Origin of the sequence: Streptomyces sp. NPDC021020 (assembly GCF_044333285.1) — a bacterium.
Lineage (GTDB): Bacteria > Actinomycetota > Actinomycetes > Streptomycetales > Streptomycetaceae > Actinacidiphila.
This window is the reverse complement of record NZ_JBIRQQ010000001.1, coordinates 464157-519927: the sequence shown is the minus strand read 5'-3', so window position 1 is coordinate 519927 and position 55771 is coordinate 464157. Positions and strand designations below refer to the sequence as shown.

52 protein-coding genes (1 of these 52 running past the window's edge) are annotated in these 55771 nt (G+C 74.2%); 26 read left to right on the top strand and 26 right to left on the bottom strand.

The features are described from left to right. Nucleotides 1-13 precede the first annotated feature (13 nt). Nucleotides 14-1180: a hypothetical protein gene (locus tag ACH4SL_RS02295; RefSeq protein WP_398441430.1), complete on the top strand. Its 1167-nt coding sequence runs from the start codon at nt 14-16 to the stop codon at nt 1178-1180. Between the two features lie 31 nt (nt 1181-1211). Here the strand turns inward: ACH4SL_RS02295 and ACH4SL_RS02290 are convergent, their stop codons facing one another. From ACH4SL_RS02290 to ACH4SL_RS02270, 5 genes are all read right to left on the bottom strand, one after another. Then, nucleotides 1212-2333: a RimK family alpha-L-glutamate ligase gene (locus ACH4SL_RS02290; protein WP_398441429.1), complete on the bottom strand. Its 1122-nt coding sequence runs from the start codon at nt 2331-2333 to the stop codon at nt 1212-1214. Further along, a complete protein-coding gene (locus tag ACH4SL_RS02285) occupies nt 2330-3223 on the bottom strand; it encodes a RimK family alpha-L-glutamate ligase (protein ID WP_398441427.1) in 894 nt (297 codons plus the stop codon). The genes ACH4SL_RS02290 and ACH4SL_RS02285 overlap by 4 nt, the downstream gene beginning before the upstream one ends. A 253-nt stretch (nt 3224-3476) precedes the next feature. Continuing rightward, the gene (locus ACH4SL_RS02280) at nt 3477-4364 is read right to left on the bottom strand and encodes an SDR family NAD(P)-dependent oxidoreductase (RefSeq protein ID WP_398441426.1); all 888 of its coding nucleotides are present in this window, start codon (nt 4362-4364) and stop codon (nt 3477-3479) included. Nucleotides 4365-4511: 147 nt separating this feature from the next. Then, the gene (locus ACH4SL_RS02275; RefSeq protein WP_398441425.1) at nt 4512-4871 is read right to left on the bottom strand and encodes a hypothetical protein; all 360 of its coding nucleotides are present in this window, start codon (nt 4869-4871) and stop codon (nt 4512-4514) included. 252 nt (nt 4872-5123) lie between these two features. Next, nucleotides 5124-6386: a carboxylesterase family protein gene (locus ACH4SL_RS02270; protein WP_398441424.1), complete on the bottom strand. Its 1263-nt coding sequence runs from the start codon at nt 6384-6386 to the stop codon at nt 5124-5126. A gap of 970 nt (nt 6387-7356) precedes the next feature. Here ACH4SL_RS02270 and ACH4SL_RS02265 point away from each other — a divergent pair. Together ACH4SL_RS02265 and ACH4SL_RS02260 are read left to right on the top strand one after the other, a co-directional pair. Further along, nucleotides 7357-7935: a TetR family transcriptional regulator gene (locus tag ACH4SL_RS02265; RefSeq protein WP_398441423.1), complete on the top strand. Its 579-nt coding sequence runs from the start codon at nt 7357-7359 to the stop codon at nt 7933-7935. Between the two features lie 176 nt (nt 7936-8111). Further along, the gene (locus ACH4SL_RS02260) at nt 8112-10652 is read left to right on the top strand and encodes a tetratricopeptide repeat protein (RefSeq protein ID WP_398441422.1); all 2541 of its coding nucleotides are present in this window, start codon (nt 8112-8114) and stop codon (nt 10650-10652) included. 31 nt (nt 10653-10683) lie between these two features. Here ACH4SL_RS02260 and ACH4SL_RS02255 read toward each other — a convergent pair whose 3' ends face one another. After that, nucleotides 10684-11109, bottom strand: coding sequence for a hypothetical protein (locus ACH4SL_RS02255; RefSeq protein WP_398441421.1), 426 nt, complete (start codon nt 11107-11109; stop codon nt 10684-10686). A gap of 127 nt (nt 11110-11236) precedes the next feature. Then, entirely contained in the window at nt 11237-12487 is a 1251-nt protein-coding gene (locus ACH4SL_RS02250; RefSeq protein WP_398441419.1) for a chitinase, read from the bottom strand. A 204-nt stretch (nt 12488-12691) separates the two neighbouring features. Here ACH4SL_RS02250 and ACH4SL_RS02245 point away from each other — a divergent pair, with 204 nt between their 5' ends. Both ACH4SL_RS02245 and ACH4SL_RS02240 read left to right on the top strand, forming a co-directional pair. Further along, entirely contained in the window at nt 12692-13297 is a 606-nt protein-coding gene (locus ACH4SL_RS02245; protein ID WP_398441418.1) for a TetR/AcrR family transcriptional regulator, read from the top strand. After that, nucleotides 13294-14202, top strand: a complete 909-nt coding sequence (locus ACH4SL_RS02240) for an SDR family oxidoreductase (protein WP_398441417.1) — start codon at nt 13294-13296, stop codon at nt 14200-14202. The genes ACH4SL_RS02245 and ACH4SL_RS02240 overlap by 4 nt, the downstream gene beginning before the upstream one ends. A gap of 9 nt (nt 14203-14211) precedes the next feature. On the opposite strand, the gene ACH4SL_RS02235 is transcribed toward ACH4SL_RS02240, so the two are convergent. The 3 genes from ACH4SL_RS02235 to ACH4SL_RS02225 all read right to left on the bottom strand — a co-directional run bounded on the left by ACH4SL_RS02235 (nt 14212) and on the right by ACH4SL_RS02225 (nt 19200). Next, complete coding sequence (locus ACH4SL_RS02235; RefSeq protein ID WP_398441415.1) at nt 14212-17409, bottom strand: tetratricopeptide repeat protein; 3198 nt, start codon at nt 17407-17409, stop codon at nt 14212-14214. Nucleotides 17410-17501: 92 nt separating this feature from the next. Then, nucleotides 17502-17990: a hypothetical protein gene (locus ACH4SL_RS02230; RefSeq protein ID WP_398441413.1), complete on the bottom strand. Its 489-nt coding sequence runs from the start codon at nt 17988-17990 to the stop codon at nt 17502-17504. Nucleotides 17991-18087: 97 nt separating this feature from the next. Then, a complete protein-coding gene (locus tag ACH4SL_RS02225) occupies nt 18088-19200 on the bottom strand; it encodes a hypothetical protein (protein WP_398441411.1) in 1113 nt (370 codons plus the stop codon). Nucleotides 19201-19749: 549 nt separating this feature from the next. Between ACH4SL_RS02225 and ACH4SL_RS02220 the strand changes: the two genes are divergently transcribed. The 7 genes from ACH4SL_RS02220 (at nt 19750) to ACH4SL_RS02190 (ending at nt 30190) form a co-directional block, all read left to right on the top strand. Further along, nucleotides 19750-21054, top strand: a complete 1305-nt coding sequence (locus ACH4SL_RS02220; protein ID WP_398441410.1) for an extracellular solute-binding protein — start codon at nt 19750-19752, stop codon at nt 21052-21054. A gap of 190 nt (nt 21055-21244) precedes the next feature. Next, nucleotides 21245-23251: an ATP-binding protein gene (locus ACH4SL_RS02215; RefSeq protein ID WP_398441409.1), complete on the top strand. Its 2007-nt coding sequence runs from the start codon at nt 21245-21247 to the stop codon at nt 23249-23251. Between the two features lie 5 nt (nt 23252-23256). Further along, nucleotides 23257-24834 carry an ABC transporter substrate-binding protein gene (locus tag ACH4SL_RS02210; RefSeq protein WP_398441408.1) on the top strand — a complete coding sequence of 526 codons (1578 nt, stop codon included), beginning with the start codon at nt 23257-23259 and terminating at the stop codon, nt 24832-24834. 124 nt (nt 24835-24958) lie between these two features. After that, complete coding sequence (locus ACH4SL_RS02205) at nt 24959-27052, top strand: DUF4139 domain-containing protein (protein WP_398441407.1); 2094 nt, start codon at nt 24959-24961, stop codon at nt 27050-27052. Between the two features lie 2 nt (nt 27053-27054). Further along, nucleotides 27055-28743, top strand: a complete 1689-nt coding sequence (locus ACH4SL_RS02200) for a mucoidy inhibitor MuiA family protein (RefSeq protein ID WP_398441406.1) — start codon at nt 27055-27057, stop codon at nt 28741-28743. Nucleotides 28744-28826: 83 nt separating this feature from the next. Next, complete coding sequence (locus tag ACH4SL_RS02195; protein WP_324607789.1) at nt 28827-28892, top strand: putative leader peptide; 66 nt, start codon at nt 28827-28829, stop codon at nt 28890-28892. Between the two features lie 209 nt (nt 28893-29101). Beyond that, the gene (locus tag ACH4SL_RS02190) at nt 29102-30190 is read left to right on the top strand and encodes an LLM class flavin-dependent oxidoreductase (protein WP_398441405.1); all 1089 of its coding nucleotides are present in this window, start codon (nt 29102-29104) and stop codon (nt 30188-30190) included. 62 nt (nt 30191-30252) lie between these two features. Here the strand turns inward: ACH4SL_RS02190 and ACH4SL_RS02185 are convergent, their stop codons facing one another. Then, complete coding sequence (locus tag ACH4SL_RS02185; protein WP_398441404.1) at nt 30253-31959, bottom strand: FG-GAP repeat domain-containing protein; 1707 nt, start codon at nt 31957-31959, stop codon at nt 30253-30255. A 219-nt stretch (nt 31960-32178) separates the two neighbouring features. Further along, nucleotides 32179-32799: an arylsulfotransferase family protein gene (locus ACH4SL_RS02180; RefSeq protein WP_398441402.1), complete on the bottom strand. Its 621-nt coding sequence runs from the start codon at nt 32797-32799 to the stop codon at nt 32179-32181. A 164-nt stretch (nt 32800-32963) separates the two neighbouring features. On the opposite strand from ACH4SL_RS02180, the gene ACH4SL_RS02175 reads away from it, so the two are divergent. Both ACH4SL_RS02175 and ACH4SL_RS02170 read left to right on the top strand, forming a co-directional pair. Further along, nucleotides 32964-33179, top strand: coding sequence for a type II toxin-antitoxin system CcdA family antitoxin (locus ACH4SL_RS02175; RefSeq protein ID WP_398441401.1), 216 nt, complete (start codon nt 32964-32966; stop codon nt 33177-33179). Then, nucleotides 33176-33496: a type II toxin-antitoxin system PemK/MazF family toxin gene (locus ACH4SL_RS02170; RefSeq protein WP_398441400.1), complete on the top strand. Its 321-nt coding sequence runs from the start codon at nt 33176-33178 to the stop codon at nt 33494-33496. The genes ACH4SL_RS02175 and ACH4SL_RS02170 overlap by 4 nt, the downstream gene beginning before the upstream one ends. Before the next feature lie 56 nt (nt 33497-33552). Here ACH4SL_RS02170 and ACH4SL_RS02165 read toward each other — a convergent pair whose 3' ends face one another. Further along, the gene (locus tag ACH4SL_RS02165; protein ID WP_398441399.1) at nt 33553-34329 is read right to left on the bottom strand and encodes an SDR family oxidoreductase; all 777 of its coding nucleotides are present in this window, start codon (nt 34327-34329) and stop codon (nt 33553-33555) included. Between the two features lie 143 nt (nt 34330-34472). Between ACH4SL_RS02165 and ACH4SL_RS02160 the strand changes: the two genes are divergently transcribed. Then, nucleotides 34473-35129, top strand: a complete 657-nt coding sequence (locus tag ACH4SL_RS02160) for a TetR-like C-terminal domain-containing protein (RefSeq protein ID WP_398441397.1) — start codon at nt 34473-34475, stop codon at nt 35127-35129. Nucleotides 35130-35194: 65 nt separating this feature from the next. Continuing rightward, a complete protein-coding gene (locus ACH4SL_RS02155; RefSeq protein WP_398441396.1) occupies nt 35195-35452 on the top strand; it encodes a hypothetical protein in 258 nt (85 codons plus the stop codon). 114 nt (nt 35453-35566) lie between these two features. Here the strand turns inward: ACH4SL_RS02155 and ACH4SL_RS02150 are convergent, their stop codons facing one another. From ACH4SL_RS02150 to ACH4SL_RS02140, 3 genes are all read right to left on the bottom strand, one after another. Continuing rightward, nucleotides 35567-36388 carry an SAM-dependent methyltransferase gene (locus ACH4SL_RS02150; RefSeq protein WP_398441395.1) on the bottom strand — a complete coding sequence of 274 codons (822 nt, stop codon included), beginning with the start codon at nt 36386-36388 and terminating at the stop codon, nt 35567-35569. 69 nt (nt 36389-36457) lie between these two features. Then, nucleotides 36458-36673 carry a DUF397 domain-containing protein gene (locus ACH4SL_RS02145; protein WP_031515947.1) on the bottom strand — a complete coding sequence of 72 codons (216 nt, stop codon included), beginning with the start codon at nt 36671-36673 and terminating at the stop codon, nt 36458-36460. A gap of 74 nt (nt 36674-36747) precedes the next feature. Beyond that, on the bottom strand, nt 36748-37569 hold the full coding sequence (locus ACH4SL_RS02140; protein WP_398441879.1) for a helix-turn-helix transcriptional regulator: 822 nt from the start codon (nt 37567-37569) through the stop codon (nt 36748-36750). 235 nt (nt 37570-37804) lie between these two features. Between ACH4SL_RS02140 and ACH4SL_RS02135 the strand changes: the two genes are divergently transcribed. The 4 genes from ACH4SL_RS02135 (at nt 37805) to ACH4SL_RS02120 (ending at nt 42849) form a co-directional block, all read left to right on the top strand. Further along, nucleotides 37805-38224: a hypothetical protein gene (locus ACH4SL_RS02135; protein ID WP_398441394.1), complete on the top strand. Its 420-nt coding sequence runs from the start codon at nt 37805-37807 to the stop codon at nt 38222-38224. Between the two features lie 115 nt (nt 38225-38339). Then, a complete protein-coding gene (locus tag ACH4SL_RS02130; RefSeq protein WP_398441393.1) occupies nt 38340-39995 on the top strand; it encodes a hypothetical protein in 1656 nt (551 codons plus the stop codon). 203 nt (nt 39996-40198) lie between these two features. Further along, nucleotides 40199-41437, top strand: coding sequence for an AAA family ATPase (locus tag ACH4SL_RS02125; protein WP_398441392.1), 1239 nt, complete (start codon nt 40199-40201; stop codon nt 41435-41437). A gap of 29 nt (nt 41438-41466) precedes the next feature. Next, complete coding sequence (locus ACH4SL_RS02120; protein WP_398441391.1) at nt 41467-42849, top strand: VWA-like domain-containing protein; 1383 nt, start codon at nt 41467-41469, stop codon at nt 42847-42849. Nucleotides 42850-42891: 42 nt separating this feature from the next. On the opposite strand, the gene ACH4SL_RS02115 is transcribed toward ACH4SL_RS02120, so the two are convergent. Continuing rightward, nucleotides 42892-43608 (bottom strand): class I SAM-dependent methyltransferase, encoded by a 717-nt coding sequence (locus tag ACH4SL_RS02115; RefSeq protein ID WP_398441389.1) that lies wholly within the window; start codon nt 43606-43608, stop codon nt 42892-42894. A gap of 74 nt (nt 43609-43682) precedes the next feature. On the opposite strand from ACH4SL_RS02115, the gene ilvY reads away from it, so the two are divergent. Next, a complete protein-coding gene (ilvY, locus tag ACH4SL_RS02110; RefSeq protein ID WP_398441387.1) occupies nt 43683-44567 on the top strand; it encodes an HTH-type transcriptional activator IlvY in 885 nt (294 codons plus the stop codon). A gap of 10 nt (nt 44568-44577) precedes the next feature. Continuing rightward, a complete protein-coding gene (locus tag ACH4SL_RS02105) occupies nt 44578-45351 on the top strand; it encodes a hypothetical protein (protein ID WP_398441386.1) in 774 nt (257 codons plus the stop codon). A 14-nt stretch (nt 45352-45365) separates the two neighbouring features. Here ACH4SL_RS02105 and ACH4SL_RS02100 read toward each other — a convergent pair whose 3' ends face one another. The 3 genes from ACH4SL_RS02100 to ACH4SL_RS02090 form a co-directional block, all read right to left on the bottom strand. Next, a complete protein-coding gene (locus tag ACH4SL_RS02100) occupies nt 45366-45788 on the bottom strand; it encodes a hypothetical protein (protein ID WP_398441384.1) in 423 nt (140 codons plus the stop codon). A 152-nt stretch (nt 45789-45940) separates the two neighbouring features. Further along, nucleotides 45941-46162: a DUF397 domain-containing protein gene (locus tag ACH4SL_RS02095; protein WP_398441382.1), complete on the bottom strand. Its 222-nt coding sequence runs from the start codon at nt 46160-46162 to the stop codon at nt 45941-45943. After that, nucleotides 46159-47034, bottom strand: a complete 876-nt coding sequence (locus ACH4SL_RS02090; RefSeq protein ID WP_398441381.1) for a helix-turn-helix domain-containing protein — start codon at nt 47032-47034, stop codon at nt 46159-46161. Before ACH4SL_RS02090 ends, ACH4SL_RS02095 begins: the two co-directional genes overlap by 4 nt. A 315-nt stretch (nt 47035-47349) precedes the next feature. On the opposite strand from ACH4SL_RS02090, the gene ACH4SL_RS02085 reads away from it, so the two are divergent. From ACH4SL_RS02085 to ACH4SL_RS02075, 3 genes are all read left to right on the top strand, one after another. Continuing rightward, the gene (locus tag ACH4SL_RS02085) at nt 47350-47775 is read left to right on the top strand and encodes an ATP-binding protein (RefSeq protein ID WP_398441380.1); all 426 of its coding nucleotides are present in this window, start codon (nt 47350-47352) and stop codon (nt 47773-47775) included. Next, nucleotides 47772-48209 (top strand): hypothetical protein, encoded by a 438-nt coding sequence (locus ACH4SL_RS02080; protein ID WP_398441379.1) that lies wholly within the window; start codon nt 47772-47774, stop codon nt 48207-48209. Before ACH4SL_RS02085 ends, ACH4SL_RS02080 begins: the two co-directional genes overlap by 4 nt. Before the next feature lie 86 nt (nt 48210-48295). Beyond that, nucleotides 48296-49045 (top strand): NDP-sugar synthase, encoded by a 750-nt coding sequence (locus tag ACH4SL_RS02075; RefSeq protein WP_398441378.1) that lies wholly within the window; start codon nt 48296-48298, stop codon nt 49043-49045. 93 nt (nt 49046-49138) lie between these two features. Here the strand turns inward: ACH4SL_RS02075 and ACH4SL_RS02070 are convergent, their stop codons facing one another. From ACH4SL_RS02070 to ACH4SL_RS02060, 3 genes are read right to left on the bottom strand one after another with little or no spacing between them, the layout of a single operon-like run. Next, nucleotides 49139-49423 carry a helix-turn-helix domain-containing protein gene (locus ACH4SL_RS02070; RefSeq protein ID WP_398441377.1) on the bottom strand — a complete coding sequence of 95 codons (285 nt, stop codon included), beginning with the start codon at nt 49421-49423 and terminating at the stop codon, nt 49139-49141. Nucleotides 49424-49452: 29 nt separating this feature from the next. After that, nucleotides 49453-49791 carry a helix-turn-helix domain-containing protein gene (locus ACH4SL_RS02065; RefSeq protein WP_398441376.1) on the bottom strand — a complete coding sequence of 113 codons (339 nt, stop codon included), beginning with the start codon at nt 49789-49791 and terminating at the stop codon, nt 49453-49455. Continuing rightward, on the bottom strand, nt 49788-50171 hold the full coding sequence (locus tag ACH4SL_RS02060) for a type II toxin-antitoxin system RelE/ParE family toxin (protein ID WP_398441374.1): 384 nt from the start codon (nt 50169-50171) through the stop codon (nt 49788-49790). The genes ACH4SL_RS02065 and ACH4SL_RS02060 overlap by 4 nt, the downstream gene beginning before the upstream one ends. A gap of 285 nt (nt 50172-50456) precedes the next feature. On the opposite strand from ACH4SL_RS02060, the gene ACH4SL_RS02055 reads away from it, so the two are divergent. Then, nucleotides 50457-52448 carry an alpha-glucuronidase gene (locus tag ACH4SL_RS02055; protein ID WP_398441373.1) on the top strand — a complete coding sequence of 664 codons (1992 nt, stop codon included), beginning with the start codon at nt 50457-50459 and terminating at the stop codon, nt 52446-52448. Nucleotides 52449-52520: 72 nt separating this feature from the next. Here ACH4SL_RS02055 and ACH4SL_RS02050 read toward each other — a convergent pair whose 3' ends face one another. The 3 genes from ACH4SL_RS02050 to ACH4SL_RS02040 form a co-directional block, all read right to left on the bottom strand. Then, nucleotides 52521-54551: a beta-galactosidase gene (locus tag ACH4SL_RS02050; protein ID WP_398441372.1), complete on the bottom strand. Its 2031-nt coding sequence runs from the start codon at nt 54549-54551 to the stop codon at nt 52521-52523. Continuing rightward, a complete protein-coding gene (locus ACH4SL_RS02045; RefSeq protein ID WP_398441371.1) occupies nt 54548-55237 on the bottom strand; it encodes a hypothetical protein in 690 nt (229 codons plus the stop codon). The genes ACH4SL_RS02050 and ACH4SL_RS02045 overlap by 4 nt, the downstream gene beginning before the upstream one ends. A 67-nt stretch (nt 55238-55304) precedes the next feature. Next, a protein-coding gene (locus ACH4SL_RS02040) for a xylan 1,4-beta-xylosidase (RefSeq protein WP_398441370.1) crosses the window boundary here: on the bottom strand, nt 55305-55771 show its end. Its footprint extends 1081 nt past the window's final position; 467 of the gene's 1548 nt are visible here — the last part of the coding sequence; its start codon lies beyond the right edge, outside the window; it ends in the stop codon at nt 55305-55307.

The following is a 55771-nucleotide window of genomic DNA, read 5'->3' as shown; positions in this document are numbered from 1 at the left end:
AGAGCCGGATGCGGTGCTGACGGCAGGTCACCCGGCGCGGCGCCCGCTGCCCGCGCCGGGCGCGGACAGGGACCGGCGCGGGCAGCTCGTCGCGCTGGCCGGTTACGTGGCGGTGCGCGCCGCCGGGCTGGTGGTGCTCGCGCTCTGGTCGGCGGCGAACGGCAAGAGCGCGGTGACGCTGCTCTCCCGGCGCTGGGATTCGCTCTGGTACGTGCGCGTCATCGACCGGGGCTACGGCTACGTGCTGACGGCGCCGGACGGGCGGCGGCTGTCGGACCTGGCCTTCTTCCCGCTGCTGCCGTGGCTGGAGCGGTCGGTGTCGTGGCTGACCGGGCTCGCGGAGCCGGACGCCGGGCTGCTGGTGTCGGCGGTGGCCTCGCTCGCGGCGGCCGCGGGCATCCACGCGGTGGTGCGGCGGTCGGTGCCGGACCGCCCGGACGTCGCGGTCGCCGCCGTCGTGCTGTGGGCGGCGCTGCCGGTGGGGATCGTGCAGTCGATGGCGTACAGCGAATCGCTGTTCACGGCGCTCGCTGCGTGGTCGCTGTGGTGCGCGCTGGACGGGCGGTGGATCGCCGCGGGCCTGCTGGCGTCGGGCGCCGGGCTGACCCGCCCGATCGGGCTGGCGGTGGCCTGCGCGGTGCTGGTGGCCGCAGGGACGCAGGCGCGCCGCGCCGGGGTCTCGGTGCGGCTGGTGGCCGGTGCGGTGCTCGCCCCGGCCGGGGCAGCCGCGTACGTGCTGTGGGTGGGCGCCCGGCGCGGCAGCCTGTTCGGCTACCTGGACGTGCAGAAGGGCTGGGGCAACGGCTTCGACGGCGGGGCGGCCTTCGCGCGCTTCACCGGCGGGCTCGCGACGCGCCCGCCGTACGTGGGCGGGGTGCTGCTCACCGCGGGTGTCGGGGTGCTGCTGTGGGGGTATGTGCGGGGCTTCCGCGACGGCGGGCCGCGGCTGCCGCTGCCCGTCCAGGTCTACACGGGGATCGTGCTCGCGCTGGCGCTGTGCTCGTCGGGCTACTTCGGTTCGAAGCCGCGGCTGCTGATGCCCGCGTTCGGCGTGCTGGTGCCGGTGGCGGCCGCGCTGGGACGGCTGCGGGTGCGGTGGCGGGTCACCGTACTGGCGGTGTGCGCGCTGGGGGCGGCGGTGTACGGGGCGTTCTGGCTGAACGGGTCCGGACCGCCGTGACACCAGCGCCGCCCTGCGCCCGCGCGGGTGTTCACGCCCAGGGGCCGCCGCATGTCGCGGCCGTCCAGCCGCCCGCACCGCGCAGCACGAGTGCGGCGAGCGCCTCGGGGGCGCCGGGGCGGCCGCGCAGGCCGGGGAAGGCGTTGACGTCCACGACGACGGGGCCCGCGGGGGTCGCGACGACGTCCACGCCGTAGACGTCGAGGCCGAAGGCGGCGCCGGTGCGGCGGACGAGGTCCCGCCAGGCGGGCGGGAGGGCGGCGGGCAGCGGGCCGGTGTCGGCGGTGGGCGCGGCGAGTTCGGAACGGCGGCGGGCGGTGAAGACGTGCGGGCCGATGGCGTAGAGCTTGTGGTCCCAGCCGGAGTTGGGCACGAAGTCCTGGACGACGTACGGCTCGGCGGGCGCGGTGGCCGCGAAGTCCCTTACGGCGGCGGGGCCTTCGAGCCGTACGACGGTGTCGGCCTTGCGGCTGTGCCTGCTCTTGACGACGACGGGCCCGGATCCGCCCTCCGCGGCGGCGAGTTCGGCGGGTGAGGCGTAGCTGCGGGTCGCGGCGAAGGGCAGCCCGGCGCGCAGGGCGTCGGCGGCCATGGCGGCGCGGTCCTGGCAACGGGCGGTCGCGGTCGCGGTGTTGACGACCCTTGCGCCCTCGGCCTCCAGCGCACGGGCCAGCTCCAGGGCCTGCGGAGTACGGGACTTGAGCAGGTAGACGTCGGCGGGCTCGCCCGGCGGGCGGGGGGCCGCCGGGTCCAGCACCTCGACGCTCGCGCCGCCGCCCGCCAGCAGCGCGGCGGCCGCGGCGAGCAGCGGGTGGCCGGGGTCGGGCGTGACGATCCCGACCCGCAACGGCCGCCGCACCCGGGGCGCCGGAGCCTGCGAGGCCGCGCCCAGCGGGCTCCTGCCGCGGGACCGGGCGGCGCGCGGGCCCGCGGGGTCGCTGCCTGCGGGGTCGGTGCCCGCGGGGTCGGTGGCTGCGGGGTCGGCGGCCGTGTCGCGCGGGGCGGCCGTGTCGCGCAGGGCGCCCGCGAGGTCGGCGTCCGCCGGTGCGGCGCCCGTGTCGCGCACGCCGCGCATCGGTTCGGCCCCCGCGGCGCGCAGGGCGGCCCTGTCGCGCGGGTCCTGGGTGCCGCCGGAGGCGGGGGTGGCGCTCATGGGACCGGGACGGCCGCCGGGGCCGGGGTGGGCGGGACCGGCGGGGCCTGCGGCAGGGGCGGGGCGGCGGGCGCCGGTCGCCGGTCGCGCGCCAGGTGGAGGACGGCGGCGGCGACCCGCGCGGCCGCGTCCGGGACCTGCCGGAAGCTCGGGAAGTCGTTGACGTCCACGACGACCGGGCCGTCCGGCGCGAGGAGGACGTCGAGGCCGTAGAGGTCGAGCCCGTACACCGCACCGACCCGCGCGGCGATCGCCGCGACCTCGCGCGGCAGCGGCACCCGGCGTTCCGGCTGCGGCAGGTCGGGGTGCAGCGGGGAGCGGCGCTCGGTGGCGTAGAAGTCGTCGCCGACGCAGTAGACCTTCATGTCCACACCGGAGTTGGGCACGTACGGCTGCGCGATGAGCAGGCCCTCGCCGCGCAACTCCGGGGTGAGGGCGGTGAGCGCGGCGGGTGTGGCGACGAGGTGCACGGCCCGCCCCGAGCTGCCGTCCGCGGGCTTGACGACCAGCGGGTAGTCCGACTCCGGTATCTCGGCGAGGAGTTCGGGCCGGGCGGCGGCGTAGGTCACCGGCATCGGCAGCCCGCCCGCCCGGCCGATCGCGGCGGCGAGCGCCTTGTCGCGCACCCGGCGGATGGCCCGCGCGTCGTTGACGGTCGTGAGCCCGGCGGACGCGGCGGCCTCCAGCAGGGTGAGGCCGGGCCCGCCGGAGACGGTCTTGAGCACCCACGCGTCGTGCGCGGCCGTCCGCAGCAGGTCGGTCATCCGCAGCAGCGAGCCGCCGGGCCGCAGCACGTCCACCTGGTGTCCCCACGCGCCGAGTTGCCGGATCACCTCGACCGGCATCCCGTCGTGGCGGTAGTTCTCCTCCACCAGAAAGCACAGCTTCATGGGACCCCCCTCCCCCCGCCCCTCCCCCGGGCCGTCCTTCCGACGGTGTCCGGCGGGGCGTGAAGGTCACAGGATGCCACGCGTCCCTGGGGCCGGTTGCGGCCCCGTCAACTCCGCGCGGGTGAGCGGTGGTTGACGGTTGGGCGTACGGCCCCGCGGGATTCGGCGGTGAGCGCGCGAGGAGCGGTAACGGCCGGCGGCCATCAGTCGACGCCCAACAGCCAGCGCCCACCCAGCGCCCAGCGGCCAGCGATCAGCGGGACTGCCCCAGCGGGTCGGTCTGCTCGGCACCGGCGCCGTCCGTGGTCGTCGACTCGCTCAACTCCCGCCACCGCTCGTCGGACGCGAGCAGCGCGCGGCCCGCGGCCGTGGCGTACGCGTACGCGTCCGGCCCGACGAGCAGCCGCAGCGGGGGTTCGTCGAGGCCGACGACGTCCAGGACCAGCCGGGCCACCTTCACCGGGTCGCTCGCCGCCAGCGTCTGCGGGGAGTGCATGCGCGCCATCGCGCCGACCGTCTCCTCGTACTCCGGCCGCAGGGGGTCGACCCGCATCGAGGACCCGGCCCAGTCGGTGCTCATGCCGCCGGGCTCGATGACGGTCACCTTGATGCCGAGCGGGCCGACCTCGGCGGCGAGCACCGACGAGAAGCCGCCGACCGCCCACTTCGCGGACTGGTACGCGCCGAGCCCGGGGGTCGCGAGCCGTCCGCCGACGGACGAGACCTGCACGATGCGCCCGGCGCGCTGCTCGCGCATGACCGGCAGCGCGGCCTGCGTGAGGCGGACGACACCGAAGAGGTTGGTGTCGACCTGGGCGCGGAAGTCGTCGAAGGCGACGTCCTCGACGGAGGCGACGTTCGCGTACCCCGCGTTGTTGACCAGGACGTCGAGCCGCCCGAAGCGGTCGACGGCGGTACGGACCGCGGCCCGCGCCGCCGCGTCGTCGGTGACGTCCAGCTCGGTCACGGCGAGCCGCTCCCCGTACTCCCCGGCGAGGTCGTCGAGCGCGCCGGGCTTGCGGACCCCGGCGACGACCCGGTGCCCGGCGGCCAGCGCGGCCGTCACGATCTCCCGCCCGAGGCCGCGCGAGGCGCCGCTGACCAGGAAGACGAGGGGGGTGGTGGTGTTCTGCTCCGACATCGCTCTCTCCTTACTAACCGGTTGATTAGCAACCTCCTCCATGGAACCTCGCCCGACGAGCGTTGTCAACTGATCGGTTAGTTGATAGACGTGCGTGTCGCGCCCGGGGCGGCTGCCGGGCGCGCCGCGCTCACCGGACCCCGGCGGTCACCAGACGACGATGCCGCCGCCGACGCTCCTCGCCCGCTCGGCGGCCGCGACGATGTTGGCGAAGCGCGCGCGGACGTAGTCGGGGAGGTAGCCGCCGCGTTCGGCCAGGTCGTCCAGATGCGGGCGCAGCAGCGCGCACTCGGCGAGGAAGTCCGCGATGTCGTCCCGCTCGACGTACAGGTCCTCGCGCGCGAGCCGCGGGAAATACCGCGCCCCCAGGGCCGTGACGCCCTCGCCGCCCCACAGCCGCTTGCGCGTGCTCTCGAATCCGGCCAGCTCGGCGCCGTTCGCCGGATCGTCCAGGAAGTCGTGGCCGCCCTCGGCGTCGTAGCGGAAGGTGTGCACGGAAAGGCTCATGGCGCGATTTTCGGCGGGGCCGCGGGGCGGTGTCGACGGCGTTCCCGCCCGCGGGGGCGGAGGCCGCGGAGGCGGCGGAGGCGGCGCGGTGGACGCGGAGGCCGCGGGGGCCGCGGGGGCCGCGGTGGCGGCGCGGAAGCCGCGGATCCGGCGCGGAGGCAGCGCGGAGGCGCAACCGCCGTACGGGGGGCTGACCGGCGCGGGCCGCCCCGGTCATGGGGGGAAGGCCGCGACCGCCCCGCGCAGAGCGCGCTACGCGCCGTACCCGAAGCTCCTGACCTGCGGGTACGCGGGCCAGCCCGGGTCGCCGGTGTGGACGAAGGCGGCCCACGCGCCCTGGACCTCCGCGGTCAGGCGGCGCAGTTCCGCCGGGTCGGCGCCCGCGAGCATGGGCGCCGCGCCCCACACGGGCCGGTCGGCGCCGAAGACGAAGGGCAGCTCGATGCAGTGGCAGGGCCCGAGCGGGCTGCCCTGCGGGGCCCAGTCGAAGCGGTAGACGTACGCGGTGGCGGCCCGGGCCGCGAGCCGGAGGGTGCCGTCGGTGAAGCCCCGGGCGGTGACCTCGGCGAGGGCGCCCGCCGCCGCGCCGGGGAAGAAGGCCCGCGCCTCCTCCCGGGCGGTCCCGGCCAGGAGCGGCACGTCCGTGCGCGCGGCCCCGACGAGGTCGCGGGGCAGCCCGCCCGCCGCGACCAGTTGCAGCGCCGGGGTCACGGACAGCGGCTCGTCCCGCTCCCGGGCGAGGTCCTGCTGGGCGCGGAGCAGGGCGGTGGCGTCGGGGGCGCGGAGGTCCGCCGTCCCCGCCAGCTCCGCCAGGCGCCGGGTGCGGGCCGTCGCCTGCTCCGGGACGGCGGGGGCGACGCCCGCCGGGGGGCTCTGGAGGACGGCCCGGGCGAAGAGGCCGCGGCCCGCGGGGTGCGCGAGGAGCGCGAGGGCGGAGAGGGCGCCCGCGGACTGGCCGGCGAGGGTGACGCGCGCCGGGTCGCCGCCGAACGCGGGCGCCGACGCGCGCACCCAGCGCAGGGCGGCGAGCTGGTCGAGCAGCCCCGGGTTGACGGCCGCCGTCTCCGGGCCGAGGTAGGCGTAACCGAAGGCGCCGAGGCGGTAGTTGGCGGTCACGACGACCATCCGCCCGTGCGCGGCGAGCTGCGCCCCGGCGTAGAAGTCCTCGCCGCCGGAGCCGCTGGAGAAGCCGCCGCCGTGCAGCCACACCAGGACGGGCAGGCCGGTGCCGCCCTCGCCGTGCAGGTCGGGCGTCCAGACGTTCACGGTCAGGCAGTCCTCGCTCTGCGCGAGCCCGCCGCCCGGCCCCATGACGGCCGCGAGCCGCGAGGGCGGCTGCGGCGCCGCGGGCCCGACCGCGCTCGCGTCCCGCACCCCCGTCCACCCGAGCGCGTCCCGCGGCGCCGCGAACCGCCCGGCAACGGCGTACGGCATGCCCCGGTAGGCGGCGACCCCGCCCTCGACCGTCCCCCGCACCACCCCGTGCGGCGTACGAACGGCGGGCCGGTCGACCATCGTGCGCACCTCCGATGACGAACGCGAAACGAACCCGGGCCGCGGGCCGGTCACCCGTCCCGCAGGCGGGTCGCGAGCCGCGAGCCGGCGCCGGGAGCGGACCAGGCGCTCCGGGCTGGACCCGTACGGCCCCGGCACCAGCGCGCAAGGCGCGCCCCCGACGCAGGACGCCGGACGCGAACCCGACGCCGGACGCCAGGCGCTCCGGGCTGGGCCCGTGCGGACCCGACGCCGGACGCCAGGCGCGAACCCAGCACCCCGCGCGGACCCGGCAGCGGACCGAGCACCCGCCCCGCCCGCCGGGCGCGAACCCAACGCAGGACGCCGGACGCGAGCCGGACGCCGACGCCAGGCGCGAGCCCGACACCCCGCGCGGACCCGGCAGCGGACCGAGCACCCGCCCCGCCCGCCGGGCGCGAGCCGGACGCCGGGCGCGAACCCAACGCCCCGGGCTGGCCCCCGGACACATGCCGGGCAAGCCCGGCACCAGCGCGCGAGGCACCATCCGGGCCCGCCCCGCACGGACCGGGCACCCGCCCTGCACGCCGGACGCGAACCCGACGCAGGACGCCGGGCGCGAACCCAACGCCCGCACGGACCCGGCAGCGGGCAGAGCACCTGCCCAGCCCGCCCGGCGCAAGGGCCGAGCACCCGCCCAGCCCGCCCGGCGCAAGGGCCGAGCACCCGCCCAGCCCGCCCGGCGCAAGGGCAGAGCACCCGCCCAGCCCGCCCGGCGCGAGCCAGACGCGGGACGGGCCGGACGCAGGGCCGGAGCGGTACCGACGCGGGGCCGAGGCAGGTCCGGGGGTGGGCCGAACGGGCTCGGCGCGGGGCCGGAGCGGGCCCGGCGCGGGCGCCCGGCCCCTCCCTCCCTCCATTGTTCTGTCCCGGCGGCGCGGCGGCATCCGCGCGGCCGGGACAGCTCCGTACCCCCTGTGTCAACTGTCCGGTTAGTTGATAGGCTGGCGGTATGACCAAGGACGTCCCCGCCCGCGACGCGGAAGCGACCCGGCGCCGCCTGCTGGACGCGGCGACCGCCGAATTCGCCGCGTACGGCATCGCGGGCGCCCGCGTCGACCGCATCGCGGCGGAGGCCCGCAGCAACAAGGCGCAGATCTACCACTACTTCGGCAGCAAGGACGGCCTCTTCGACGCCGTCTTCGACGAGATGTGCCGGCGGACCCTGGACGCCGTCCCGATCGACCCGGCGAATCTCCCCGAATACGCGGGCCGTCTGCACGACTCCTACGCCGAGCGCCCGTGGGTCCAGCGCCTCGCGACCTGGTACCGCCTGGAGCGCGCGGGCAGCGGCGTGGAGCTGCCGGTCGTCGCGGAGAGCACCCGCGCGAAGGTCCGCGCGATCGAGGAGGCCCAGCACGCGGGCGTCCTGCCGACCCGCTACTCCGCCTCCGAGCTGCTGGGCCTCGTCCTGCACCTGTCCGGCTTCTGGAGCAGCAACGTGCCCGAGTACGACGCGGTGTCCGCCCCGACGTCCGCGGCCCGCCGCCGCGAGGTCGTCGTGGCGGCGGTGGCGGCGCTGCTGGCCTGACCCCTGCGGGCGGTCGCCTGGGCCTACGCTCGACGGGCGTCGTCATTCGGATGTCCGGTTCTCCGGGGGTGTGTGCGGTGGGTTCGGGGCCTGCGGGCGGGGAGGCGGCGGGGGGCGGGCTCGCCGCAGGCAGGGAAGCGGCGGGGGGCGGGCTCGCCGCGGGCGGGGAGGTGACCGTGACCGCCGGGGGCTCCGGTTCGGTGGCCGCGGGCGTGATCGGGCAGCTGCACCGGCATGTGCATCTCGCCCCGCGCGGCGAGGTGGTGTGGCCGCACACGGTGGGGGTCGTGCCGCCGCGGGCGGGCGCGTTCCAGGACCGGGCCGAGCGGGCGCGGCTGCGGCAGGCGGTGGCGGGCGGCGGCACCGCGGTGCTGTGCCAGGTGCTGACGGGCATGGGCGGGGTCGGCAAGACGCAACTGGCCGCCGATTTCGCCCGGGAGGAGCGGGGCCGCGCGGAGGGTGCCGAGCTGCTGGTGTGGGTGACGGCGACCGGCCGGGACGCGGTGGTCGCCGCCTTCGCGCAGGCCGGTACGGAGGTGTGCGGGGCGGATCCGGCGGACCCGCGGCAGGCGGCCGGGAGGTTCCTGGCGTGGCTGGAGGCGGGTCACCGGCGGTGGCTGGTCGTCCTGGACGACGTCGCCGACCCCAACGACCTGACGGGGCTGTGGCCGCCGGCCGTCCCGGCGGGGCGGACGGTGCTCACGACCCGGCGGCGGGACGCGGCCCTCGCGCGCGGCGACCGGCGGCTGGTGGAGGTCGGCGTCTTCACTCCGCGGGAGGCCGTGGCGTATCTGGACGCGGCGCTCGGCGCCGCCGGACGTACCGGATCCGCGGACGAACTCGCCTCCCTGGCAGCCGACTTGGGCTGCCTGCCGCTGGCGCTGTCGCAGGCGGCGGCGTACATCGTGGACGCCGGGATCCGGGTGGGCGCGTACCGCGAGCGGCTGGCGCGGCAGGTCCGCACGCTGGCCGACCTCAGCCCGGACGCGCTGCCGGACGACCAGGCGCACACCATGGCGGCGGCGTGGAGCCTGTCCGTGGAGTACGCCGACCAGCTCCGCCCCGCCGGGCTCGCCCGCCCCATGCTGGAGCTGACCGCCTTCCTCGCACCCGACGGCATCCCGGCGGCGGTCCTCACCGACCCGCACGCGCTGGACTACCTTGCCGAGCAGGCCCGTTCGGGGGCGCCGGCACCGGAGGCGGGAGCGCCCGAGGTGACAGCCGAGGACGCAGAGGACGCGCTGCGGGCGCTGCACCGCGTCAGCCTCCTCACCGCGCCGGGGGCGGAGGAGGACGGGGCCGAGCGGCGGGTCCGCGTCCACCAGGTCGTCCAGCGCGCGACGCGGGAGGCCCTGCCGCGGGAGGAGTACGGGAGAGCCGCCGACGCGGCGGCCGACGCGCTGCGGGCGGCCTGGCCGAAGGTCGAGCGGGACACCGCCCTGGCCCAGGCCCTGCGCAACTGCGCCGCCGCGCTGATGTCCTGCACGGACGACTCCGGGTGCCTGTACGGATCCGGCGCCAACTCGGTGTTCTTCCGGGCCGGCACGAGCTGGGGCGAGGCGGGCCAACCCGGCGCGGCCGCCGCGTACTTCCGGCACCTCGCGGAGACGGCCGCCCGCCACATCGGCGCCGACCACCGCCACACCCTGGTCGCCCGCCACAACGAGGCCTTCTGGCGCGGCGAGGCCGGCGACCCGAGCGGCGCCGCCGGGCAGTTCACCGCGGTCGCCGCCGCCATGGAGCGCGCCCTCGGGCCCGAGCACCCCAACCTCCTCACCGCGCGCCACAACATCGCCCGCTGCCGGGGGCTGGCGGGCGACGCGGCGGGCGCCGTGGCGGCCTTCACCGCCCTCGTGGCCGACCACGTCCGCGTCCTGGGGCCCGACCACCCCAGCACGCTCGTCGTGCGCGACCAGCACGCCGAGTGGCGCGGGATCGCGGCCGACACGGCGGGCGCCGTCGAGCTGTTCACCGAACTGCTCGCCGACCGGCTGCGCATCCTCGGCCCCGACCACCCCATGACGCTCGCCACCCGCAACAACCTCGCGCGCTGGCAGGGGCACGCGGGCGATCCGGCCCGGGCCGCCGGGAGCCTCGCCGAGATCGCCGCCGACCACGTACGCGTCATGGGCCCGGACAGCCCCTTCACCCTCAACGCCCGCCACAACCACGCCCATTGGGTGGGCCACGCGGGAGACCCCGCGGGCGCCGTCGAGGCCTACGTCGCGCTGCTCGCCGACCGGCTGCGCATCCTGGGCCCGGACCACCCGGACACCCTCGCGACGCGCCACAACCTCGCCCAGTGGCAGGGCAGGGCGGGGGACACGGCGGGCGCGGTGGCGGCCTTCGCCGACGTTCTGCACGGCCGCCTGCGGGTGCTGGGCCCCGACCACCCCGACACCCTCACCACCCGCAGCTACCTCGCCCGCTGGCGGGGGCGCGCGGGCGACCCGCGGGAAGCCGTCGAGGCCTACACCGAGTTGCTCGCCGACCGGCTGCGCATCCACGGACCCGACCACCCCATGACCCTCGTCACCCGCGACAGCCTCGCGATCTGGCGGGGGCGTGCGGGCGACCCGGCGGGCGCCGCGGAAGCTCTCGCCGAACTACTCGCCGACCGCGTCCGGCTGTTCGGTTCCGACCACCCGGAGACAGCGACCACCCGCAAGTTCCTCGCCCACTGGCGCAGGCGGGCCGCGGCCGCGGACGGCGGCTGACCCTCCCCGGCGCGGTTCCGTCCCCGAGGTGTCAGGGTGCGGGCTCGGCGGCCGAGTCGGGCGGGACGGGCTCGCCCGAGACGAGGACGCGGTAGTGGTTCTCCTCCCGGTAGCGCACCGGGAGCGTCCACCCCGCCTTGGGCAGGTCGGTGATCGGGAAGGTGTGGTCGGTCTCGACCTCGAAGGCCTCGCCGTCCGGCGGTGTCACGGCGAGGGTCAGGTCCAGCCGGACCATCCCGTCCCGCAGGAAGTTGCGCGGGGCGACCTTCACGATCTCGGCGGTCGCCGCGACCCCCCGGGTCATGATCCGGTGGCGGCTCGCGCTGTCGCCCGCCGCGAAGGCGATCCCGATCAGCATGACCGCGCCGATGCCGCCGAAGATGAAGTAGGCGGGTGTGTTGTCGATATGACCGGTGCAGTTCCCCTGGTGGCAGTTGGCGGCCAGTTGAGCGAGCATCGCGTCCCCCCTCGTTCGCGTCCCCGCACCATCATGGCCCTCCTCCGGCACGCCGTGTACGCCCTTCGGCCCGGCCCCCGCGAGCGGGGCCGGGCCGAAGGGCGTGCCGGGTCGGAAGGGGGCGGGCTCAGCAGGCCCCGAGGTCCTGCCAGACACCCCATTCGCCGGTGGTGCCGGGCTCCTCGCCCTGCGTCCACCACTTGGCCTGCCAGTTGTGGCCCTTCCAGGAGACCTGGTTGCCGCCGGTGTAGATCGCGGACGAACTCCACGAGGAGACGGTGCAGTTGCCGCTGCCGCCGGTCGTCGAACCGCCGGTCGTGGTGCCGCCGTTGGTGGTCCCGGCGGTGGTCCCGCCGTTCGTCGTCCCGCCGTTGGTGGTGCCGCCGCTCGTACCGCCCGAACCGCCCGCGTACTTCAGGAAGATGTCGGTGAACTGCAGCGTGCTCTGGCTGATCTGGCTGCACGTGGACAGGGAGTTGGCGCCGCCGCCGCACGCCTGGTCGCGGGTCACGGCCCAGAAGGCGAGGCGGCCGACGTCGTGCTGCTCGGCGAAGGACTCGACGGTCTGGGCGTCGGCGAGGGTGAAGGTGGAGCCGTCGTCGTTCTTGCCGATCATCGGCGTGATGCCGAGGTTGGCGTAGCCGTAGCTCGAGTCGACGGACTGCATCTGGCCCAGCGTGGCCTGGGCCGCGGCGACCGAGCCCTGGCCCATCTCGGTGCCCGTGCCCGAGTAGTAGTCCATCGTCATGATGTTGACGACGTCGATCTTGACGCCCGCGGTCTTGGCGGCCTTGACGATGTTGACGCCGTCGCCGGTGAGCCCGCTGGCGAGGACGGGCAGCGTCACGGAGAACTGCAGGTTCGGGTTCGACGCCTTGAGCGTCTTCATCGCCTGCATCTGGCGGGCGACGGCCGCGGTGTCGGCGATCGCGGCGCCCTCGATGTCGAAGTCCAGCTGCGTGACGCCGTAGTCGTTGATGAGCGCCTGGTAGCCCGACACGATCGAGCTCTGCGTGGAGCACGTCCAGGCGAGCGGCAGGCCGCTGGCGCCGCCGGACGAGATGATGACGGACGCGCCTTCGGACTTCGCCTTCGCGATCAGCGGGTCGGTGAAGGAGTCGTTGCCGATCGGGAGGGTGTCGCCCCAGATCTGGTTGCAGCCGGAGCCCAGCACGAAGGCCGCGGTGTAGGCCTTGAGCCCGTGGCCGGTGATGGCCTGGTCGAGCAGGCCCTCCTGGCTGTTGGACATGTCGACGTAGGGCGCGACGGCGTAGGTGCTGGTCGCCGCGGCGTTGCCGGCGGGGGCCAGGGCGAGGACGGCGCCGGCGGTCGCGAGGGTGAGCGCGGAGGCGGAAGCCACCCATTTGGCAAGGTGCATGAAAGCCCCTCGGGCGTGAAGTGGTGGGGGGGGGAGGAGGAGTTCATCTCAGGCCTGAGTTGGTACATACCAAAGCGCGCACAGGTGTACCGCGTCAAGAGGACTAGACCAACTCCCCCCGTGGACACGGCGCGGCCTTGCCCCCGTCCGCGGCAATGGGCTATTAATAAACGGACGTTCATTTACTCTTCTGGGAGGTCCCCGGTGGCACGCCCGCGCGGAGTCGAGGACGCGGCGATCCTGCGCGCGACGGCCGACGTCATGGGCAGGCTCGGCCCCGCCGGGCTCACCCTCGCCGCCGTCGCCCGCGAGGTCGGCCTCGTCCCCGCGACGCTCGTGCAGCGCTTCGGCTCCAAGCGCGGCCTGCTGCTCGCCCTCGCCGACCGCTCGGCGGCGCACGCGGGCGAAGTCGCCCGCCGCGTCACGCAGGAGCACCCCTCCGCGCTCGCCGCCCTGCGGGCGCTGACCGTCGAGTCGGTGGCCGGGATGGCGACCCCCGAGCGCTTCGCGCACCACCTGGCCTTCCTCTGCACGGACCTCGCCGACCCCGAGCTGTACGCCCGCGCGCTGGCCGTCCACGAGGCGCACCGCCAGGCCGTCTCCCAACTCCTCGCGCGGGCCGCGGAGTCGGGCGAATTGCGGCCCGGCACGGATGTCCCCGCGCTCGCCGACGCCGTACGCGCGGTCACCGCGGGCGCGGGCCTGAACTGGGCGGTGGAGCGCCGCGGCACCCTCGCGGAGCGGCTGCACCGCGACCTCGGCACCCTGCTCGCCCCGCATCTCCCCTCACCCACCACGGAGGCACGATGAAGACGACGACGCTGGCAGACCGCGTGGCCCTGGTCGCGGGCGGCACCCGCGGCGGCGGGCGCGGCATCGCGGTCCAGCTCGGCGCCGCGGGCGCGACCGTGTACGTCACCGGCCGCAGCAGCAGCGCCGCCGGGCGCTCGGCGATGGACCGCGCCGAGACGGTCGAGGAGACCGCCGCGATGGTCACCGCCGCGGGCGGCACGGGCATCGCCGTCCGCACCGACCACAGCGACCCGGACGACGTCCGCGCCCTCGTCGGCCGGATCGCCGTCGAGCAGCACGGACGGCTGGACATCCTCGTCAACTGCGTTTGGGGCGGCGACCCGTTGACCGACTGGGAGCGCCCGCTGTGGGAGCAGGACCTCGACACGGGCCTGCGGCTGCTGCGGCAGGCGGTGGAGACCCATGTGATCACCAGCCGCTACGCCCTCCCGATGCTCGTCGCCCGCGGCAGCGGCCTCGTCGTGGAGGTCACCGACGGCAACACCGCCCGCTACCGCGGCTCGTTCTTCTACGACCTCGCCAAGTCGGCCGTCATCCGCCTCGCTGTCGCCCAGGCCGCCGAACTGCGCCCGCACGGTGTCGCGGCGCTGGCGATCACCCCGGGCTTCCTCCGCTCGGAGGCGATGCTCGAAGGCTTCGGCGTGACGGAGGCCAACTGGCGCGAAGGCGCCGCGAAGGACCCCCACTTCGCCTACTCCGAGAGCCCCGCCTACCTCGGCCGCGCGGTCGCCGCGCTCGCCGCGGACCCGGACGTGATGTCCAAGTCCGGCCGCGCACTGGCCACATGGGGCCTGTACGAGGAGTACGGCTTCACGGACGCGGACGGCACGCAGCCGGACTGGGCCGCGCACTGGGCCTCCGAGATGGAGCCCGAACACGGCGCGCTGGGAGCGGAGTTGTGAGGCGGGGGCTCACTCCTCGGGCCGGAGGATCTCGAGGGACGCGCGGACCGCGCGGGTCGGCTCGGCGTCGGGGCCGTCGAGATGCTCATGGTCCCGCAGGAGTCGGGTCAGGTCGCTGACGGCGCCGGGCGTGTCACCCGCCTTGCCCCGGCAGAGGGCCAGTTCGTGGCGGACGTCGAGGGTCACCGGATGCTCGGCGTCAAGAGCGTGGGCGCAGTCGCCGTGCAGCGCGGCGAGGGCCGTGAGCGCGCCGAACGTGTCGCCCGCCCTGCCGCGGGCGACCGCCAGGCGCAGCCGGACGGCGAGGGTGTCCGGGTGGTCGGGTCCTGGCACCCGGGCGGAGCGGGCTGCCAGGTCGGACAGGGCGACGAGGGCGGCGATGTCACCGGCGGGGTGCTTCGTGTACAGCTCGGCCGTGTAGGAGAGGACCCGCCGGGTGCTGCGGTGGTCCGCGCCGAAGACCCGCTCGGTGTCGGCGAGCAGGTCCGCGCACGCGTCGGCGAATGCGGCCCGGTCCCCCGGCAGCAGCTTCAGGGCGGAGACCCCGAGCACGTAGACGCGCGTGCCCAGGGCGCCCGGGTGGTCGCGGCCGAGGAGCGCGCCCCACTCGTCCGCCAGGGCCTGGAGGGCGGCCTCGTCGGCCGTGTCCGACCCGCTGTTGTACGCCGCGAGGGCCGCCGTGACCTTGCAGTCGAGCGTCACGGGGTGCTCGGGGCCCAGCGCCCGTACCGCGTCGGCGAGCGCGCGCTCGGACAGAGCCAGCGCCTCGTCGTCCTCCCCGAGGTTGATGTGCGTGCCCGCGAGCAGGCGCAGGGCGTCGATGGTCTCGGGGTGGTCCTCGCCCGCGACGCGCCGCAGTTCGGTGTGCAGGGCCGTGGTGAGCTCCTGCGCGGTGAAGTCGTCGATACGGTCGGACGGGAGCAGCAGTTCGGCGGCTGCGGTGACGTCCTCGCCCACGAGCGCGGCCTCGGGGCTCCAGCCGAGGCTCGCGCCGACGATCACCGCCACCGTGGCCAGGGTGTCGGCGTGGTCCGGGCCCAGCAGCTCCGCCCTGTCACGGAGCACGGAGGCGAGTTCGGCGCGCGGGCCGGGCGCGTCCCAGCCGATCGCCGACAACTGCGCGCGGGCCAGGTGGTGGCGGGTGGTGAGCACGTCGGCCGGGTCGGCCCCGGGCGCCTGCCGCTGCTGTTCGAGGACTGCCGCCAACTGCTCCGCGGCGCCGAAGTCGTCACCCCGCGCGGCCTGCCAACGGGCCGCCTGCGCAAGGGCCTTCAGCACGTCGGGGTGGTCCTTGCCCAAGGTCCTGGAAGCCCGCCAGGCCGTGGAGCGCAGGTGCAGCTGGGCCTTCTCGCACCGGCCCCAGGCGCCCAGGCTCTCCCCGTACCGGAAGACGAGGGGGTGGATGCGGCCGCGCAGGTCGAGAATGTTCCGGCCGTCGATCCTGCTCCCGGTGTATTCCAGGGCGTGGACGGCGTTCCACAGCGACCGGGCCTGCCGCATCCCCCGTTCGACGTCCGGCCAGGCCGCGGCCACCGCGTCCCGCAGCGCACGCGGAAGCGGCCACCTTTCCGGGCCGTGCCGCCTCGGCGCGCCTTGCCGGCCTGCCTGGCGGACCGGCCTGCTGATCCGCACCAGCCGGACTGCCCCGTGCTCCTCCAGGTCGACCACGCCCGTGGCGTCCAGGGCGTGCAGGGCTGCCCGGACCTCAGCCTCGTCGACCGGCGGCGACGGAGTCACCAGACGGTGCACCCCGGGCATCGGGGCCGGATCCTGTGTCTCCCGAGTGGCCCACCGCCTGCCGACTTCCACCTGCTGCCGCGCGGCCTGCGTGAAGAGGACGTCCTCCAGGCAGCCTTCGTTGTCCAGCAGCGCGATCAGGGCGAGCACCGCCCGCACCGTGCCGGCCGGCCCCAGGGCCGCGGCGGCCTCGACGGACCGCTCGACGGGCGTGGGTGGTGCGCCGGTCCCGCCGGAGGCGGTGCCGGCGCGGGCGCCGAGGCGCGTGTCGAGGTACGTGTCGAGGGGGAGGCCGCCGTTCGCGATCTCCTTGGCCCAGTCGAAGACGGAGTCGGACGCGCCCGCCTGCTCGACGGCCCGGCGGGCGGCCGGGTTCAGCTCCAGCGCGCGCTCCAGGTACGCGAGGATCTCGTCGTAGGTGAACGGCCGTATCCGCACCACCCGCGGGCTCCCCGCGCCCTCGAAGTCCGCGCGGCTGCTGGTCACGAGCACGCGCCCGCCGGGGCTCGCGGGCGGCCAGAGGCCCGCGAGGTGTGCGGGGTCGGTCACACCGTCGAGGACGACGAGCCACGGGTGCGGCTGGGTGCCACCGGCCGGGCGGAGCCAGTTGAGGAAGGCCTGCGCGCCGTCCGCCACGTCGGCGTACGTGCGGCCCAGCAGATCCTGGCCCGCGCGGGCGTACGCGGACAGGACCGCCTCGCGCGAGGACGCGTCGGCCCACAGCAGCAGGTGCAGTTCGCCGCTGTCCCAGGCCGACTCCGCCTGGCGCGCGGCCAGTTGCGTCTTGCCGGTGCCGAACATGCCCGCCAGCACGAGGGAGTCGCCGCCTTCGATCCCCGGGATGTCCCGCTCCTGGAAGGGCGAGGCGAGCGCCGGCACCCGCCCGATGCGGTACGGGAGCCGGACCGCGGTCTGTGTGAGTTGGTAGTTGTTGACGATGTGCGCCTGCCCGACGGCGGCGCCGCTGCCCTGGTTCTCGACGCGGATGTCCCGCCCGGCGTGCACGCCGCCGCCTCCGGCGGGGGGTTCGGGCGCGCGGGGGTCGCCCGGGGCGGCTCCCGCGGCCCCCGCGTGCCCGACCGGTGTCGAGGCGTCGGCCTCCACCGCCGCGTCGGGCGCGTCGCCCGTACGGGCCGCGTACCTGCCGGTGCCGTCAGCCGCCGCGCCCGCGGGTGCGGCGGCGGACCCGGAGCCGTTCCCGGCGGCCGGCGGCGCGGCGGCCCCGGGGCGTACCGCCTCCTCGTGGCCGCCGGGCGGCTCCGCCTGGTCCACGCGCTCGGCGAGGGTCCGGGCGTGGCGGGACGCCAGGAGACTGGCGACGGCCACCGGGCCCATGGCGGTGGCGATCGCCAATTCGCGCACGGTCGCCTTGACGGCCCCGCGCGCCCGGGGCGGGGGCCCGGCCTCGCCGGAGGCGGAGGCGTCCGGCGCGGGCTCGGGCTCGGGCCGCTCGGACGGAGGGTCCGGCACGGGCTCGGGCCGCTCGGACGGACGCTCCGGCGCGGGCTCGGCGTGCTCGGTCGGAGGGTGCGGGGGGATCGGGCTCGTGGGTGCCGGAGCGCTCAGCCCTGGGATGCGTCCGGCGTCGGAGGGGGGTTGACGCCCACGTGGACGTCGCCGCGGATGACGGCCGCGGCGACGGAGTGGGGGGCCGCCGTGTGGACGTGCACGTCCCCGCCCGCCACGAGGGAGCCGTCCGTCGCGCTCATCTGCACGGGGGCGGCGGGGAGTTCGGCGAGCAGTGCCCGCAACTCGTCCGCCGCCGAGGCGCGTTCGCCGTCGTCGAGGTCTTCGAGCACGTCCCGGATGCGGTTCGTCCAGACCACGCCGACCCGTCCCCGTACGGCCTCCAACTCGGCGCCGGGGGCGGATTCCAGCTCCGCCGCGGCTGTGTCGAGGCGTTCGAGCGTCGCCGTCTCCCGGCGGTCGCTGCCGCGCCCGAACCAGCGGGCCAGCCGGGCCCGCAGCTCCGTCCAGGCGTCCGTACCCGCAGCGGTCACGACCGCCGCGCCCCCCGAAGCCGCGAGCGCGGCAAGTGCTTGCTCCAGCATGAACACCCCTGTGCGCGATGGCCCTTTCCCCGAAGGTAGCTCTTCCCGGGCGGCCCCGGGAGCGCCTTGCGCCAGGCGGTCCGCGCCGGGACACGCCCTACGCGTGCGGCTCCCGGACGCGGCGCGGCGGCGGGGCCGGGCGCCCCTCGGCGGCCCAGGCACGCAGCGAGCGGGCCCGGACGTGGCCGAAGTAGGTGCGGGGAGCGCGGAAGTAGGACCAGGGCGCCGCGCCCGCGTAGCCGTCGGCGGCGCGGAAGTGGACGACGGCCTCCGCGTGGCGGTCGGCGTGGGCGAGCGCGTACGCGAGGGTGAGGTGGACGCGGGGCGCGAGCAGGTGCCCGGCCGGGGCCGCCTCGACCGCGTCGATCGCGGCGTCGATCGCGGCCCGCCCGCTCGTCGTCCTCCAGCGGTGGTTCTCGTCCTCGTCGCCGGTGCGGCGCTCGTAGATCTCGTGCAGGCGCAGCACCTCCAGCAGGGTGCCGGCGGGCGCGGAGGCGGCCGCCTGCTCGGCGAAGCCGCGGGCGAGGTCGTCGGAGCCGCGCCACTTGGCGCACCAGAACTGGAGGGCGGCGAGGTGCCCGGTGAGGTTGTGCGGGTCGCACGCGGTGATCTCCGCCCACAGTTCCCGGAAGCGCTCGTGGGACCAGCCCTGGCCGTAGGCGACCGGTATCTGCGCGACGAGCGGCGCCGGGTCGCCGGGGGCGCGGCGGGCGGCCTCCTTGAGGGCGGGCAGGGCGCGGTCCAGCTGGACGGCGAAGTTCTCGAACTGGTCGCGGGTGGTGTTCTTGGCCAGGCCGCTGCCGCGGGCCTGCCACGCCTTGTGGACGAGGGCGTCGCCGTGCACGAGCGCGGCGCCCGCGTCGTCGGGCCGGGCGGTGCGCCAGGCGGTCAGCCAGCCGTCCGCGCGCGCGGCCTCCTCGCCGAGCAGGCGGGTGCGGCGGCTGCGCTCGTCCCAGGAGGTGTCGGTGCCGGGGGCGCCGCTGCCGTCGGCGTGCGCGAGGAAGTCCGCGGCGGGCTGCCAGTCCCCGGCGCGGACGGCCTTGAGGGCGGCGTCGCCCGCCGGGTCGGGCGCGGCGCGCTCGGTGTCGGTCCGCCGGGCGGGTGTGAGCCCGAACTTGCGGGCGGGGTCGCGCGGGACGCGGAGCTTGTTGCGGTTCCGCGCGAGCACGGAGAGGACGACGACCGTGACGAACGGTGCGATGGGGATCATCGGGACCTTCGGGTGGGCCTGGTGGCGCCAGGAGTGCTGTATACGGGGCGGGAACGGTGGGAATCAGCGGCATCGGCCGTACTGCCGGATTTCACCGGGGCAGCACCGGCCGGTCCGCGTACGTCCCGCGGCGGAGCGGCATCGTATCCGACCCCGGGAGGCGGAGAACAGCAGGTCGCGGGCGATTTCGAAGAGTTGGCCGAAGGGTTGCGCGGACCCGCCCGCAGGGGCTCGGAGGCAGGCCCGTACGATGTCGTGCCGGAGCCGAAAGTTTCGAGACGTTTCCGTAGTGCGGCCGCTCGGCGGTCGCGTGCCACGCGCGCCCCGCGCGTCCCGTACACCTCTCGACCCAACCGACGCCGCTGCGTGTCCGACCGGTCCCGCGACGTGGTCGGGGAGGGGTTACCACGGGGCAATGTGACGGCAGTTTTACCGCGTCGGCCATTGACTGCACGTCACCGAAATCGTACGTTCCTCGGCACGTAAACTTTCGCTAGTTTCCCCGATCGGGTCGGAAAAGTCCGGGTCCCGAAGGAGTGTGTACGCACCATGAAGCGCCTCGTGTCCCTGCGGGCGACGGCCGCGGTGGCCACCGTGACCGTGCTCGCCCTGACCGCGTCCGCGTGCGGCGGTATCGGTGGCGGTGCCTCGGGGAGCGGCGGCCCGGTGACCGTGTGGACGCTGTCGAACGACGCGCTCAACCCGCTCCAGCAGCAGTCGATCACGGCCTACAACGCCCGGCAGAAGGCGAAGGTCACCCTCAAGACCTTCGACAACGACCCGTACAAGGAGAAGCTCAAGACCTCGCTCGGCTCCTCCGACTCCCCCGACATCTTCCTCAACTGGGGCGGCGGCAATCTGTCGGAGTACGTGAAGGCCGGCCATGTCGCCGACCTCTCGGGCAGGCTGAGCACCGACTTCAAGAACGAGTTCCTGCCCAGCGTGCTGGCCGGCGGCACGGTCGACGGCAAGGTCTACGCCGTGCCGATGGAGGGCGTGCAGCCCGTCGCGCTCTTCTACAACAAGGACGTCTTCGAGAAGGCCGGCATCGACGCCCCGCCGGCCACCTGGAAGGCGCTCCTCGACGACGTCGACAAGATCAAGGCCGAGGGCATCACCCCGATCGCCCTGGCCGGCTCGCAGTCCTGGACCGAGCTGATGTGGCTGGAGTACCTGCTGGACCGCGTCGGCGGCCCGCAGGCCTTCCAGGGCATCGAGGCGGGCAAGGCCGGCGCCTGGGACAACGCGGCGGTCAAGACGTCCCTGGGCATGATCAGCGACCTCGTCGACCGCGGCGCTTTCGGCAAGAAGTTCGACAACGTCAACCAGGACGCCGGCGGCACCAACGCGCTGCTCTCGCAGGGCAAGGCGGGCATGCTGCTGATGGGCTCGTGGGAATACGCCGACATGCTCGCCGCCGCCCCGAAGTTCGTGAACGCGGGCAAGCTCGGTTTCACGACCTTCCCGACCGTCGCGGGCGGTGTCGGCGACCCGGCCAACGTCGTCGGCAACCCGTCCAACTACTTCTCGGTGACGGAGACTTCCGACAACAAGTCGGGGGCGGTCGACTTCCTGACCAAGACCCTCGACCGGCCCTCCTACATCGCCGACCTGCTCTCCATAGGCCATGTCCCGGCCATCGCCGGTATCAAGGGCCAGCTGATGGGCGGCGTCAACCCGGAATACACCGGATTCATCTACGACATGGTCGCCAACGCCCCGACCTTCACCCAGTCCTGGGACCAGGCGCTCGACCCGGACACGTCGGTGCTGATGCTGGCGAATCTGCAGAAGCTCTTCAACAAGCAGATGACGCCCGACGAATTCGTCCACTCGATGGACTCCGCCCGCTGACTTTCCCCTTACCACCCGCCGGAGGCCGTCCCGCGAGCTTCACCGTTTCCGGGACCGGCCCCGGCGGGCCGGTCTACGATCCCCATTCCGAGCGCTGCCCCGGCAGGCGGGCGCGCGCGTGGACGACGGGGGTCGCGGTCAGGTGGCAGAGGGCGGCGGCAGGCTGAGGCTGCACGGGCGGGAGAGGGTCGTGGACTACGTCCGCGGCGCGCTCGCGCGCAGCGGGGTACCCGCCGCGCCGAGCCCGGTCCTCCTGCTCGCGGGCTCGCGCGGCTCCGGCGGCACCGTGCTGCTGGACGTGATGTGGGACGACTTCTCCGACGACTGCCTGAGCGTGCGGCTGGACCTGCGCTCGGCGCAGGGCGTCGAGGACATCGTGCTCGCCGCCGTCCGCGGGCTGGGCCGCCGGATCGCCGGTATCCGGCCCGTCGACTTCCCGCGCACCTCGATGCTGCTCAAGGCGCTGAGCTTCGTCGACACCGGAGGCGGCCGCACGGCCTTCGAGGCCTATCTGCGGGCCCGCCCGCAGGACGCCGAGCGGCAGTCCGCGCTCACCGACTGGAGCAACCGCGCCGCCCCGCTGCTCAGCCCCGAGCACCGCGGCCTGCTGGACGTGCTGACCGGCCTGCTGGGCGCGCTGCACTCCGCCGTCGGGCGGCACAAGGACGCCCGCGCGCTGCGCTGGCTCGCCGAACGCGGCGGCGGCGGGCGCGAGTACGACTCGCTGTGGGAGCTCTACCGGCAGCACCAGGCGCAGGACGGCCCGACCGGCACCCCGCGGGTCGTCGCCCGCACGCTGTGCGCGGCCTTCCTCGCGGATCTGCGGCACGACTTCAACGACTCCTGGCCGCGGCTCCAACGCCCCCGCAACTGCCTGCTGTTACTGGACAACGCGGGTGGCCGCACCGCCGACCTCTTCCTCGAACTCCTCGCCGAATGCCGCCGCGAGGACGCCGCCCGCGACGAACGCCCCGACCCCGCCGTGGTGGTGGCCGTCCAGCGCGGCCGGGTCCGCCCCGAGGCCGCCCGGCTGCTCGACCCGACCCACCCGGACCTCGCCTTCGGCACCCGCCACCCGTACGCCCCCGGCGCCGCCGGGCACCCGGTGTGGTGGTATCCGGTCGCCCTCGCCGACCTCACCGGCGAGCAGGTCCTCGCCCTGTGCACCAGCAGCGTGCTGGGCCGGCACAACCGCGACGCCGACTTCCTGCACGCCCTCACCGGCGGCCACCCCGAGGCCACCGACCGGCTCGCCTACCTGCTCGCCCGCTTCGGCCGCACCCCGCCCGCCGACCCGCGGCGCGCCCCCGCCGACCTGCCCGAGCCCTTCGACCCGCGGCGGCTGCTCGGCGAGCGGCTCACCGACGACACCCGTCCGCTGCCGCAGTCCTGGCCCGCGCCGCCGGGCCAGGACACCACCGTCGAGGACTACCTGCTGCGCCGGGCGCTGGCCGACCACCTGCCCCCCGCCGCCGACGGCGCCCTGCGCCCCGGCGACACCCCGCTCCTCGACGTCATGGCGGTGCTCGCCGCGACCCCGGGGCTGCGCCGCGGCGCGTGCAACGCCACGCTGCACTACCTGGACCGGACCGGCACCGACGCCGACACCGCCCAACTCGCCCTGACCGCCGGGATGTGGCTGGAGGAGACCGCCGACGGCGAGGCGCTGCGGCTGCACCCGCTGGCCGCGCTGCTGCTGCGCCGCTGGCTCGCCCGCGACCCGGCGCTCTGGCGCAAGACGCACATGGGGTACGCCGCCCACTACTCCAGCCGCACCGACGCGGCCCTGCGCCACCACCACACCCTCGCCCAGGTCGAACCCGCGCGCCGCGAACCGCTCACCGCCGTCGCGGCCTACCTGGACGACGAGTTCGACCGGGCCGCGAGCGCCGCCGAGTGGCTGGCCGTCCTGGACCGGGTCACCGCCGCCCCCAACCGCCTTGCCACGGCGCTGGATCCGCGCACCTTCGTCACCTCGCTCGCCGGGCCCGCCGAGGACCGCAACCGGCGCCGCGCCGTCACCCGCCTCGCGGTGGCCCGCTGGCTGCACGCGGACCGCACCTTCGACCCGGCCCACCAGCTCGCCCACACCATCGCCGGGGAGTACGAGCACCTGGCCGACATCACCGACGACAACGAGGAGCTGTACCGGCAGGCCGGGAAGTTCCGCCGGATCGAGAACTCCTGGAAGGACTGAGGGACTTGCCTCGCCCGATCGCGTTCGCCCGCCGCTACGTCGCTCATCTGCCGGTCGCGGCACGGCGCTTCCTCGCCGCCGTGAGCGTCCTCGCGCTCGCGGCGGTCGCGTACGGCGTGTACGTGCCCGTCGACCACTGGCTCAACAAGCCCTGCATGCGCAAGGGCGCCACGTCCGTCACGCACCACGGCTCGGGCGGGGAGTGCGTCGGCGTCACGGACGGCGCGTACCTCTTCCACCCGTCGCTCAAGCCCGCCGAGGACGCGATCCGCGCGGAGAACGAGCAGGTGCGCAAGGCCTATCCGGCGGACTACGTGAGCGTGGTGCTGCTGCTGCCGATATCCGCGGACAAGGGCAGCATCCTGTCGATGCCCAACGCCCTGGAGCAGCTCCAGGGCGCGTACGCCGCGCAGCACTACGCCAACCGCAACAGCGTGCAGGGCAACGCCCCGCACATCCAGCTGCTCATCGGCAGCGACGGCTACCAGGCCAACGGCTGGCAGCCCGCGGTCGCGGAGATCGAGCGGGACCGCGGCCGGCACATCGCCGCCGTCACCGGCTTCGGCCTCAGCCTCGCCGGCACCGAGAGCGCGATCCGCGACCTCACCGCGCACAACATCGCGTCGTTCGGCGCGACGCTCACCTCGGACTCGTACTCCAACATCAAGGGCTTCGTACGCGTCTCGCCGAGCAACGTCGACAACATGGCGGCCGCGCTGTCGTACGTGCAGAAGGACTTCACGCGCGCGGTGCTCGTCGAGGACGGCAACGCCGACGACAGCTACGACGTCACGCTCGTCAGCGGCTTCAAGAAGTTCTCGGCCATAAAGGGCCACCAGATCGTGGGCGTCGAGCCGTACGACACCTCCGAGCGGGACCGCGACGGGCAGTCCGCGCAGGAGCGGCGCCGCCACCAGACCGAAGTGGCCACCCGTATCAGCCAGATGACCACCAACATCTGCGCCGAGCAGCCCGCGGTGGTGCTCTTCGCCGGCCGCGGGCAGGATCTCGGCGTCCTCGTGCACGCCTTCTCCGACGCCTGCCTGGACAAGCAGATCAGGATCGTCAGCGGCGACGACACCACCAACCTGCCCGACAGCCCGCAGCTGCGGAAGGATCTCGCGTCCGGGCACGTCACCGTCGACTACGCCGGGGTCGCGCACCCCGGCGAATGGGCGGCGACCGCCGGGCACGACCCCGGCCACGGGCCGGAGCAGCAGGACGGGGCGCAGGGCTACGCGCGCTTCCAGCGGACCTTCCAGCAGCTCTTCCCGAAGGGCTACCTCGGCGACGGCAACGCGATGATGGCCTACGACGCGACCCTGACGGCGACGACCGCGATCCGGCTCACGCACCAGGCGCAGCCGCTGCCCGACGCGGTCGTCAACGAACTCGGCGCGCTCCAGGGCGAGTACGCGGTGCTCGGGGCCAGTGGGCCGATCCAGTTCACCGCCAACTACCTGACGAGCCGTACGGGTTCCAACCCGGTGGGCAAGCCGATACCCATCATCCGGCTCACCGCGCAGGGCAACCCGAGGGTGCTGACGGTCAAGTGGCCCGACCACGCGCCGCCGGTGGGCTGAGCCTGCCCCGACGGCGGCTTCCCCTGCTGCCGCAGGGCGGCGTCGGCTAGGGTACGGGCGGGGCTCGGCCCGGGCCCGGACCGGTGGCACACCGGGCGGCGCACCGGCCGGAAGGGGAGGCACGGTGGGCGCCGGCACGCACGAGAGGGCTGCGGCGGGACCGACGGTCCCGTCCGAGGTCACGTCGGTCGTGGTGTACGCGGCGGGCGCCGTCTGCACGCGCCGCGCCCGCGTCACGCTGCCGCCCGGCGGCGGGCCCGTGACCGTACGCGTCACCGGGCTCTCCCCCGCGCTGCTGGAGCAGTCCCTGCGGTGCCGCGTCACCGCGGACGAGGAGCTGCGGGTCGCCGACATCCGCGTCGGGTACGGCGCGACGCTGCGCCGCGGCGACGAACTCCCGCGGCTGCGGCTGGACCTGGAGGACGCGGAGGACCGGCAGAGCCGGCTGCGGGAGGCGACCGAACGCCTCCGCACGGAGATCGCCGAGACCGCCGCCCTGCGCGCGGAGCCCCCGGCCCCGCGCCGCGGCGACCCGCCCCGCTGGGCCCCCGTCGAGTCGATCCTCGCCCTCGCGAGCTTCGTCGACGCCCGCCTGACCACCCTCCACCGCCGCCTGCGCGCCGCCGAGCAGGACCAGCGCCAGGCCGACCACGCGGTCGACGTCCTCCACCACCGCCTGTCCGAGGCCTCCACCGCGGTGGACCCGGCCTCCACCACCCCCTCGGCAACGGCGTACGTGACCCTGACGCGGGGCGTGGCGGAGGAAGGGGCGGGCGACGGCGGCCTCGATGTCGTGCTGGACGTCGAGTACCAGGTGCCCGGGGCCTGTTGGGTGCCCGTGTACCAGTTGCGGCTGGACGGGCGCAGTGGGGCGGGCGGGCTCGTGCTGCGGGCGATGGTCGCGCAGCGGACCGGGGAGGACTGGACCGGCGTGCGGCTCGCGCTGTCCACCGCGGATCTGCTGCGGCGCACCGACCTGCCCGAGCTGCGCTCGCTGCGGATCGGGCGGCGCCAGGCGCCACCCGCCGGGCAGAGCTGGCGCGAGCCGCCCGCCGGGCTCGGCGAGCTCTTCGCGGGGTACGACGCGGCGCGCCGCCCCGCGGCGCCCGTTCCCGTTCCCGCGTCCGCGGGGGCCGGGTACGGCTTCGCGGCGGAGGCCGCGGACGACGACTTCGCGGACGCCGACCTCGCGTTCGGCGGCGGTCCGCCCCTGCCGGTGTCCGCGACGCCGCCGCCCCCGCCCGCGCCCGGCGGGCCCCCGCGCCCGATGAGCCCGGCGGCCGCGCCCATGGCCCGCTCCAAGGCGAGCCGCGGCTTCGCGGCCTCCGCCCCGCAGGCGCAGCCCACCCCGCCCCCGCCCGGCACGGCCGCACCCGGCGCGGACCTGCTCGACTACGCCCGGCTCACCCTCGCGGGCCCGGAGTCCGCCGGGGAGCACCGCGGCACCCTCCAGCCGCCGTCCCCGGCGCTCGGCGCGGTCGGCGGCGAATACCGCAGCCGCGCGGACCGGGTCGCCGGGCTCGCCCGCCCCGCCCACGCGGTGGACGTCCGCACCTCCGCGGGCTCGTTCGACTACCGCTTCGACACCGCCGCGCCCGCCGACGTCGCCGCCGACGGCCGCTGGCACACCGTGCCGGTGGGCGAGGTGCCGGTCGACGCCGACTTCGTGTACGTCTGCGTGCCGTCCGTGGACCCCGCGGTCTTCAGCACGGTGCGGCTGACGAACACCTCGTCGCACGCGCTGCTCGCCGGGCCCGTCGACGTCCTGGTGGACGGCGACTTCGTGCTGACCGCGCCGCTGCCGACGCTCGCGCCGGGGCAGCGGCAGTCGGTGGGGCTGGGCGTCGCGGAGAGCGTGAAGGCCGCGCGCCGCACGCACATGCGCGAGTCGACGGCGGGGCTGCGCGGCGGCACGACCGTGCTGGACCACACCGTGGAGATCGACGTCGCGAACCGGCTGCCGTACCCGGTGGCCGTCCACGTGCGCGAGCGCGTCCCCGTCTCCGCCGACAAGGACGTGCGGATCGACGAGCACCGGGCGAGCCCGCCGTGGGAGGCGGCCACGGCCCCGCTGGAGGGCCAGGAGGACGGCTGGGCGGCGGGCGTACGCACCTGGCGCGTCGAACTGGAGCCGGGCAGCACTGCGACCCTCAGCGGCGGCTACGCGGTACGCCTGCCCGCGGGCAAGGCCGTCGTCGGCGGCAACAGGAGGAACTGACCGTGCACGAGGACCCGTTGCTGCCCGAAGACCCGTCCCTTCCCGCGGCCGCGCCCGCCGACCCCGGCCCCGAGCTGACCGCGCTGCCGATCACGGCCGTCACCTGCATGGAGGACCGCGCCCAGGTCCGGCGCGTCGGACAGGTCGAACTGGCCGCGGGCGTCAGCCGGTTGCGCATCGGACCGGTCACCCCGCTGACCGTCGACCGCTCGCTGCGCGCCGAATTCGCCGCGGATTCCGCCGCGGACAGCGACAGCGACCGGGAGGGCAGCGGCGCGGACGGTCTCGGCGCGCGCGTCGTGGACGCCCGCGTCGTCCGCCGCTACGCCCCCGCGCCGCCCGGTGAGCCCGGCGCGGACGCCTCCGCGCTGCGCCGCGAGGTGCACGCCCTGGAGGAGGAGCTGGCCGACGCCAAGCTGCTGGGGCAGCGGCTGGAGAGCGCGCTCGCGGTCGTCGCGCAGGCCAGGACCGACCTCTACCGGGACATCACGCAGGGCGCGGGCGGCGGCGACGCCGACCCCGAGCGCTGGGCGGACCGGCTGGACCGCGTCGAGAGCGAGGCGGAGCCGCGGCTCGCCGAACTGCACAAGCTACGCCGCCGCCTGCACGACATCGAGTCCGAACTGCGCGAGGCGCGACTGGCGTTGAGCATGTTCGAGAGCACGCAGGACAAGCTCACGGCGTATCTGGAGCTGGTCGTCGAGGCGGACACGGCCGGGACCGCGCAGCTGCGGGTGACCGGGCTCGTGCCGTGCGCGCTGTGGCGGCCCGCGTACCGGGCGACGCTCACGGCCTCCGAGTCGGCTCCCTCGGTGCGCCTGGAGACGGACGCCTTCGTGTGGCAGGACACCGGCGAGGACTGGTCCGGCGTGCGCCTGACGCTGTCCACCGCCCGCCCCACGCTCGCCGCGACCCCGCCCGAACTCGGCGACGACGTCCTGACGTTGCGCGACCGCTCGGCCGAGGAGCGGCGCACGGTCGAGGTGGATCTGCGCGAGGAGGAGATCCGCAGCGTCGGCTCCGCCGCCGGGCCCGCCGCGCTGCCCGGCCTGAACGACGGCGGCGACGTGCGCGTACTGCACGCCCCGCACCCGGTGACCGTCCCGTCCGACGGCCGCCCGCACCGCGTGCACCTGACGTCCTTCACGGCCGCCTGCGAGGTCGAGCACACCTGCGCGCCCGAGCTCTCCCCTCTCGTCGTGACGGTCACCCGCCTGGTCAACCACGCCGGGCACGTCCTGCTCGCCGGCCCTGTCGACCTGGTGCGCGGCAGCGGCTTCACCGGCCGCGGCACCCTCGAATTCACCGGCGCGGGCGAGGAGTTCACGGTCGCCTTCGGCAGCGAGGACACCTTCCGGGTGGTCCGCCACACCGAGGAGAGCCGCGACACGACGGGCCTGGCCGCGATCAACCAGCGCACGGTGGTGACCCGCCGCGTCCGCCTCTTCGTCTCCCGCCTCGACGCCACGCCGGGCGCCCCCGACCGCACGATCACCCTGCGCGAGCGCGTCCCGGTCTCCGAGGTCTCCGCCGTCGACGTCGCCCTCCGCCCCGCCGACACCGCCCCGACCCCCGACACCGTGGACGCCGAGGGCATCGCCCGCTGGACGCTGACCCTCCCCCCTGGCGCCCGCGACGAGATCGCCTTCGCCTACGACATCACGGCGGCCAGCTCGGTCACCGGCCTGTGAGTGGCGGGCGGCGCGGACGCCGGGTCCCGCCGCCATTGCCAGATATCGCGCGGGTCGATTACATTTCCGGTGTGCCCACGGATATGAGGCTGGTCTCGCGCCGCCACGTCGACCTTCTGCGGTCGGCGAGCGCGCTGTGTCCGCGCTGACGCGGCTTTCCCTGCACTCCGCCACGCGCTGAGCGCGTCGCGTTCTTCCCCGCCCCGCCGGTCCCCACCTGCGCCTTCCCCGAAGGTGCGGCAAAGGCGTGCCGTCGCACCAGGCCTCCCGGACCGGCTGCGGGCGCAATTCCCGCACAGCCGAATCCCGGCGGCGTACGCGAATGCGCGCTGCCCTTTTGCGTATCGGAGTCCCGGAAATGGCTCACGAATTCCTCTGGTACATCCCCAACACCGTCGAGCCGGGCCACCGGGGCGACGACACGACCACCGGGTGGGGGACGCTCGACTTCTCCACCGAGCTGGCGCTCGCCGCCGAGGCGCACGGGTGGGGCGGCGCGCTGCTCGGGACGGGGTGGGGGCGGCCGGACACCTTCACCGTCGCGACCGCGCTCGCCGCGCGCACCACCACGTTCCAGCCGCTGGTGGCGATCCGGCCCGGCTACTGGCAGCCCGCGCACTTCGCGAGCGCCGCCGCGACGCTTGACCGGCTCAGCGGCGGCCGGCTGCTGGTCAACATCGTCAGCGGTCTCGACAACGCGGCGGCGTACGGCGACGGCCAGACCGACCAGGCGCGCCGCTACGACCGCACGCGCGAATTCCTCCAGCTGGTACGGCGGTTGTGGACGCAGGAGGACGTCACCTTCACCGGCGACTTCTTCCGCGTCGAGGGCTCCACCGTCCGTCCGCGCCCGTACGGGGCCGAGCAGGGCCGCACCCCGCGCCTCTACTTCGGCGGGGCCTCGGCGGCGGCCGAGCGGGTGTCCGCCGCCGAGGCGGACGTGCAGCTCTTCTGGGGCGAGCCGCTCGACGGTGTGGCCGAACGCATCGCGCGGCTGCGGGATTTGACCGAGGAGGTCGAACGGGCGCACGCACCACTGGAGTTCGGCCTGCGCATCACCACTCTCGTACGGGAGACCTCCGAGGAGGCCTGGCGCGACGCCGAGGCGAAGGTCGCGGCGATGGCGGAGAAGCAGGGCGCCGACTCGACGTTCACCGCCCAGCGCCGCCGCGCGGTGGGCCAGCAGCGGCTGCACGACCTCGCGGAGCGCGGCGAGGTGCTGGACACCTGCCTCTACACGACCCCGGGCCGCTTCGGCGGCGGCGGCGCGGGCACCACCTGGCTCGTCGGCTCCGCCGACGAGGTCGCCGCGGCCCTGCGCGCGTACGCGGACCTGGGCGTCACCCACTTCGTGCTGTCCGACACCCCCTACCGCTCCGAGATCGCCCGCGTCGGCGACGCCCTGCTCCCCCGCCTGCGCGAGCCCGTGCCCGTCGCCCTGCCGTAGCGGGACGCGCGGCAGGGCCCCACCGCGACCGGTGGGGCCCTGCGGGGTCGGGCGCGCGGCGCCTAGAAGATCACGCCGTAGGTCCAGCCGGGGCCGACCTTGGTGCGCGGGGCGTAGGGGGCGGCGGCGTCGCCCGTGCCCGCGTACAGCCACAGCACGCCGGTCGTGTCGCGGGCGACGAAGTCCGTCTTCCCGTCGCCGGTGAGGTCGCCGGGGGCCCGCATCAGGTCGTAGTTGCCCCACCCGGTGCCGACCTTGACGCGGGCGGCGTAGGGGGCGGCCGCGACACCGGTGCCCTTGTAGAGCCACAGCACGCCGGAGCCGTCGGTCGCGAGCAGGTCGGCCCTGCCGTCGCCGCTGAGGTCGCCGGCCGCGGTGAGGGTCCGGTAGCCGCTCCAGCCGTCGCCGATCTTCGTACGGGCCGCGAAGAAGGGGGCCGAGGTCGCGCCCGTGCCCGCGTACAGCCACAGCGCCCCGGTGGAGTCGCGGGCGATGAGGTCGGCCGCCCCGTCGCCGGTCAGGTCGCGCGCGCCGACGATCGTGTCGTAGGTGTTCCAGCCGGAGCCGACCTTGAGGGGCGGCTCGAAGAACACCGAGTAGCGGTTGCCGGTGCCGGGGAGGTACCAGAGGACCCCGCTCGCGTCCCGCGCGACCACGTCGCCGGTGCCGTGCGTCGTCATCGGGGACAGCGCGGTGACGGTGGTGTACTCCTCCCAGCCGCCGCCGTACGAGCTGCGCTCCCCGAACGGGGCGCCCGCCTTGCCCGTGCCGTCGTACGACCACGCCTCCCCGTACTTGTCGACGCCGAGCACGCGGTAGCGCTCGGTCACCGGGTGCGGGCTGAGGAGCGAGAAGGTGCCGGTCGTCTCGGGGTTGCCGACGCCGGAGGTGAGCACCTGGAGCACGGCGTCCGCGACAACCTTCCACGCCTGGACGGTGGGGCCGGTGGTGAGCGTGTAGGTGATGGTGTGGTCGCCCGCGGGCAGGTCGCACCACAGGCCGCCGCTGGGGGCCGCCGAGGCGATGGTGTGGCCGCAGGCGTCCGCGGGACCGCCGTCGACCGAGGTGATCCGGACGTCCACCTCGTCCTCGTCCATCCACCGCTCGCTCTCGGTGGGGCCGAAGCTGATGTTCAGCTTGGCGGGATCGGCCGCGTGGACCTTCGCCGTCTGCACCACGGAGGAGTTGAACGGCACGTCGGGCGTGGTGAGTTGGACGGTGCTCAGGGCCACCTGGTCCTCGGTCAGGACCGAGACCACCCCGGCGGTCTGCTCGTAGGGGCCGGTGGTGTTCCCGGCCAGCTCGGCGGCCCTGACCGCGGTGGCCAGGTCGGTGCCGCGGGCCGCGTATCCGGCGCCGACGTAGGCGCGGGTGTGGTTCGCGGCGTCGTCGGCCGCCGAAACGGTGGGCGAGTCCATCATGTTGGCCTCGGTGACCGGGCACGTGTACACGCCGGCCGCACCCGGGTACGCCTGGCAGCTGGTGCCGTTGACCGACGCGCTCAGCCCGGCGGGCAGCCCCCCGTCGGCCCATGTGGCGTCCGTCAGCGGCGACTTGCTGAACACGTAGACAGCCGTGCCGTCCGCGGTGCCGTACGCCCCGGCGTTCACGGCCCAGCCCTGCCCGGGGTTCAGCGCCACGTCGGACACGAGCGGGATGAAGTACGGGTCGGCACTCGCGCTCCCGGCGGCAGCCAGCGTCCCGGCCGTCAGGGCGCCGGTGAGCGCGCAGGCGGCGGCGAGTCTGGTGGCATGCAGGCGTCTGGACAAGGAGTTCCCCCTCCACGATGAGCGGCGTCGACCACCGCGTCAGGCGCCCGGACCCCCCGACGCCCGGGCCAACCTACCCGCCGGAAGCGGTCATTTGGGTGGCGCAATTACGTCATCCGCGCAACACTCGGCCCTTTGCTGACAAACCGGCGAAGAAGGGGTGAACGCCCGCCCCCGGGAACATGAACGGGAGCGGGCGCCGGCGCTCGGCCGCGCGGGTCACTTCCAGTCGAAGCGGTACGCCCGGTAGCTGATCACGCCGTTCGGCCACTGGGCGTTGAAGCGCAGGTCGCCGGAGCGGCCGAACTCCGAGACGTAGGGCTGGGAGCCCCATCCGACGAGACGGCCGCCGTTCGGCAGGGGCTGGGCGTTGCCCTGGGAGGAGGCGATGAGGGCGGAGGGCTGGTCGTCGGAGGCGACGAGGGTCGCGGTGTGCCTGCGGTGGTCGAGCTGGACGGTGACCGCGCGGCTGTAGGCCAGTTCTTCGACCGCGCCGGTGCCGGTGTTGGCGATGCCCGCGGACTCGTTGTCGAAGAAGCTGTAGCGGCCGCCGCCCAGCGGCTCCGGGTCGTGCTGCCACGCGAAGATCGCGTCCTTGGTGTCCAGCACCTGCCCGGGAGCGGCCTTGAGAACGAAGTCGCTGCTCTTGCCGCCCAGTTGCCACTGCACCTGGCCCGTGCGGGCGGAGATCTCGTACGCGGCCCAGGTGTTGCGCGAGTCGACGAGCAGGTTGCCCCCCGCGTCCGGCTTGACGGCGTTGATGTGGAACCAGTCCCACGGGCTGTCGGGCGAGGCGGGCAGCGGCTGCCGGCTCTCCGAGTACGGGTACGAGGAATTCATGCCCGTCGGCGGAGTAGCCGTTGCCAGCGCGGACCTCGGCGATCTTGCTGTGGTCCGCGGCGGTCCGGCCCGCGGGCGCGGCGAGGCGCGCCCGTCCCAAACCGGAGCGGGGTGCCTCTGCGCCGTGGCCCCGCCAGGCGTCATACATGAGTATGCTCTCCCGTATGACCACACGTACGCGTACCACCGTCAGCCTCCCGGCCGACCTCGTCGCCTACGCCCGTAGCGCCTCCGAGGGCAATTTGTCGGCCTACGTCGAGCACGCCCTCCGCGCGCAGCAACTCCGGGACGCAGCTCCTGCCGTGCGTGCCTGGCGCGAGGGCCGGGGCGTGGCCGACGCGGAGGAGTTTGCCGACCTGTTCGGTGAGGACGTCGCGTGACGCACCTTGCCCGCGGGCAGGTCTGGCGTGTTCAGCTGGCCACCAAGAGCAGGGCGGTGGTCATCGTCGAGTCGGACGCAGCCCTGGAAGCCCTGCCCGGTACGGCCGTGTGCATGATGATCGACGAAACCCTCGGCGCACCGGACACCGTCGTCACGATCCCGATGGACCAGCCGGTTCGCGGCGCCGCAGTCGCCGTCGACCTCACCGCCCTGTCGGAGAAGAGGCTCACCGGCGGGGAGTTCCTGGGCACCGCCGACGCCCGGACCATGGAGCGCGTGTCATCCGCTCTGCGGGTCGCTCTCGACCTGACCTGAGTCGGCGAGCTGCTTGCACCGACCCGCCCCGTCCGTGAGCGCCCCGGTGAGCCGGGTTACGCCGCGCCGCCGTTGACGTACAGGGTCTGGCCGTTGGTCCAGCGGCCGTGCGGGCCCGCGAGGAAGGACACGGAGTCGGCGATGTCGGCGGGGGTGCCGAGGCGCTGCATCGGGTTGAGGCCCGCGATGTGGTCGACCAGCTCCTGCGGCTTGCCGTCCAGGAAGAGCGGCGTCGCGGTGGGGCCGGGGGCGACGGTGTTCACGGTGACGTCGCGGCCGCGCAGTTCGCGCGCGAGGATCAGCGTCATGGCCTCGACCGCGCCCTTGGACGCGGCGTAGGCGGCGTACCCGGGCTGCTGGAGCCGCGTCACGGACGTGGAGAAGTTGACGAGCGCGCCGCCCGCCCGCAGCCTCCGCGCCGCGAGCTGCGAGACGACGAAGGTCCCGCGGATGTTGACCCGGTGCATACGGTCCAGGTCCGCGAGGTCCAGCTCGGCGACGGGCGCGAGGACCATCACGCCCGCGGTGTTCACGACGACGTCGATCCCGCCCAGCTCCCGCTCCACGCGGTCGAAGGCGGTGGCCATCTCCGTCTCGTCGGCGATGTCCGCGGCCAGCGCGAGCGCCCTGCCGCCCCCGCCCGCACCGGCCGCGGCCTTCTCGACCGCGGCGAGCGCCTCGGCGGCGCGCCGCGTACCGCCGCCGTAGAGCAGGACGACGGACTGCCCGTCCGCGGCCAGCCGCTCGGCGACGGCCCGGCCGATGCCGCCCGAGGCGCCGGTGACGAGCGCGACCCGGCTGCCGGTGGCGTTGCCCTCGGGGGTGGTGGTCATGGCGGTCTCCTCCGGCTCGCACGGCGACTCTTTGTGGACTGTCCGTCCACATCCAAAAATGTAGACTGATCGTCCATATAAAGCAACCGCAACCGCAACCGCAACCACAACTGCGGCTCGCGACCAGCCGCCGGGAGGCCGAGATGCCCGCACCCACCCCCGCTCCCCCGGACCGGCCGGGCCGCCCCGGCCGCGGCCGGCGGCCCGCCGCGGAGGTGCGCGCCGCCGTCCTCACCGCGACGGCCGCGATGCTGCGCGAGAGCGGGCTGCGCGACATCACCTTCGAGAAGGTCGCCGCCCGCGCGGGCGCCAGCAAGATGACCCTCTACAAGTGGTGGCCCTCCCCCGGCGCGCTCGCCTTCGACGCGTACTTCGCGGCGACCGAGGAGACCCTCGCCTTCGCCGACACCGGTGACCTCGCCGCGGACCTCACCGCACAGCTGCACGCCTTCGTCGACCTCCTCACCCGCGAGGGCGGCGGCCCCGTCGTCGCCCAGCTCGTCGGCGCCGCGCAGACCGACCCCGACCTCGCCGCGGCACTCGACGAGCACTACACCCGGCCGCGCCGCGCCCTCGCCGTCGACCGGCTGCGCAGCGCCGAGCAGGCCGGCCAACTGCGGCCCGGCACCGACCTGGAGAGCCTCGTCGACCAGCTGTGGGGCGCCTGCTACCACCGCCTGCTGCTGCCCGCCCGCCCGCTGGACCGCGCCTTCGCGGACACACTCGTCCGCAACCTGCTCGGCGGCGTCGCGAACCCGGCGCCGCCCCCGCCGTCCCCACCATCCGCGTCACCGGCTTGACAGGTGACGCAGATGGTGGGAGCGTGAATTACGGCACAGCCAGGACCACTGAGCGGAGGCCCGTGATGAGCACTTCGGTGACCACATCGGTGAACACTTCGGTAAGCACGTCGGCGAGCGTGAAGGTCGTACGCAAGGCCCCGGACGGGGACGCGGCCGCGGCGGCCGCCCGGCAGGCGCGGTTCGGCCACCTGCCCGAGCGCGTCGGGTTCGCGGACATGGTCGAGGAGCAGGTCGCGCCGCGGGATCCGGCGCGGGACGCGTACAACGCGGCGGGCTCGTTCATCTCCTACAGCTGCCTCGCCCTGGACCTGGGCCTCTGAGGGCGCAGGCAGGTTGAGCGGCGGGGGCGCCGGTCCGCGCGTACGAGGTGAGCGGCGGCGCGCCGGTCCGCGCCGATGAGTTGAGCGGCGGGGGCGCCAACAGCCCCCGTACGCTCAGGGCTTGAAGGCGACGCCGCCCCACGCCGAGACATCGGCGTCGGTGAGGGAGGCCACCCGCTGCTCGTCCTCGGGGTCGGGGCGCCAGGTGTGGACCATGGCGATGCCCGGGTCGATGAGGTCGAGGCCCTCGAAGAAGCGCTTGCCCTCCTCCAGCGTGCGGACCTGGCCGGGGGTGCCGCCCTGCAGGTAGATCTCCTCGATGCGCGCCCACGCCTCCGGGGCGAATTCCGGGGTGCTGTGGCTGAGCGCGAGCGCGCTGCCGGAGGGGAGCGCGTCGACGAAGCGGGAGACGAGGCCGTATGGGTCCTGGTCGTCGGGCACGAAGTGCAGGATCGCGTTGAGCGACAGCGCCACCGGCTGGGTGAGGTCCAGCACGTCCGCCACCTCGGGGGACTTGAGCAGTTCGTCGGGGCTGCGCAGATCCGCGTGGACGTACGCGGTCCGGCCGCCGGGAGCCGTACGCATCAGGCGCTCGGCGTACTTGAGGACGAGCGGGTCGTTGTCGGCGTAGACGACGCGGGCCTCGGGCGCGACGGACTGCGCGACCTGGTGCAGGTTGGGCTCGGTCGGTATGCCCGTGCCGACGTCGAGCCACTGGCGTATGCCGTGCTCGCGGGCCAGCACCCGGGTCGCCCGGTGCATGAAGAAGCGCAGCTCGCGGGCGCAGGTGCCGATGCCGGGGAAGACCCCGGCGATGGCCTCGGCGGCCTGCCGGTCGGCCTCGAAGTGGTCCTTGCCGCCCAGGTAGTGGTCGTACATGCGGGCGGAGTGCGGGCGGCTGGTGTCGATCACCGGTTCGGCGCCGGGCGTGGTCATGGTGCTCCTTCTTTCCTGCCGGTGGGCGCCAGCGGGCGCTGTCGGGCGGCGGAGTGGTCGGCGCCGCTGTCAGGCGGCGAAGTGGTCGGCGAGCCCGTCCTTGACGCCGCGCACGAACGCGCGGATCTCGTCCGGGGTGTAGACGAGCGCGGGGCCCGCCGGATCGGTGGACTGCCGCAACGCCACCCGGCCGTCCGGCAGTTGCTTCAGCTCGACGCACTGCCCGCCGTTGGGGCCGCTCCACGGGCACTCCCACCCGTGGTCGCCCAGCTCGCGGGCGGGCATGCCGCTCCGGATCCCGTCGAGGTGCGTGATCTCCTGGCGGGCTTCCGGAGCGGAGCCGCGGGGGTCGGTGGGGGTCATGTGTACTCCTTCCGCATGCGGTTCAGCAGCGCGGTGCTCTCCCGGGTGGAGGTCAGCAGGGAGAGCCGGTTGTGCGCTTCGAGATGCGCCGAAACGTCCGCGCGCTGGTCGAGGTAGACGGCCGCGGAGAGGATCTCGCTGTAGACGATGTCGGGGAGTTCGGACTCGGCGAACCGGAAGTACGTGAAGGGCGCGCACGCGCCGACGTGCGCGCCCGCGCTGAAGGGCACGATGTCGACACTGACGTGCGGGAGTTCGTTCGCCTCCAGCAGCCGCTCGATCTGCGCGCGCATGATCGCGGCGCTGCCGACCTGGCGGTGCAGTACCGCCTCCTCCATGACCACCCACAGCGTCGGCGCGTCCTCCCGCTCCAGCAAGGCCTGGCGGCGCAGCCGGAGTTCGACGCGCTGCGCGAGCGCGTCCTCGGACTCGTTCGGGAAGCCGCCGCGCAGGCACGCGTGCACGTAGTCGGGCGTCTGGAGCAGTCCGGTGACGTAGTGCGGCTCGTACGTGCGCAGCGCCCGCGCGCCGGTCTCCAGGCTCACGTACGCCTTGAACCAGCCGGGCAGCACGTCGCGGTACGGATACCACCAGCCGGGCTCGTTGGCCTGCTCGGCGAGCGCGCAGAATTCGTCGATCTCGCGCGGCCCGGCCCCGTACGTCTGCAGCAGCTTCTCGACGTAGAGCGGTTTGAGCGCGACCTCCGCCTTCTCCAAGCGGCGGATGGTCAGCGGGGTGACGCGCAGCGACCGGGCGGCCTGCTCCAGTGACAGGCCCGCCTCCTGGCGGCGCTCCTGCAACCGGCGGCTGAGGATCATGCGCAGCACGGTGGGGGCGCTGGGACCGCCCGCGGCGGTCGGCCGCTCCTCGCTCACACGTCCCCCTGACCGGGCCTCGCAGGCTGGTTGCTCTGGTTGCTGAGAGTTTGCTGAGAGTCCGTCAACAAGCTGAGTGTCACACACAGTTGATGAGAACACCAGGTCGATCGGACGCATGATGAAATTATCAGGAAGCGCATTGCGCGATGAGCTCCGCGGCACGATAGTGACGTATGTGACTCACGCAACGCCGGGCGCACGGGGGCGCCGCGGGCACGGTGACGGCTTCGCGGCCGGCCGCCACGCCCTGGCCGAGACAGGAGTGTTGACGGTGGACGACGGCATGCTCACGTATCCGATGCCGGCGCCGGCCTACGTCATCGACCACGTCTTCAGCGGCGCGGACCACCAGCACCGGCGCGTGCAGCTGCCCGTCGAGTGCGCGGACCGGGCGGTCTCCTGGATACGCATCCAGGCCCGCACGTACGGCGCGAGCGCGCCCGAGGACCACCCCATCTGGGGCTGGATCGACACCTTCCACCGGGCCACCGAACGGCAGTTACTCCTCACCGGCGCCGCGGACCTCGCCTTCGAGCTGGACCAGGGGCGGGTGAGCTGGAGCATCCGGCGGGCGATCCGCGCGCGCACCGCCTGATCCGCGCCCGTCCGGCCGGGGGGTGACATCCCGCGCCGCGGTCGCTTATGGTGAGCGCGATGACTACTCCTTCTGTTTTCAGATCGGGGGCTCGATTCGCGCAAGGTGAGTGCTGATGGGCACTCAGACCTTCGAGCCCGTCGCCTTCGAGGGCACGGCTCGGTCCGCGAATCCGGAGACCCGGCTTTCCCTGTGGCTGCACGTGCGGCGTTACGCCGTGCCGCTCCCGTTGATCGACACCGCCACCGCCCGCCGCCGTGCGGGCGACTGGGCGGGGGCCTGCGCTGCCGCGGGCTTCGACGTCGACTTCACCCCACGCTCCCTCGCCCGTACGCACGGCCGTGACGTCGCCGCACAAGTCCGCCTGGACCTGCGGCGGTTGGCGCCCGAGCTGCTGCGCTGGCACATGCCGAGGATCGCCCCCGACGGGCTGCTCCGCCCCGGTGTGACCCTCGCACTCGCGCGGTACGCCACCCCGCGGGGAGCCCTCCACCTCGTGGCCCGCACCCCGCCCGCCTGGGCGGCCGCACGCCAGCGCATCCAGCTGGCACTGTGGGACGGGACCCGCGACCTGACCCGTACGGACGCCGCGTCCCGCGGCAGCCGCGCACACCCCCACCCGCGACCCGACCGCCGCTTCCGGCTCGACCTGCACCGCCACCTGTGGGACGCGGAGCGGGCGCACGAGCTGCGCGAACGGTCGGGGGTTGTGCGGGAGGGGTACTCCGCCGCTTTCCCGCCCGCGGGGTCCTTTGCGGGGCCCTTCGCCGGGTCCTTTGCGGGGGACGCCGCTTTCCCGCCCGCCGGGTACTGGGCCCGGGAGGGGGCGGAGTCCTGGACGCGGGACGGGAGTTGGTCCAGCGGCGAGGACGGCTGGGCGGCCGTTTCGCGGTGGGCCGACGAAGCCGCCGCCCTGCTGCGCGCCGAGGGCTCGCCGCACGGCGGGGCCGTCGCCGTACGGCTCGGGCGCGGGCGGCGGGTCGTCCTGGAGGTCGAGACGCCCGCGGGCGGTCCGCCGCGGGTTGTCGCACGGTACGCGGAGGGGGCGTACCGATGCGCCAACTCCCGCGCGGGGCACGGAAGCTGCGCCGCCGGATGCGCGGGCTGCCTCGGCTCCGCCGCGGCCGCAGGACACCGCGACCTGCGCGCGCTGCCGGTGCTGCCCGACGCCGCGACGTGGGCGCCGCCCGACCTCGCCCTCCTCACCGCGGGCCTGATCACCCCGCGGGAGCTGCACCCGCTGGTCGCCGCCGCCCTCGCACCCGGACGGGTGCGGGCGGTGGGGCCGCCGGACGCACCGCCGGGCACGCCGGGACCGCGGTACGTGCTGTGCCGGGGGGCGCGGCACCGTATCGGCCTCGTCGGCGGGGTCCTCACCGCGCTGGACCACGGCCCGGCGGAGGTCCGCAGGGAGGAGCTGCTCACGCAGCTGAGCGGCACCCCGCTGCCGTGCTTCCAGGCCATCGCCGAGGCGCATCAGCGTCCGGAGAACCTTCCGGACGTCCGGGCCCGCCTCGTCCACGGCGACATCCGCGGCGCCCTCGCGGAGGTCGAGGCCCTGCTCGGCCCGTCCGCCCGCCTCCGCGAGGGGGGCTTGCGGGACGCGCTCGACGCGGCTGTCCAGGGCCGGGTGGACCACGGGCTCTTCCGCTCGGGCCTCGCCGACCCCGGACCCGCGCCCGGCCTCCGCACGTTCGCCCCCTTCTCCCGCGAGGAGCGGCGCCGCCGCGCCGACTTCCACACCCGAGCCCGCCAAGCCGCCACCCGCTAGCCCGCACCCCGCGACGGCGGGGGCTTCCGCGGCGCGGGGCGTGCATTTGGGGGCGCGGGGAACTGCGCGACCAGCCCCCACCGGCCGCCGGCCCGGCCACAACAGCAACAGCCCCTTTCGTACGGAAATGCCCTGCGGTGCCAGCCGCGAACACGTCCGGCCGACCAGGCCCGACGTTCCGACCTCGAACGCAAAGGTGACCTATGCCCGTTGAGAGCCCCACCGCCCCCGCCAGGACCCAACTCGGCGTCGCCGAACAGCTCATCGCGCTGCTGAGCGCGACCGGGACGGAGCCACGTCCCAACGACCAGTTGTCCGCCCTGACCCTCGCCGTCGCCGCCGACCTCCCCGTCCTCCTCTGGGGAGAGCCCGGCATCGGGAAGACCGCCGCGCTCACCCAGCTCGCCGCCGCGCTCGGCCTCCCGCTCACGACCGTGATCGCGAGCGTGCACGAGCCGTCCGACTTCGCCGGGCTGCCCGTCGTCGGGGACGACCCCGCGGTGCAGGGTGTGCCGATGGCCCCGCCCGACTGGGCGGTCAAGCTCGTCCGCGCGGGGCACGGCCTGCTCTTCCTGGACGAGCTGTCCACCGCACCGCCCGCCGTGCAGGCGGCCCTGCTGCGGCTGGTGCTGGAGCGCCGTATCGGAGCGCTCCAACTGCCGCCCGGCGTAAGGATCGTGGCGGCGGCCAACCCGCGCTCGTCCGCGGCGGACGGCTGGGAGCTGAGCCCGCCGCTGGCGAACCGCTTCGTGCACCTGCAGTGGACGCACGAGCACGACGTCGTCGTACGCGGCCTCGGCGGCGTGTGGCCGCGCGCCACGCTGCCCCAGCTCGACCCGCAACGCCTCGCGGAGGCAGTGCAGTTCGCCCGCCGCGCGGTATGCGCCTTCCTCCGGGTACGGCCCAAACTCGTCCACCAGCTCCCGGCGTCGGAGACGCGCCGGGGCGGCGCGTGGCCCTCGCCCCGGAGTTGGGAGATGACGCTGCGGCTCGTCGCCTTCGCCACCGCCGCGGACTCGCCCCGCGAGGTGCTCGCGCTGCTGGCGCGCGGCGCGGTCGGCGACGGCCCCGGCCTCGAACTCCTCGCCCACATCGACCGGATGGAGCTTCCCGACCCCGAGACGCTGCTCGCCGACCCGGCCGCGGCGGAGCTGCCGGAGCGGGGCGATCTGCGGCAGGCCACGCTGGAGGCGGTGGTCACGGCGGTGCACACCCGCCCGACCCGGGCGCGCTGGGACGCGGCATGGGCGCTGCTGGTCAGGGCCCTGGACACCGGCGCCCCGGACCTCGTGGTGATGCCCGCGAAGACCCTGGCGGGACTGCGCCGCGAGGACTGGGACGTGCCCGCGGCGATCGACCGCCTGACGGGAGCCGTCACGATCTCCCGACGCGCGACGGAGGCCGCGACCCGTACAGCGGCGAAGGCGGGTGCGACGCGATGAGTACGGATCCCCGACCCACGCCCCGCCTCATGCCGCGCCACCCGGCCCCGCCCCCGACTCCGCCCTCTCCCCAGGCCCTCAACCCGGGCGCCTCCGGCCCGCTCGCGTCCGACGCGCAAGGGACGTCCGCCCCGCACGACCCGCCCGCCCCGGCAACCGAGCTGCCCGCACCCCCCGCCCCGGCCACCGAGGCACCGCCTGACCTCGACTTCGACAAGCTCTACGCGGCCCGCCTGCTCGCCGCCCGCGCCCGCCCCTACCTCGCCAGCGCGCTCTTCGCGCTGCACGTCGTCCCCTCCCGCTACGTCCCGACGATGGCCGTCGATCCGTACTGGCGCTGCTACGTCGCGCCCGCCTTCGTCGTCTCGACACCCGTCGAGGAACTGGCCTCGGTGTGGGTGCACGAGGTCTCGCACCTGCTGCGCGACCACCACGGCCGCGGCGAGAAGTACGCCCGCGAGCACGACGCGCACGGCCCGGCCGAGCGGCTGCGCCGCAACATCGCCGCCGACTGCGAGATCAACGACGACGCGTTCGGCGACGGACTGCCCGTCCCGCAGGGCGCGGTCACCCCGCGCATGCTGCTGCTCCAGGACGGCCAGTTGATGGAGACCTACCTGGAGCAGATCCGGCTCGGCCGGCACACCGAGCGGCTGAAGTGGCTGGACTGCGGCAGCGGCGTGGACGGGCACGGCCGCGCGTGGGACCTCGGGCCGGGCGGGTCATGGAAGTTGAGCCCGCACGAGCGCGACGCCGTCCGCTTCCGGGTCGCGGAGGGGATCAGGGGCCGCCCCGGCGACGTCCCCGAGGGCTGGCGGCGGTGGGCGGAGGAGGCCTTTCAACCCCCGCAGCCCTGGCGGCAGTTGCTCGGCGCCGCGGTACGGGCCGCGGCCGCGAGCGGTGGTACGGGCGGGGATTACACGTACGGACGCCCGGGTCGCCGGTCGGCGAGCGTCCCCGGCGCGGTGCTGCCGAGCCTGCGCCGTACGCCACCGCGGGTGTGCGTGATCGTGGACACCTCGGGGTCGGTGAGCGACGCCGAACTGGGCGCCGCCCTGCGGGAGATCGCGGCGATCTCCGCCGCGGTGGGCGGCCGCCGCGACCTCGTCGGCGTCCTCGCGTGCGACGCGGCGGCCGGCACCGTACGCCCGCTCGCCGCCGCGCACGACATCCCGCTCATCGGCGGCGGCGGCACGGACCTGCGCGAGGGCTTCCGCCAGGCCCTGCGCTCCCGCCCCTCCCCCGACGTCGTCGTGGCCCTCACCGACGGCCAGACCCCCTGGCCCGAACACGCCCCGCCCTGCCGCTCGGTGATCGGCCTCTTCCACCGCCCGTCCCGCGTCGACGAGGACGACCCCGACTACCACCCCACTCCCCCACCCGACTGGGCGCGCGTGGTGACGATCGGCTGACGCCCCGGCAGTTCACCGTCGCCGACTCCGACCACCGCACCTTCACCGGCGGCGGCAGAGGAATTCGCCGTGCGTCGGCGTGCGGGACGCACGCGAGACGATGTCGAAGCCGGCCCGGTGCAGCATGCCCTCCAGGATCCAGTCGTAGGTGGAGAACTCCTCCCGGACGTGCGCCTCGAAGTCCGCCCGGGTGAAACCCTCGCCCTCGGGCCGGCCCGCGGTGTCGATCCACCGCTGCACATGCTCTGCGGCGTCCGCGGGCGGGAAGCTGAAGACGACGTCCCACAGGTAGAAAGTGCCGCCCGGCCGCAGCATGCCGGCGGCGTTGACGAGCGCCTGCTGCTTCCAGAAGTCCGGCAGTTGGTGCAGGGCGGACTTGGTGGTCACCACGTCCGCGGGCCCTGCCTGGTGGGCGTAGTCCAGGAATCCGGCCCGGTGCCAGTGCGCACCTGCACCGGCCTGTTCCGCCCTGGCCCGGGCGAAGGCCAGCATCTCCGCCGAGACGTCGACGCCGTGGGCCTCCGCTCCGCGTGCCGCGGCCTGGACCACGAGCGAGCCGGTGCCGCAGGCCAGGTCGACCAGGCGGGTGCCCGCGACGACGCCGAGACGGTCGAGGAGGGCGTCGTCGGCGTCCGGGTCGGTGCCCTGGTTGCGGTCGTAGACGGCCACCGCGGCCGCGCTGCCCAGGTCGATGCCGACAGGCTCGTACTCGCGGAAGAACCACGCGGGTCGGTGACGGGTGCTCTCGCTTCGGGCCATGACCCGTTTGTAGGGTCCGGGCAGACCCGGCGGCAACAGCAACATCCGCAGCATGGCGTTCCGGAAGGTGAAAGATGCAGGACCACGACCAGTACCGGCTCTTCCTCCATCTCGCCTCCACGCTGAGCTTCACCCGGACCGCGGCAGACTGCCACGTCAGCCCCGCCACGTTGTCCCGTACCGTGCAGCGGCTGGAGACCTCTACCGGGCATCGGCTGCTGGACCGCGGTCCGCACGGCGTCGCACTGACCGAGCACGGTCACCGCTTCCACCACTACGCGGCCGAAGCCCTGGAACTGTGGGACCGCTACCGCGACAACGACCTCGCACAGGACCAACTCAGCGGCCGACTGCGGGTGTTCGCCTCGGTCACCGCCTGCCAGAGTCTGCTGCCCGACCTGCTCGCACCGCTACGGGACGCCCATCCCCGGGTGCAGATCTCGGTGCGGACCGGTGACGCCGCGGCCGCCCTCGCGCTCCTCGACGACGGCGAGGCCGACCTCGCCGTCGCCGCCCTGCCCTCCCGGGTCCCGGCGACCCTCCTCGCCCGCACCGTCGCCCGCACCCCCCTCGTCCTCGTCCGAGCCGACCCACCACGGTCGGACGCGCAACCTCCGCACCCCGACGAGCCGTTCGTGCTCCCCCGGCAGGGCCTGGTCCGGGACATCGCCGACCGGTGGTTCCGCCGCCTCGGCATCACCCCTCGCATTGCCGCGGAGGCCGACGGGCACGAAGCCCTGCTCACGCTGGTCGCTCTCGGCTACGGCACCGGCATCATCCCCGACCTCGTCCTCCAGCACGGCAGCATCCGGAACCGGCTCCACGTCGTCCCCACCCCGTCCGGCCCCGGCGAACTCACCATCGGCACCTGCGTCCGGCGCACCGACCTCCACCGCCCCCTGGTCGCCGCCGCCTGGGCTGCCGCAGGGCCCGGCGAACCTTCACGGCCGGAGCACTAGGCTCCGGGTCGTGACCGACCTGCCGCATTTTCACCACGAGACCGTCAACGCCGTCATCGACCATGCCGGCCGGGCCACGCTTCCCTTCCAGCGGGCGCACTCCGAGGACCGGCACGCGACGGCGTTCTGGTTCAACGAGTTGGTGGAGACCTCTGACGAAGGCGATGTCGTCCGGCAGTACCTGGTGACCGCCGGCGAGCCGGCGAGGATCGAGCTCGCGGCGTTCACCCTCCGGCCCGAGCTGTGCGAGCCCGCGATGAGCGCGGAGAATCTGCTCATGGTCGACTTCTCGCAGAGGTGGACGCATCTGGACGGCCTCGGCGTCGCCGTCATGCCCACCGCCGGCCTGCACGAGCACGGCGCCCGGAAGGGCTGGCGCTGGACGACGGACGAGATCACCGACGGCATCGCGGCGACGAGCGAGGACATCGCCACCCTCGGCGCGAAGCCCGCAGCGGGGTATCTGCTGGGCCACGACGTCGATCCCGACACGGGTGCCCGGGAAGTCGTCGTCGCGCTCGGCGGGATCACGCGGGACAGGAAGGGCGACGTTCGCTGGGCCGGGAAGGCCCCTCAAGGGTGCGTCGGCGCACCGGTGTTCACCGGCATCCCCCAGGGCGGGGACGCGTTCAAGCTGGTGTGTGCGGGGGTGCTGCTGCCCGGCGACGGCCACCACCCCATCGCGCCCTTCGACCGCGTCCGAGCCGCCCTGCGCGCCCTCACCACGGAGGCTGCTGCGCCCGCCCCGGAGCCGAAGCAGCGCCGGTGGCGACGACGCGGTTGACCAACTGATTGCGGCTACACGGTCTTCAGGGGTTCCCGGAACGACTTGCGGAACACCGGCCCGGCGAAGGGGATGATCGTGGACAGCACCTTGGCGGTGAACGTGGTGGGGTGCCGCTGGAGTTCGACGTCGATGCGCGTGCCGTCGTCCTCCGGCGCGAGCTGGAAGACCCACCCGCCCGGCCCGAACGGCTTCGACTCGCGCGTGGTGACGGTGACCTTGTTCGCCGCCGGGTCCCACTCGTAGCGGGCGCGCTCGAACGACTTCTCGTTCCCCTCGGTCACCTCGGCCCAGGTGTCCCCCCGCTCGTGCACCTCGAAGTGATCCGCGTCGATCGACGGCCACTCCTCGACCCGCGCGGGGCTGAAGTCGGTCAGCACCCCCATCACCTCGGACGGGCTCATGGAGGATTTCAGCTGCATGTGCAGAGCCGCCACGACCTGCTCCCTTCCGCGCGACCCCCCGACCCCGCGACCCGCCGTCCCTCAGCCGCACGGCCCCACGGGCGGAACGTCCGCCACCACCCCCAGCATGCGCCCCCCGCCCGCCACCCGCACGCCGAGCCCGCGGACCACTCGCGCCGCCCCCCTCACAGCTCCCCGGCGACCACGCCCTTCCGGAACGCGTCCCACTCCTCAGCGGTGTACCGCAGCGCGGGGAACCCCGGATTCTTCGAGTCCCGCAGCGCGACGCCCCCACCGGGGAGGTCGGTGATCTCGATGCACCCTTCACCCCCGTTGCTGAAGGACGACTTCCGCCAGGCAGCGGCGGACAGATCGACGGCGTACAGCTCTTCCTTGTTGCGAGTCACGTCCCGCTTCCTTCCATGATTCTCTTGATCCTTGCCCGCGAGTCGTCCACGGAGAGCGCCGTGGCGACCACCCGCTCGAAGGCGTTCTCGAAGACCTTCACGTCGTCCGTGCCCTCCACGAGGGACCCGCCGCGCAGGTTCTCCAAGTGGACGATGGTCGGCCACGGGCCGGGAAAGCGGATGACCTCGAAGAGGCCGAGCATTCCGGGGTGCGGAGTCGCATGCAGGTCCATCACCTGGATCGTGACGTTGGGCAGGTCCGTTATTTCCAGCAGGTGGCGCAACTGGTCGCGCATCAGGTTGGGTTGAGATGCCGAGCGCTGGTGGAGCGCCGCTTCGTTAATGATCGCCCACAGCTTGAGGGGCGGCGCGTCCGGGCGGAAGGTAAGGATCGCCTGGCGGGTCTTGCGCACCTCCGCGAGCGCGTTGACCTCCCCGGTCGTGCGCGTGAGTGCTGTCGCAGCGATGCTCTCCCGAGCGTACGCAGCGGTCTGGAGCAGGCCGGGGATCAGGCTCGGGGTGTAGACGTGCACGCTCTCCGCATCGGACTCCAACGTGAGGTAGTCCGCATAGCTCAGCGTCACCACATCGCCGTATGTCTGCCACCACCCCTGCTTGCCAGCGTCTTTCGCCAAGTCCTCCAGGGCGTGGACGGCCTCGGCGTCCTCGATGCCGTACACCTTGAGGAGCGTGGCGACGTCTCCTGGTGGCATCCGCGCCTTCGCGTTCTCGATCCGGCTGATCTTGCTGTCGTCCCAGCCCATCGCCGAGGCCGCGGCCTCACCGCTCAGGCCAGCCTCCAGGCGGTACGCCTTCAGTGCGTTACCCAGGCGCCGCCTGCGCAGGGTTGGGACTGCTCTCACGTTCGGCATCGGGTGCTGAACACTCCTCCCCGGGTGTGCAAGGCGCGACCGTAGGTGCATTTTGACACCCCAAGGTTGCAGGGGTCGACCCCAACCCTGGGGTACCTGTCACTCTTTAGGGGGTCCAATCTTGTAACCACCTTCGCAGGATGTCACACTCGCAACCCAGGACAGGATGTCACGCTTTCTATCCTGGCCTCAGGGTCGCAAGTGTGCTTTGAACGAGCCGCGGAGGACCGCGCATGACGTCGCGCCAGAACCGCAAGACCTTCTCCTTAACGGGCAGCCCCCAGGCCCCCGCACCGCCCGATCGCAGGTGCGGCCATGGCTGAGAACCACGCGATCGACACCACCGCGGGGGATGACATCCCGCCGACCCGCACCAACGCTCTCCCCCGTGAGGCCCGGTCCGTGCCGCTCGCCTGGCACCTCGTGACGACCCTTCTCTCCGAGTGGTCACTTCCGGAACTCGCCGACGACGCCCAGCTCGTCCTGGGCGAGTTGGTCGCCAACTCCGTCGAGCACGCCCAGGGCGCATCCGTCCGGATCACCGTCACGCGCATGGGTCCCGCCCGGGTGCGGGTGGCCGTGGCGGACAGGGACCGTACGCGCCCCCGGCTCGTCACCGCGAGCCCCGACGACGAGGGCGGCCGCGGGCTCTTCCTCGTCGATGCGCTCTCCGAGCGGTGGGGCGTCGATGTCTTCCGCCGGGGGAAGCGCGTGTGGGCCGACCTCGGGGCGCCCTCATGAGCACGCCGAGACTGCCCGTCCGCCACCAGCAGCAAGGGAACTGCGTACCCGACATGACGTTTTCGCCCGAACCCCACGCCCTCCGCCGCGTCCCCGTGTGCGGCGAGCGGACCGCCCTTCCCGCCGACCTCGTCCGGCGGAGTCTCACGCTCGCGGGCTCGCACGTCCAAACCGAGGACGTCGAGGCCACGCTCCGGTGCGCCCTCCAGGCGCACACCGGCGGCGAGCACCACGCCTTCGTCACGCAACTCGACAGCACCGACGCCCGTGCGGTCTGGGCCATGTGGACCGACGGGCCCCCGACGACGGTGGAGCTTCGGGCCGACTGCGAGGCGGTCGGACCGCCGGAGCACGGCTCCCCGCTCTGCTGCGAGTTCGACGGTCACCCCGGCGCCCACACCTACGGCATCCACGACCCGTGGACGGAGCGGTAGAACTCCGCGTGGCGGGGCGGTTACCACCTGCACTGGAAGGATGTCGCACAAGTGCCGTACCCGCCCCACCCGAAGGAGCACGACCCGTGACCACAACCGACGTATCGCAGGCGTTGATCCTGGCGGGTGGGCAGGCCACCCGGATGCGGCCGTACACCGACGACGCACCCAAGGCCATGGTGCCGGTCGCCGGGGCGCCGATCGTCGGCTACCAGCTGGTGTGGCTCGCGGCGCACGGGGTGCGGGACGTGGTGATCAGCGCGGGCTACCGGCACGAGATGATCACCGACTACGTGGGCGACGGCTCGCGCTTCGGCCTCGACGTCCGCTACGCGATCGAGGACGAGCCGCTCGGGCGCGGCGGCGGGCTGAAGTTCGCCGCCCGCCAACTCGCCCGCCCCGCCCGCCCCTTCTTCGTCCTCAACGGCGATGTCATCAGCCGCTTCTCGCTGGCCGACTTCGCCGCGTACCACGACGACAACGCGGGCGCCGTGACGATCGCCCTGTCCCCCTACCGCTCCAACTGGGGCGTCGCCGACCTCGTCGACGGCAACCGAATCAAGGGCTTCACGCAATCGCCGGAGCTGCCGTACTGGATCAACGCCGGGGTGTACGTCCTCAACCCCGACGTCGTCGAGCTGCTCCCCGCCAAGGGCGACCACGAGGACACGACCTTTCCCGAACTCGCCCGCGACGGCCGCCTGATCGGCTTCCGCGTCTCGGGCTACTGGCGCGGCATCGACACCGTGAAGGACGTGATCGAGGCGTCCCGGGAGCTTCTTGCCTCGGGAGACGTGCTCGACGCCCAATTTCGCACCACCGAGTTGGAGTTGTAGACCTGCCGCAGGCGAAGGGACTACGCGCGAGGGGACACACCCTGCTGATCGCGTGCGGCTCACTCCGCTTCGACGCCGTCCGCTGCCTCCCCGCTAGGGTCGAATGCCACGACCGCCAACGATCAGGTCGTCGCCATCGGGGCCGGGGTCTCCGGGCTGACCACCGCCGTCGTGCGGAGTGAGGCTGATGGTCAGGTCGGAGTCGAGGGCGCGGGCCAGGCGGCGCAGCAGCGGCAGGGTCGGTACTGTGCCGCCTGTTTCGAGGCGGGAGATCTGCGGCTGTTTCATCCCACACCGGTCGGCCAGATCCGTCTGGGACAGCCCGAGCTCGGCGCGGCGGTCGCGAACGAGTCGGCCGAGCTCGCGGGCGAATGCCATGGGGGCGCCGTGCATGGTTCCTCCCGGGCTCAAGCAGCCGGTGAGGCGATCGTGACCGTGGGTTTGTCCCCGGCAGCGAGGTGCATGTCGACGGTGAGATCCAAGGCCCGGGCCAGGCGCATGATGACGGGGATGGGAGGCAGCTCAGTGGCGGTCTCGATGCCTTCGATCTCGTCGATGGTGGTGTGCAGGCGCTCGGCCAGATCCGCCTCGCTCAGCCCGAGTTGCCGGCGCCGGTCGTAGACGGCCTTGCCCAGCGTCATAGCCAGGCCGGCTTCTTCGTAGACGCGGTCGTACTCGGGGTCGGCGTCCAGATGTTCGCCGCTCAGCAGCCGGTGGCGGCGGGTCCTCCACTCACTGTGGTTCATCGCTCCTCCTTGAGATCGCGGCTGTAGAGGTCGTGTTCGGCTGCTGCCTGGTGCTCTGCTTCGCACAGCCGTTGAGCAGCGTGTGCGCGGTCGACTTCGGCCTGCTCGCGCATCTTGGTCTTGGGGAACGTGGTGAGCAGCACGACCCGTCGGTCGGGCGCCAGCCAGTAGGTGATGCGCTGGTGTGCGTCGCCGAGGCGGAAACGCAGCTCTCGGAGCTTGCCACCCAGGTGGCGGGAGTGTGGTTCATCGAGCGTGGTGGGTTGCTCGGCGAGCAGGTCGGCGACGCGTTCCGCCTGCTTGTAGTGCTGGGCCGGGATGTTCTCCAGCCACAACCGCACTTCCGGCTCGACCTCGATCGAGTATCGCCCACCATCCATACCATCCATGCTATATGACAGAACGCGGGCCCGCCCCCCTCACCGCTCCCGGCCGAATTCCGCGCCCGGAAATCATCCGAATACCCCCCGCCATCACATGAGCGGGGGCTTCCGCCGACCACCCGCCCGCTCACTCTCCGCTTCGAAACATTTCGGCCCGCAGAATATCTCGCACATACCCCCACCAGGGCATTTACCCGGGAATTCGCAGTGAGTAGATTTATCGGGTGAGCACGGCGCGGCATGCGCGTGGGCAACGAGACGGGAAATTCCGTGACGATGGACATGACGACTGACGTGCATGCGGCCTGGCTGCCGCCGGAGGCTTTTCGCGCGGTCGGGACGCGGCGGGTGCGGGTGGACGTCGGGGGTGGGGTGGGGGACACCGTGCGGGGGGAGGTGGAGCGGGCCTGCGGGGAGTACGGGGGGAGTGTGGGCGACGGGCAGGCGTGCGACCTCGTGCTGGAGGTCGGGGGGGATGCCGGGCAGGAAGGGTATGTGCTGGGGCGGCGGGACGGGGTCACGCGGGTCGTCGGTGGGGACGCGGCGGGGCTGCTGTACGGGTTCTTCCATGTCGTGCGGCTCGGGGAAGACGCGTTCGGGGAGGACTTCGAGACAGCGGCGCACCGGCCCGCGCTGCGGACGCGCATGCTCGACCACTGGGACAACCTCACCGTCCACCCGGTCATGGGGGCGGTGGAGCGCGGGTATTCCGGGGGGTCGATCTTCTGGCGGGACGGGGAGCCGCTGCGCGACCTGCCGCGGGTGCGGGCGTACGCGCGGCTGCTGGCGGCCACCGGGATCAACGCGGTCGCGGTCAACAACGTCAACGTGCATGCCGCCGAGACCCGGCTGCTCACCGAACGGCTCGGCGATGTCGCCGAGTTGGCGGATGTCTTCCGGCCGTACGGCATCCGGCTGCACCTGTCGGTGAATTTCGCCGCGCCTGTCGTCCTGGGCGACCTCACGACCGCCGATCCGCTGGACGAGGCGGTCGCACAGTGGTGGGCCGCGGCCGCCGACCGCGTCCACGCCGCCATCCCGGACTTCGGCGGCTTCGTCGTGAAGGCCGACTCCGAGGGGCAGCCGGGGCCGTTCGCCTACGGCCGTACGCACGCGGACGGCGCGAACATGCTGGCCGCGGCCCTCGCCCCGCACGGCAGCGAGGTGCACTGGCGGGCGTTCGTCTACAACCACCAGCAGGACTGGCGGGACCGCACGACCGACCGGGCCCGCGCCGCGTACGACCATTTCGCCCCGCAGGACGGGGAGTTCGCGGACAACGTGGTGCTCCAGGTCAAGTACGGGCCGATCGACTTCCAGACCCGCGAGCCCGTCTCGCCGGTGATCGCGGCGATGCCGCGCACCCGGCTCGCGGTGGAGCTGCAGGTCACGCAGGAGTACACCGGGCAGCAGCGGCACGTGTGCTACCTCGGCCCGATGTGGAGCGAGGTGCTGGGCTTCCGGCCGTGGGGCGACGGGGGCCGGTCCGTCGCGGATCTCGCCGCGGACCCGGCGACCGGCGGCGGGCTGGTGGCCGTCTCCAACGTCGGCGACGACCCGTACTGGACGGGGCATCCGCTCGCGCAGGCCAACCTCTACGCGTTCGGCCGCCTCGCGTGGGATCCGGGCGCGGACCCGCTGGCGCTGCTGGACGAGTGGATCGGGCTGACGTTCCTGCCGCTGCTGTCCCGCGACCGCGACCCGGAGCCGCTGCGCCGCACCCTCCACGCGATGATGGACGGCTCGTGGCGGACGTACGAGCGCTACACCGCGCCGCTCGGCGTCGGCTTCATGGTCCGGCCGGGCAACCACTACGGGCCCGACGTCGACGGCTACGAATACCAGCCGTGGGGCACCTACCACTTCGCCGACCGCGACGGCATCGGCGTGGACCGCACCCGCGCGACCGGCACCGGCTACACCGGGCAGTACCCGCAGCCCTGGTCGGACGTCTACGAGGAACTCGACAGCTGCCCCGACGAGTTGCTGCTCTTCTTTCACCATGTGCCGTACGGGCATGTGCTGCACAGTGGCGCGACCGTCGTGCAGCACATCTACGACACGCACTTCGCGGGCGCCGACGAGGCGGCGGCGATGCGGGAGCGGTGGACGGAGCTGGCGGGTACGGGACTTGTCGACGCGGCCCTCCACGCCCGGGTGCTGGAGCGGCTCGACGAGCAGGTGCGGTGCGCCGGGGAGTGGCGCGACCAGGTCAACGCGTACTTCCTGCGCAAGTCGGGGGTGCCGGACGCGCGGGGCCGCCGCATCCCGTAGGCACCCGGAACGGCCGACGCCGCCGTCCCGGCCGGGGGGCGGCGGCGTCAAGTGGCCCAGGAGCGCGGGGAGTCAGTGCTCGCGCAGCACCCGCACTCCGTGGCCGTCGAGGGTGATCGGCTCGCCCGCGGCGAAGGTATCGCCGGTCAGCAGATCGGTGCCGCCGACGACGGCCGGTGCGGTGACCGGCTGGTCGCCGTGGTTGAGCAGGAAGAGCAGCCGGGTGCCGTCGGGGGCGACTCGGGCGGCGGTCTCCAGCTGCGGCAGTCCGGGGTGGCGGGTGGCGACCCCGGCGGTGTCCAGCACCTGGCGGACGACCCGGTCGACGCCCGCCTGGTCGAGCCCCGCGGCGACGTACCAACCGTGCCCGGCGCCGTAGGAGTTGCGGGTCACGGCGGGGGTGCCCGCGTAGAAGTCGGCCTGGTAGCTGCCGATCACCTCGGCGCCCTGCGGGATGACCAGCTCGAAGACGAGCCGGGCCGCGGACTCCACCGCGTCCGGGCCGGAGCCGATCAGCACCGGGTTGGTGAAGTCCGGCTCACGCGCGTCCCATTCGTCGATGCGGATGCCCATGAGCGGGGCGAGCGGGCCGGGGACGTCGGCGAGGAAGGCGTTGTCGCTCTCGTCGACCCGCCCCGACAGGTAGCTCGCGAGCACCGAGCCGCCGCGCCGGGCGACGGCTTCGAGTCGCTCGGCCAGGTCGCCCTTGACCATGTGCAGGGCGGGGGCCACGACCACGTCGTAGCCGTCGAGTGCGGCGGTCACGGGGACCACGTCGACGTCGACACCCGCCTCCCACAGCGCTCGGTAGTAGCTCAGCACGACCTGCGGGTAGCGGACATGGCGGTTGGGGCCGTCGGAGATCTCCAGCGTCCACCAGCTGTCCCAGTCGAAGAGCAGCGCGACCTTCGCCGGGGTGCGGGCGCCCAGCGCGACCGCTCCGAAGCCTTCCAACTCGGCGCCCAGCGCGGCCACTTCGCGGAAGACCCGGGTGTCGTCGCGGCCGGCGTGGTTGATGACCGCGCCGAAGAGCTTCTCGCTCGCGCCGCGCGAGGCCCGCATCTGGAAGTAGAGGACGGCGTCGGCGCCGTGCGCGATGGCCTGCCAGCTCCACAGCCGCATGACGCCGGGCCGCTTGACGGGGTTGACGTCGCGGCACGCGGTCGTGGTCGGGGCCTGCTCCATGAGCCAGAACGGCTGGCCGCCCTTGAGGCCGCGCATCAGGTCGTGACTCAGGCCCATCCATGCCGGAGTGGTGTTCTCCGGCGGGTAGTTGTCCCAGGACGCGAAGTCCAGGTGCTCGGCCCAGCGGTGGTAGTCGATGGGCCGGTACATGCCCATGAAGTTGGTGGTGACGGGCAGGTCGGGGCTGAAGCGGCGGATCGCGGCCTTCTCGTCGCGGAAGTTGGCGAGCATCGCGTCCGACATGAAGCGCAGGTAGTCCAGGGTGATGCCCTGGAAGGCGGTGTGGTCGGGCCCGCGCCAGTGCTCGGTGAGCGCGGACGGCGGCTCGATCTCGTCCCAGTCGTAGAAGGTGTGCGACCAGAAGTCGGTATACCAGGCGGAGTTGAGCGCCGCCAGCGTCCCGTACCGCTCCCGCAGCCAGTCGCGGAAGCCCGCGGCGCACAGGTCGCAGTAGCAGGCGCCGCCGTATTCGTTGCCGATGTGCCAGGCGATGACCGAGGGGCGGTCGGCGTAGCGTTCGGCGACCCGGCCCGCCAGTTCGGCGGACAGCCGGCGGAAGGCCGGGGAGCTGGGGCAGGAGTTGTGGCGCTGGCCGAAGCGGTGCTTGCGGCCCTCGAAGTCGGTGCGGGTGACGTCGGGGTGGGCGCGGGCCAGCCATGCGGGGTGCGCACCCGTGCCGGTGGCCAGGCAGATCCGGCGGCCCTGCGCCTCGGCCTCGTCCACGGCCCGGTCCAGGACGGCGAAGTCGTAGGTGTCCTCGGCCGGTTGGGTCTTGGCCCAGACGAAGACGCCGAGGGTGACGGTGTCGATACGGGCGGCGTCGAAGAGCCGGTAGTCGTCCTTCCACACGTGCTCCGGCCACTGCTCGGGGTTGTAATCCCCGCCGAAGGGCGTGCTGGGGGTGACGGGCAGGCTCATGCGGTGAATTCCTCGCGGATGCTGTCGATCATCGGGCGGCTGTTGAGAAGCGTCGCGGCGGCGATGACCGACGCGAGCAGGAAGGGCAGCACCTGCGCGCCGGTCAGGGTCACGGCGAAGGCGGCGGCCAGCACGCACAGGTTGCCGACCGTGGCCTTGAAGCCGCGTACCAGGAAGAACGCGGCCAGCCGGGCGGTGTCGCGGGTGCGGAAGCTGAACAGCGCGCTGATCACGAGGGCGTTGACCATCCACAGCGCGGACACGGCGGCGAGGACGGCGAGCAGCCCGGTCCACCAGCCCGGCACGCCTGCCGCGTCGCGGTGGGTGAGGACGGTCGCGACGACCGCCATCGCGACCAGCCACGGCGTGAACACCTTCAGCGCGTCGGCCGCGTTGGCGCGGTAGCCGCGCCAGAAGGCGCGCGCCGGGTGCAGTTCGGTGAGGTCGCGGCTGCGCCGCTGCCACGCGTAGAGCCCGGCGGACCACGCGGGGCCCGCGGGCAGCGCGCACAGCGCGGCGAGCGGGACGTTGCTCGCGTCGCGGTCGAGCAGCCCGAGCGCGAGCAGGCCAGGGGCCACCGCGACCAGCAGCAGCACCTCGACCACCAGCAGGCTGTAGACCAGCGCGGCGGCGCGGGCCAGCGGGCCCTCGCCGAATTCCTTGCGGGCTGCGGACGCGGCGCTCATGCGAGGCCTCCTGCGTGGTCGGGCGTGGCGCTCGCACCTCGCCGCCCTGCGGTCTGGGACGCGGCGCTCATGCGAGGCCTCCGGACGGGTCGGCGGCGGGGTCGAGGCCGAGGAGCCGGCGCTCGTCCCACCACTGCGGGGTGCTGTCGGTGACCGGGGTCAGCTCCAGCAGCGTGACCTCGTGGCGGGCCAGGACGAGGTCGACCTCGACCCTCCCGCCGGCAACGGGCAGGCTGCGGTGGAAGCGGGAAGGCTCTGCGGCCTCCCGCAAAGCCGCCAGTTGCCGGCGGTCGGGCGACAGGGGGCGGCCCATCTCGGACCACGCGGCCCACGCGTTGCCGGCGTCCTCGGAGACCGAGGAGCGGTGCGCGTAGGCGGTGGCGTCCGCGGGTCCGCCGACCGGGACGGACAGCCGTACGGTGTGTCCGTCGACGACCTCGCCGAGGCCGGTGTGGTCCACGGGCGCCCAGGCCAGGACGGTGACCCGGCCGTCGCCGTGCCGGGTGACGAGGTGGTCGGCGCCGCGCGCGAGGA

What these genes read in the sequence shown, in the direction of transcription:
- ACH4SL_RS02090 (WP_398441381.1), bottom strand. Translation starts at nt 47,034, where the DNA reads ATGCCGAACGTGAGAGCAGTCCCAACCCTGCGCAGGCGGCGCCTGGGT.
- ACH4SL_RS02130 (WP_398441393.1), top strand. Translation starts at nt 38,340, where the DNA reads ATGGGCACTCAGACCTTCGAGCCCGTCGCCTTCGAGGGCACGGCTCGG.
- ACH4SL_RS02270 (WP_398441424.1), bottom strand. Translation starts at nt 6,386, where the DNA reads ATGGTCGACCGGCCCGCCGTTCGTACGCCGCACGGGGTGGTGCGGGGG.
- ACH4SL_RS02065 (WP_398441376.1), bottom strand. Translation starts at nt 49,791, where the DNA reads ATGAACCACAGTGAGTGGAGGACCCGCCGCCACCGGCTGCTGAGCGGC.
- ACH4SL_RS02120 (WP_398441391.1), top strand. Translation starts at nt 41,467, where the DNA reads ATGCCGCGCCACCCGGCCCCGCCCCCGACTCCGCCCTCTCCCCAGGCC.
- ACH4SL_RS02255 (WP_398441421.1), bottom strand. Translation starts at nt 11,109, where the DNA reads ATGCTCGCTCAACTGGCCGCCAACTGCCACCAGGGGAACTGCACCGGT.
- ACH4SL_RS02225 (WP_398441411.1), bottom strand. Translation starts at nt 19,200, where the DNA reads ATGATCCCCATCGCACCGTTCGTCACGGTCGTCGTCCTCTCCGTGCTC.
- ACH4SL_RS02145 (WP_031515947.1), bottom strand. Translation starts at nt 36,673, where the DNA reads ATGCCCGCCCGCGAGCTGGGCGACCACGGGTGGGAGTGCCCGTGGAGC.
- ACH4SL_RS02060 (WP_398441374.1), bottom strand. Translation starts at nt 50,171, where the DNA reads ATGGATGGTGGGCGATACTCGATCGAGGTCGAGCCGGAAGTGCGGTTG.
- ACH4SL_RS02160 (WP_398441397.1), top strand. Translation starts at nt 34,473, where the DNA reads ATGCCCGCACCCACCCCCGCTCCCCCGGACCGGCCGGGCCGCCCCGGC.
- ACH4SL_RS02190 (WP_398441405.1), top strand. Translation starts at nt 29,102, where the DNA reads ATGGCTCACGAATTCCTCTGGTACATCCCCAACACCGTCGAGCCGGGC.
- ACH4SL_RS02175 (WP_398441401.1), top strand. Translation starts at nt 32,964, where the DNA reads ATGACCACACGTACGCGTACCACCGTCAGCCTCCCGGCCGACCTCGTC.
- ACH4SL_RS02140 (WP_398441879.1), bottom strand. Translation starts at nt 37,569, where the DNA reads ATGATCCTCAGCCGCCGGTTGCAGGAGCGCCGCCAGGAGGCGGGCCTG.
- ACH4SL_RS02155 (WP_398441396.1), top strand. Translation starts at nt 35,195, where the DNA reads ATGAGCACTTCGGTGACCACATCGGTGAACACTTCGGTAAGCACGTCG.
- ACH4SL_RS02150 (WP_398441395.1), bottom strand. Translation starts at nt 36,388, where the DNA reads ATGACCACGCCCGGCGCCGAACCGGTGATCGACACCAGCCGCCCGCAC.
- ACH4SL_RS02180 (WP_398441402.1), bottom strand. Translation starts at nt 32,799, where the DNA reads ATGAATTCCTCGTACCCGTACTCGGAGAGCCGGCAGCCGCTGCCCGCC.
- ACH4SL_RS02265 (WP_398441423.1), top strand. Translation starts at nt 7,357, where the DNA reads ATGACCAAGGACGTCCCCGCCCGCGACGCGGAAGCGACCCGGCGCCGC.
- ACH4SL_RS02280 (WP_398441426.1), bottom strand. Translation starts at nt 4,364, where the DNA reads ATGTCGGAGCAGAACACCACCACCCCCCTCGTCTTCCTGGTCAGCGGC.
- ACH4SL_RS02250 (WP_398441419.1), bottom strand. Translation starts at nt 12,487, where the DNA reads ATGCACCTTGCCAAATGGGTGGCTTCCGCCTCCGCGCTCACCCTCGCG.
- ACH4SL_RS02165 (WP_398441399.1), bottom strand. Translation starts at nt 34,329, where the DNA reads ATGACCACCACCCCCGAGGGCAACGCCACCGGCAGCCGGGTCGCGCTC.
- ACH4SL_RS02220 (WP_398441410.1), top strand. Translation starts at nt 19,750, where the DNA reads ATGAAGCGCCTCGTGTCCCTGCGGGCGACGGCCGCGGTGGCCACCGTG.
- ACH4SL_RS02115 (WP_398441389.1), bottom strand. Translation starts at nt 43,608, where the DNA reads ATGGCCCGAAGCGAGAGCACCCGTCACCGACCCGCGTGGTTCTTCCGC.
- ACH4SL_RS02275 (WP_398441425.1), bottom strand. Translation starts at nt 4,871, where the DNA reads ATGAGCCTTTCCGTGCACACCTTCCGCTACGACGCCGAGGGCGGCCAC.
- ACH4SL_RS02080 (WP_398441379.1), top strand. Translation starts at nt 47,772, where the DNA reads ATGAGCACGCCGAGACTGCCCGTCCGCCACCAGCAGCAAGGGAACTGC.
- ACH4SL_RS02285 (WP_398441427.1), bottom strand. Translation starts at nt 3,223, where the DNA reads ATGAAGCTGTGCTTTCTGGTGGAGGAGAACTACCGCCACGACGGGATG.
- ACH4SL_RS02045 (WP_398441371.1), bottom strand. Translation starts at nt 55,237, where the DNA reads ATGAGCGCCGCGTCCGCAGCCCGCAAGGAATTCGGCGAGGGCCCGCTG.
- ACH4SL_RS02125 (WP_398441392.1), top strand. Translation starts at nt 40,199, where the DNA reads ATGCCCGTTGAGAGCCCCACCGCCCCCGCCAGGACCCAACTCGGCGTC.
- ilvY (WP_398441387.1), top strand. Translation starts at nt 43,683, where the DNA reads ATGCAGGACCACGACCAGTACCGGCTCTTCCTCCATCTCGCCTCCACG.
- ACH4SL_RS02230 (WP_398441413.1), bottom strand. Translation starts at nt 17,990, where the DNA reads ATGCTGGAGCAAGCACTTGCCGCGCTCGCGGCTTCGGGGGGCGCGGCG.
- ACH4SL_RS02050 (WP_398441372.1), bottom strand. Translation starts at nt 54,551, where the DNA reads ATGAGCCTGCCCGTCACCCCCAGCACGCCCTTCGGCGGGGATTACAAC.
- ACH4SL_RS02240 (WP_398441417.1), top strand. Translation starts at nt 13,294, where the DNA reads ATGAAGACGACGACGCTGGCAGACCGCGTGGCCCTGGTCGCGGGCGGC.
- ACH4SL_RS02055 (WP_398441373.1), top strand. Translation starts at nt 50,457, where the DNA reads ATGACGACTGACGTGCATGCGGCCTGGCTGCCGCCGGAGGCTTTTCGC.
- ACH4SL_RS02290 (WP_398441429.1), bottom strand. Translation starts at nt 2,333, where the DNA reads ATGAGCGCCACCCCCGCCTCCGGCGGCACCCAGGACCCGCGCGACAGG.
- ACH4SL_RS02085 (WP_398441380.1), top strand. Translation starts at nt 47,350, where the DNA reads ATGGCTGAGAACCACGCGATCGACACCACCGCGGGGGATGACATCCCG.
- ACH4SL_RS02070 (WP_398441377.1), bottom strand. Translation starts at nt 49,423, where the DNA reads ATGGCATTCGCCCGCGAGCTCGGCCGACTCGTTCGCGACCGCCGCGCC.